The sequence below is a fragment of the Enterovibrio norvegicus DSM 15893 genome (assembly GCF_900115495.1).
Classification (GTDB): Bacteria; Pseudomonadota; Gammaproteobacteria; order Enterobacterales; family Vibrionaceae; genus Enterovibrio; species Enterovibrio norvegicus.
Map to the genome: position 1 here is coordinate 1 of NZ_FOWR01000012.1, position 57,671 is coordinate 57,671.

Annotated in this window: 50 protein-coding genes (1 of these 50 running past the window's edge); 17 read left to right on the forward strand and 33 right to left on the reverse strand. The window is 49.5% G+C overall.

Annotation, left to right across the window (positions count from 1 at the left end; all coding sequences use genetic code 11):
- A partial coding sequence (locus BM082_RS09145) for a transposase (RefSeq protein ID WP_139218780.1) occupies positions 1-316 on the forward strand: 316 nt, incomplete at its 5' end.
- Between the two features lie 321 nt (positions 317-637).
- Here the strand turns inward: BM082_RS09145 and slyD are convergent.
- From slyD to kefG, 4 genes are all read right to left on the reverse strand, one after another.
- A complete protein-coding gene (gene slyD, locus BM082_RS09150) occupies positions 638-1,204 on the reverse strand; it encodes a peptidylprolyl isomerase (protein WP_074926676.1) in 567 nt (188 codons plus the stop codon).
- Between the two features lie 110 nt (positions 1,205-1,314).
- On the reverse strand, positions 1,315-1,524 hold the full coding sequence (locus BM082_RS09155; RefSeq protein WP_074926679.1) for a YheV family putative zinc ribbon protein: 210 nt from the start codon (positions 1,522-1,524) through the stop codon (positions 1,315-1,317).
- Between the two features lie 43 nt (positions 1,525-1,567).
- Entirely contained in the window at positions 1,568-3,367 is a 1,800-nt protein-coding gene (gene kefB / locus BM082_RS09160) for a glutathione-regulated potassium-efflux system protein KefB (RefSeq protein ID WP_074926681.1), read from the reverse strand.
- The gene (gene kefG / locus BM082_RS09165; protein ID WP_017009624.1) at positions 3,367-3,930 is read right to left on the reverse strand and encodes a glutathione-regulated potassium-efflux system ancillary protein KefG; all 564 of its coding nucleotides are present in this window, start codon (positions 3,928-3,930) and stop codon (positions 3,367-3,369) included. Before kefG ends, kefB begins: the two co-directional genes overlap by 1 nt.
- 283 nt (positions 3,931-4,213) lie before the next feature.
- Here kefG and BM082_RS09170 point away from each other — a divergent pair, with 283 nt between their 5' ends.
- Positions 4,214-6,136 (forward strand): ABC transporter ATP-binding protein, encoded by a 1,923-nt coding sequence (locus BM082_RS09170; RefSeq protein ID WP_074926683.1) that lies wholly within the window; start codon positions 4,214-4,216, stop codon positions 6,134-6,136.
- Positions 6,079-6,591 (forward strand): TIGR02444 family protein, encoded by a 513-nt coding sequence (locus BM082_RS09175; protein WP_017009622.1) that lies wholly within the window; start codon positions 6,079-6,081, stop codon positions 6,589-6,591. Before BM082_RS09170 ends, BM082_RS09175 begins: the two co-directional genes overlap by 58 nt.
- A gap of 23 nt (positions 6,592-6,614) precedes the next feature.
- Here the strand turns inward: BM082_RS09175 and BM082_RS09180 are convergent, their stop codons facing one another.
- Complete coding sequence (locus BM082_RS09180; protein WP_074926685.1) at positions 6,615-7,217, reverse strand: LysE family translocator; 603 nt, start codon at positions 7,215-7,217, stop codon at positions 6,615-6,617.
- A gap of 124 nt (positions 7,218-7,341) precedes the next feature.
- On the opposite strand from BM082_RS09180, the gene BM082_RS09185 reads away from it, so the two are divergent.
- From BM082_RS09185 to BM082_RS09205, 5 genes are all read left to right on the forward strand, one after another.
- On the forward strand, positions 7,342-8,724 hold the full coding sequence (locus tag BM082_RS09185; RefSeq protein ID WP_074926687.1) for an aminotransferase-like domain-containing protein: 1,383 nt from the start codon (positions 7,342-7,344) through the stop codon (positions 8,722-8,724).
- A gap of 10 nt (positions 8,725-8,734) precedes the next feature.
- Positions 8,735-9,748, forward strand: coding sequence for a hydrolase (locus tag BM082_RS09190; RefSeq protein ID WP_074926689.1), 1,014 nt, complete (start codon positions 8,735-8,737; stop codon positions 9,746-9,748).
- A 32-nt stretch (positions 9,749-9,780) separates the two neighbouring features.
- The gene (locus BM082_RS09195; RefSeq protein ID WP_074926691.1) at positions 9,781-10,779 is read left to right on the forward strand and encodes a DUF3187 family protein; all 999 of its coding nucleotides are present in this window, start codon (positions 9,781-9,783) and stop codon (positions 10,777-10,779) included.
- A gap of 10 nt (positions 10,780-10,789) precedes the next feature.
- Complete coding sequence (locus BM082_RS09200) at positions 10,790-11,008, forward strand: YheU family protein (RefSeq protein WP_017009617.1); 219 nt, start codon at positions 10,790-10,792, stop codon at positions 11,006-11,008.
- Positions 11,009-11,076: 68 nt separating this feature from the next.
- Entirely contained in the window at positions 11,077-11,946 is an 870-nt protein-coding gene (locus BM082_RS09205) for a phosphoribulokinase (RefSeq protein WP_017009616.1), read from the forward strand.
- A gap of 125 nt (positions 11,947-12,071) precedes the next feature.
- On the opposite strand, the gene BM082_RS09210 is transcribed toward BM082_RS09205, so the two are convergent.
- Positions 12,072-12,476, reverse strand: coding sequence for an OsmC family protein (locus tag BM082_RS09210; protein WP_017017646.1), 405 nt, complete (start codon positions 12,474-12,476; stop codon positions 12,072-12,074).
- Between the two features lie 236 nt (positions 12,477-12,712).
- Here BM082_RS09210 and crp point away from each other — a divergent pair, with 236 nt between their 5' ends.
- Both crp and BM082_RS09220 read left to right on the forward strand, forming a co-directional pair.
- On the forward strand, positions 12,713-13,345 hold the full coding sequence (gene crp, locus BM082_RS09215) for a cAMP-activated global transcriptional regulator CRP (protein WP_002535199.1): 633 nt from the start codon (positions 12,713-12,715) through the stop codon (positions 13,343-13,345).
- A gap of 199 nt (positions 13,346-13,544) precedes the next feature.
- Complete coding sequence (locus BM082_RS09220; RefSeq protein ID WP_074926693.1) at positions 13,545-13,739, forward strand: hypothetical protein; 195 nt, start codon at positions 13,545-13,547, stop codon at positions 13,737-13,739.
- Between the two features lie 101 nt (positions 13,740-13,840).
- On the opposite strand, the gene BM082_RS09225 is transcribed toward BM082_RS09220, so the two are convergent.
- The 11 genes from BM082_RS09225 to rpe form a co-directional block, all read right to left on the reverse strand.
- Complete coding sequence (locus BM082_RS09225) at positions 13,841-14,635, reverse strand: DUF1338 domain-containing protein (protein WP_017017648.1); 795 nt, start codon at positions 14,633-14,635, stop codon at positions 13,841-13,843.
- Between the two features lie 97 nt (positions 14,636-14,732).
- Positions 14,733-16,190 carry a succinylglutamate-semialdehyde dehydrogenase gene (gene astD, locus BM082_RS09230; RefSeq protein ID WP_017009612.1) on the reverse strand — a complete coding sequence of 486 codons (1,458 nt, stop codon included), beginning with the start codon at positions 16,188-16,190 and terminating at the stop codon, positions 14,733-14,735.
- 63 nt (positions 16,191-16,253) lie between these two features.
- The gene (gene astA / locus BM082_RS09235) at positions 16,254-17,270 is read right to left on the reverse strand and encodes an arginine N-succinyltransferase (RefSeq protein ID WP_017009611.1); all 1,017 of its coding nucleotides are present in this window, start codon (positions 17,268-17,270) and stop codon (positions 16,254-16,256) included.
- A 63-nt stretch (positions 17,271-17,333) separates the two neighbouring features.
- Positions 17,334-18,551 carry an aspartate aminotransferase family protein gene (locus BM082_RS09240; protein ID WP_074926695.1) on the reverse strand — a complete coding sequence of 406 codons (1,218 nt, stop codon included), beginning with the start codon at positions 18,549-18,551 and terminating at the stop codon, positions 17,334-17,336.
- Positions 18,552-18,888: 337 nt separating this feature from the next.
- Entirely contained in the window at positions 18,889-19,470 is a 582-nt protein-coding gene (locus BM082_RS09245; RefSeq protein ID WP_026025222.1) for an aminodeoxychorismate synthase component II, read from the reverse strand.
- A gap of 91 nt (positions 19,471-19,561) precedes the next feature.
- Positions 19,562-20,530 (reverse strand): response regulator, encoded by a 969-nt coding sequence (locus tag BM082_RS09250; RefSeq protein WP_017009608.1) that lies wholly within the window; start codon positions 20,528-20,530, stop codon positions 19,562-19,564.
- On the reverse strand, positions 20,520-23,858 hold the full coding sequence (locus BM082_RS09255; RefSeq protein ID WP_074926780.1) for a PAS domain S-box protein: 3,339 nt from the start codon (positions 23,856-23,858) through the stop codon (positions 20,520-20,522). The genes BM082_RS09250 and BM082_RS09255 overlap by 11 nt, the downstream gene beginning before the upstream one ends.
- Positions 23,859-24,033: 175 nt before the next feature.
- Positions 24,034-26,847, reverse strand: coding sequence for an ExeM/NucH family extracellular endonuclease (locus BM082_RS09260; RefSeq protein WP_074926697.1), 2,814 nt, complete (start codon positions 26,845-26,847; stop codon positions 24,034-24,036).
- Positions 26,848-27,101: 254 nt separating this feature from the next.
- The gene (gene trpS, locus BM082_RS09265) at positions 27,102-28,118 is read right to left on the reverse strand and encodes a tryptophan--tRNA ligase (protein WP_017009605.1); all 1,017 of its coding nucleotides are present in this window, start codon (positions 28,116-28,118) and stop codon (positions 27,102-27,104) included.
- Positions 28,119-28,197: 79 nt separating this feature from the next.
- Positions 28,198-28,896, reverse strand: coding sequence for a phosphoglycolate phosphatase (locus BM082_RS09270; protein WP_074926699.1), 699 nt, complete (start codon positions 28,894-28,896; stop codon positions 28,198-28,200).
- A 3-nt stretch (positions 28,897-28,899) separates the two neighbouring features.
- Entirely contained in the window at positions 28,900-29,574 is a 675-nt protein-coding gene (gene rpe / locus BM082_RS09275; protein WP_017009603.1) for a ribulose-phosphate 3-epimerase, read from the reverse strand.
- Between the two features lie 249 nt (positions 29,575-29,823).
- On the opposite strand from rpe, the gene BM082_RS09280 reads away from it, so the two are divergent.
- Complete coding sequence (locus BM082_RS09280) at positions 29,824-30,036, forward strand: DUF2970 domain-containing protein (protein ID WP_017017654.1); 213 nt, start codon at positions 29,824-29,826, stop codon at positions 30,034-30,036.
- 18 nt (positions 30,037-30,054) lie between these two features.
- Here the strand turns inward: BM082_RS09280 and BM082_RS09285 are convergent, their stop codons facing one another.
- The 9 genes from BM082_RS09285 to pilM all read right to left on the reverse strand — a co-directional run bounded on the left by BM082_RS09285 (position 30,055) and on the right by pilM (position 38,810).
- Positions 30,055-30,888 carry a Dam family site-specific DNA-(adenine-N6)-methyltransferase gene (locus tag BM082_RS09285; RefSeq protein WP_017009601.1) on the reverse strand — a complete coding sequence of 278 codons (834 nt, stop codon included), beginning with the start codon at positions 30,886-30,888 and terminating at the stop codon, positions 30,055-30,057.
- Between the two features lie 104 nt (positions 30,889-30,992).
- Positions 30,993-32,510, reverse strand: a complete 1,518-nt coding sequence (locus BM082_RS09290; protein WP_074926701.1) for an AAA family ATPase — start codon at positions 32,508-32,510, stop codon at positions 30,993-30,995.
- 30 nt (positions 32,511-32,540) lie between these two features.
- The gene (gene aroB / locus BM082_RS09295) at positions 32,541-33,617 is read right to left on the reverse strand and encodes a 3-dehydroquinate synthase (RefSeq protein ID WP_074926704.1); all 1,077 of its coding nucleotides are present in this window, start codon (positions 33,615-33,617) and stop codon (positions 32,541-32,543) included.
- A gap of 30 nt (positions 33,618-33,647) precedes the next feature.
- Positions 33,648-34,166 (reverse strand): shikimate kinase AroK, encoded by a 519-nt coding sequence (gene aroK / locus BM082_RS09300; protein WP_026024547.1) that lies wholly within the window; start codon positions 34,164-34,166, stop codon positions 33,648-33,650.
- A 282-nt stretch (positions 34,167-34,448) separates the two neighbouring features.
- A complete protein-coding gene (locus tag BM082_RS09305; RefSeq protein ID WP_425285237.1) occupies positions 34,449-36,188 on the reverse strand; it encodes a type IV pilus secretin PilQ in 1,740 nt (579 codons plus the stop codon).
- On the reverse strand, positions 36,185-36,715 hold the full coding sequence (locus tag BM082_RS09310; RefSeq protein ID WP_017009596.1) for a pilus assembly protein PilP: 531 nt from the start codon (positions 36,713-36,715) through the stop codon (positions 36,185-36,187). The genes BM082_RS09305 and BM082_RS09310 overlap by 4 nt, the downstream gene beginning before the upstream one ends.
- A complete protein-coding gene (locus BM082_RS09315; protein ID WP_017009595.1) occupies positions 36,712-37,302 on the reverse strand; it encodes a type IV pilus inner membrane component PilO in 591 nt (196 codons plus the stop codon). Before BM082_RS09315 ends, BM082_RS09310 begins: the two co-directional genes overlap by 4 nt.
- A complete protein-coding gene (locus tag BM082_RS09320) occupies positions 37,295-37,882 on the reverse strand; it encodes a PilN domain-containing protein (protein WP_017009594.1) in 588 nt (195 codons plus the stop codon). The genes BM082_RS09315 and BM082_RS09320 overlap by 8 nt, the downstream gene beginning before the upstream one ends.
- Entirely contained in the window at positions 37,866-38,810 is a 945-nt protein-coding gene (pilM, locus tag BM082_RS09325; protein ID WP_074926709.1) for a type IV pilus biogenesis protein PilM, read from the reverse strand. The genes BM082_RS09320 and pilM overlap by 17 nt, the downstream gene beginning before the upstream one ends.
- Before the next feature lie 147 nt (positions 38,811-38,957).
- Here pilM and BM082_RS09330 point away from each other — a divergent pair, with 147 nt between their 5' ends.
- A complete protein-coding gene (locus BM082_RS09330) occupies positions 38,958-41,468 on the forward strand; it encodes a penicillin-binding protein 1A (RefSeq protein WP_017013151.1) in 2,511 nt (836 codons plus the stop codon).
- Positions 41,469-41,573: 105 nt separating this feature from the next.
- Here BM082_RS09330 and oxyR read toward each other — a convergent pair whose 3' ends face one another.
- Positions 41,574-42,476, reverse strand: a complete 903-nt coding sequence (oxyR, locus tag BM082_RS09335) for a DNA-binding transcriptional regulator OxyR (RefSeq protein ID WP_017013150.1) — start codon at positions 42,474-42,476, stop codon at positions 41,574-41,576.
- A gap of 148 nt (positions 42,477-42,624) precedes the next feature.
- On the opposite strand from oxyR, the gene BM082_RS09340 reads away from it, so the two are divergent.
- The 3 genes from BM082_RS09340 (at position 42,625) to BM082_RS09350 (ending at position 45,381) form a co-directional block, all read left to right on the forward strand.
- Positions 42,625-43,356, forward strand: coding sequence for a glutathione peroxidase (locus BM082_RS09340; RefSeq protein ID WP_017013149.1), 732 nt, complete (start codon positions 42,625-42,627; stop codon positions 43,354-43,356).
- A gap of 144 nt (positions 43,357-43,500) precedes the next feature.
- On the forward strand, positions 43,501-44,952 hold the full coding sequence (locus tag BM082_RS09345) for a dihydrolipoyl dehydrogenase (protein ID WP_074926711.1): 1,452 nt from the start codon (positions 43,501-43,503) through the stop codon (positions 44,950-44,952).
- Between the two features lie 156 nt (positions 44,953-45,108).
- Positions 45,109-45,381, forward strand: coding sequence for a DUF3624 domain-containing protein (locus BM082_RS09350; RefSeq protein ID WP_074926713.1), 273 nt, complete (start codon positions 45,109-45,111; stop codon positions 45,379-45,381).
- 48 nt (positions 45,382-45,429) lie between these two features.
- Here the strand turns inward: BM082_RS09350 and argH are convergent, their stop codons facing one another.
- The 4 genes from argH to argC all read right to left on the reverse strand — a co-directional run bounded on the left by argH (position 45,430) and on the right by argC (position 50,410).
- Entirely contained in the window at positions 45,430-47,307 is a 1,878-nt protein-coding gene (gene argH, locus BM082_RS09355; protein ID WP_017013146.1) for an argininosuccinate lyase, read from the reverse strand.
- A 32-nt stretch (positions 47,308-47,339) separates the two neighbouring features.
- Positions 47,340-48,551, reverse strand: a complete 1,212-nt coding sequence (locus tag BM082_RS09360) for an argininosuccinate synthase (RefSeq protein WP_017009586.1) — start codon at positions 48,549-48,551, stop codon at positions 47,340-47,342.
- Between the two features lie 61 nt (positions 48,552-48,612).
- Complete coding sequence (gene argB, locus BM082_RS09365; RefSeq protein ID WP_017009585.1) at positions 48,613-49,392, reverse strand: acetylglutamate kinase; 780 nt, start codon at positions 49,390-49,392, stop codon at positions 48,613-48,615.
- Between the two features lie 10 nt (positions 49,393-49,402).
- Positions 49,403-50,410 (reverse strand): N-acetyl-gamma-glutamyl-phosphate reductase, encoded by a 1,008-nt coding sequence (gene argC, locus BM082_RS09370; protein ID WP_074926715.1) that lies wholly within the window; start codon positions 50,408-50,410, stop codon positions 49,403-49,405.
- A gap of 472 nt (positions 50,411-50,882) precedes the next feature.
- Between argC and ppc the strand changes: the two genes are divergently transcribed.
- Positions 50,883-53,513, forward strand: coding sequence for a phosphoenolpyruvate carboxylase (gene ppc, locus BM082_RS09375; RefSeq protein ID WP_074926717.1), 2,631 nt, complete (start codon positions 50,883-50,885; stop codon positions 53,511-53,513).
- Positions 53,514-53,865: 352 nt separating this feature from the next.
- Positions 53,866-54,438, forward strand: coding sequence for a PadR family transcriptional regulator (locus BM082_RS09380; RefSeq protein ID WP_017009582.1), 573 nt, complete (start codon positions 53,866-53,868; stop codon positions 54,436-54,438).
- Positions 54,439-54,554: 116 nt separating this feature from the next.
- Here the strand turns inward: BM082_RS09380 and metF are convergent, their stop codons facing one another.
- Positions 54,555-55,445 (reverse strand): methylenetetrahydrofolate reductase, encoded by an 891-nt coding sequence (gene metF, locus BM082_RS09385; RefSeq protein WP_074926719.1) that lies wholly within the window; start codon positions 55,443-55,445, stop codon positions 54,555-54,557.
- A 238-nt stretch (positions 55,446-55,683) separates the two neighbouring features.
- A protein-coding gene (locus tag BM082_RS09390; RefSeq protein WP_017013143.1) for a bifunctional aspartate kinase/homoserine dehydrogenase II crosses the window boundary here: on the reverse strand, positions 55,684-57,671 show its 3' portion. It continues 454 nt past the right edge of the window; 1,988 of the gene's 2,442 nt are visible here — the last part of the coding sequence; its start codon lies beyond the right edge, outside the window; the stop codon is at positions 55,684-55,686.

Below are 57,671 nucleotides of genomic sequence, written 5' to 3' on the forward strand. Positions count from 1 at the left end.
TAACGGAAGAGAGGCTTCAGCGAACATCGGCCTGACGCCAAAGCAACATAGCTCTGGTGGCAAAGAACGTATTGGTCATATCTCGAAACGAAATGCAGATAAGCGACTCCGAAGTATCCTTTTTCAAGGAGCGCTTTCCGTTATCTCCAGCGTCATCAAACGGCCAGCAAGGACGACAAAAGAGCAATGGTTAAAAGCACTCATAGAGCGACGAGGAAAAAAGGTTGCTGCGATTGCTTTAGCCAATAAAACAGTCAGAACGGCGTATGCATTACTGAAAAGCAATTCGGAGTATCAGCCACAACTTCTGGCTTAATCACCCGCAATATTCAACAAAGAGCGATGTAAAACAGGTAAGACCAACCAACAGCAGCTCGTTAGGTCCTAAGGCATAAGATGCCGTTTCCTAGATTAAGCCTGTTGGTGCGAATACATTTTTGGGCGAGGTAGCTCCTCATTACAGCCCGTATATAAGCGCGCATCTTAATCCGTTTTACAAAAGCTTCTTGTTGAATCACCGAGGGAGTCCATATAAGTACCTAGGTCCTCTATTCCATACTAAAATACAAAAACGCCGCCCGGTATCCCGGACGGCGTTTTATTCAGTCAAAGGCGAAACGCCTTCAGCAATGGGCGATTAGTGAGAGCCGCAACCGCCGCCACAACATTCGTGATCGTCGCCTTTGTCTTCGCCACCACAGCAACCACCTTCGTGGTCGTGGTCTTGACCACAGCCACCAGCTTGGTGAATGTGACCGTGTTCGATCTCTTCTTCAGTCGCAGCACGAAGCTCAACAACTTCCACGTTGAACGTCAGTGTTTGGCCAGCCAGCATGTGGTTACCATCAACAACCACTTCGTCGCCGTCTACTTCAGTAACTTCAACTGGGATTGGACCTTGGTCAGTGTCTGCTAGGAAGCGCATACCCACAGTGATTTCGTCAACGCCTTGGAATACGTCAGCAGGAACACGCTGAACCATTGCATCCAAGTACTCGCCGTATGCGTCTTCCGGCGCTACGGTCACTTCGAATACGTCGCCAGCTTCACGGCCTTCGATCGCATTTTCTAGACCAACGATCAGGTTGTTGTGACCTTGCAGGTATTGAAGTGGAGACGCTTTGGTTGATTCATCAACCAAAATGCCGTCTTCGTTTTTTACTTGGTAAGCAATGCTTACTACCACGTCTTTAGTGACTTTCATGTTAACTCCGGAAGCAGTTATTCAAGTCCGGGTGATCATGGAAAGAGATTCCCTGATGAGCACCTGGTTAATTCGGCGCCGATAATACAGAAAACTTTCCTCCGCGACTATCACTGCGGTTTAAATATCCCGATCACTTGTGCGTCTTGCTCTTCAGGGCGATGTTCATCTTTTTCCTCCGATAACGGCGAACGGCGGTCTACATGCCCGCATTTCACGCACTCAACCACCTCGACGTGGTGTTCTTTCCACCAACGAAGCGTATCGGATTCTTTACATTCAGGGCAGGTTGCGCCTGCAATAAATCGTTTCTTACTCATGTCTTTCCTTGTACGTCTTGGTCAACACCGAGCGATGCCAGTGCTACTCTCTGTTCCAGCTTTGGTGACGTTCAGTGTCACCTTTCATCTCAAGGTCAAACAATTCCTCAAGCTCCAAACGTGCTTCTTTCACTCGCGACGCGCCCATCACGTCATCACTGTGGTGTGGCTGCATTTCATGCAATCGCATCTCATCCAGCTTTCTAAAAAAGGCTTCTGCACGTTTTGCTTTGTACGGGTGCATCCCCAATGAGATCAAGGTTTGTTTCCCCAAATCCAATGCACTTAAAAATGTTTCGCGTGAAAAGCCCGTCACGTTATGACCCAGCAGTTGATTGGCCTCAACGCGGCTTCGAGCACGAGCGAACACTTTCAGGTTCGGGAAATGGCGCTGACAAAGGTCGACGACCTCAATCACTTCTTCCGGCGAGTCTGTGCACACCACAATGGCTTCTGCCGTTGCCGCCCCTGCAGCACGAAGTAAATCAAGCTGAGTGGCATCACCGTAATACACCTTGTAACCAAAGCGTCTGAGGAAAGCGATTTGAGACGGATCTTGCTCAAGAATGGTCAGCTTAATTTTGTTAGCAAACAGCAAGCGCCCAACCATTTGACCGAAACGTCCGAACCCAACAATGATGACACGGCGGTCACCCTCATGGTCAAACTGGTCATTTTCTGGCTCGGTAACGTCGGCGTTCATCTTTCGAGCAAGCCATGCTTTTTGCAGTAACAGCATCAGCGGCGTGGTCATCATCGACAAACTCACCACCACCAATAAGAAAGCATTTAATGATGGGTCAAGCAGCCCCTCACCGCGCGCAGCAGTGAACAGAACAAATGCAAACTCTCCACCTTGGCTAAGTAAAATAGCCACTTGGCTTCGTGTTCTCGCACGGCCACCAAAGAGGCGAACAAGGCCATAAATAATGGCAGCCTTCACACCGATAAGCGCCGCTACCGCCCCTAAGATCTCTAGCGGATATTCAAACAGCAAACCCAGGTCAACCGCCATGCCGACCGCGATAAAGAACAAGCCCAGCAATAATCCTTTGAACGGTTCAATCGCCACTTCAAGTTCATGACGGTATTCACTTTCCGCAAGCAGCACGCCCGCCAAGAAAGTGCCCAACGCCATGGATAGCCCCAGCGCCTGCATGCCAAGCGCAATACCAATGACCAGCATCAGCGCTGCGATAGTAAACATCTCTTTGACGCGGCTCGTTACAACCCAGCGTAAGATTGGTCGCAACAAATAATGGCCGCCGATCAGTAAAGCCGCTATCGCGCCCAACATCATACCCACATCTAGCCAACTGCCGCTCGCCCCGCCCGTTAACGCGGGTAATACCGCCAACATAGGGATAACAGCGATATCTTGAAACAGAAGTACCGCAAAGGCCGATTGACCCGATTCACTGCGCATTAGGTGTTGTTCTTCGATAATTCGCATGGCAATTGCGGTTGAGGACAATGCCAACCCCATGCCCACCACCAGCGCATCCACGCGATTCACACCAAATGAGTACACAATCAAACCGATAACGACGCAACTGATGAAGACCTGACTTCCCCCTAACCCCAATATGGGTCGTCGCATTTGCAGCAACTTCTTCGGGTTCAGTTCAAGACCGATTAAGAACAACAGCAAGACCACGCCCAATTCGGCGAAATGCAACGTCGCTTCGACGTCGCTGATCAATCTCAAACCCCAAGGGCCAATCACGATACCCGCGATCAAATACCCCAATACCGAGCCGATCCCTGAACGCTGTGCCAATGGCACTGCCACAACCGCGGCGGCAAGAAAAATAAGGGCATCAAGCAGGTAGTTATGCTCCATCAAACCACCTCCGCCACAGGGTTACACAACCAATCAGCATACAGTTCTGCATGCGCCACTCTGTCATCATCCGTGACACGACGCGCCCAGTGCAGTACCAAAGGTTCAACCCAACGCATTTGACACAACAACGCTGTGAGTTCGAAAGGCTGGAGCAATTCCGCCATGCTGTATTTGTTGTAACCGGTTTGACTGAATGCCTCTGCCGCACCACCCGTGGTAACAACAAAACGGCAGGTTTTCCCTGCGAGGGCATTTCCCCCGCCGTGAGCAAAGCCCTTTCCAAGCACCACATCAATCCACTCTTTAAGGAGTGAGGGACAGGAATACATTTGAAGGGGATGCTGGAACACAATCACATCATGACTGAGCAACAATTCACGTTCGTAATGAACATCAATAATAAAATCGGGGTACGAGGCATAGAGATCGTGAACAGTCACGTGATTCAACTGGCGTGCGGAATCGAGCATGTTTTTGTTCGCGACAGACTCATAAGGGTCTGGGTGCGCAAACAGCACTAAAACTTTTGATCGGAAAAGTGAGGCTTTGGTGGTTTCCATCTCGCAGCAAAATCCTTTTAGCCGTATAAACGGTTCTTTTTATAGTCTTATTATAGTGACACATATACCCAAGCAACCCGAATACATTACGGACAGGTTGCGCAGATACAACACCACATCGCGCGGCGTTATCTTAACCCTTCCACCATACGGTAATTGGCGCGGGTTTTCACGGACTGATCGAGGAGCGTCACTCGGTAGGCTGGCAGCCTTAGTGCTTAACTGGTATAACTGCGCGAGAATTTTTTACCCCATTGCACGCGGCCGGAGCCGCCAAGTAGTCATGATCACACTTTCTGATATCCAGCTTCTTCGCGGCGGCAAACCGCTACTTAATCAAGCATCCGCCACGATCCATCCTGGCGACAAAGTCGGCCTTGTTGGTAAAAACGGCTGCGGTAAATCAACGCTTTTCGCGTTGCTCAAAGACGAAATGACCTTGGATGCGGGTAGCTGCAATTTTCCAAGCGGTTGGCAACTGGCGTGGGTCGCGCAAGAAACCCCAGCCCTAGAACGCCAAGCCATCGAATACGTGATTGACGGTGACCGTGAATATCGCGAATTAGAAAACATGCTTCGCCAAGCAGAAATCGACGATGACGGCCACAAGGTCGCGATGCTGCATGATCAGATTGACGCCGTTGGCGGATACACAATTCGTGCCCGCGCTGCAGAATTGCTCGATGGCCTAGGTTTTCGCCAAGATCAAATGGCGTGGAACCTTACCCAGTTCTCGGGCGGTTGGCGTATGCGCCTTAACCTTGCTCAAGCGCTACTGTGCCGTTCCGATCTCCTGCTGCTTGATGAACCGACCAACCACTTGGATTTGGATGCGGTCATGTGGCTAGAGAAATGGTTGCAGAACTACCGTGGTACCTTGGTGCTGATTTCCCATGACCGTGATTTCTTGGATCCTGTGGTTAACCGTATTGTTCACATTGAAAACCAACTGCTGAACGAATACACCGGAAACTACTCGTCGTTTGAGACCATGCGCGCCGAAAAACTGATGCTGCAACAATCCATTTATCAGAAGCAGCAAAAGCAAATGTCGCACATGCAGTCGTATATCGACCGTTTCCGCTACAAAGCCAGCAAAGCTCGCCAAGCGCAAAGTCGTATCAAAGCCCTCGAGCGCATGGAAAAAGTGCTGCCTGCGCAATTTGATAACCCGTTTAACTTTGAATTTCGCGAACCGTCGGCCCTGCCTAACCCGATCTTGATGATGGAAAAGGTCGCTGCGGGTTATGCTGACAACATGATTTTAGAGAAAGTGCACCTTAACTTAGTGCCGGGCAGCCGTATTGGTTTGCTGGGCCGTAACGGTGCAGGTAAATCAACCTTAATCAAATTGTTATCTGGCGGCCTTGCCGCGCAAGCGGGTGAACTTACCTACTCGCAAGGCGTAAAAATTGGTTATTTCGCCCAGCATCAACTTGAAACATTGCGCACAGATGAAACCCCGCTTCAACATATGAATCGCCTTGCGCCACTAGCCACAGAGCAGCAACTTCGTGACTACCTAGGCAGTTTTGGTTTTGTCGGTGAGAAAGCACTCGACATCATCGGGCCATTTTCTGGCGGCGAAAAAGCCCGCCTCGTGTTGGCATTGATCGTTTGGCAGAAACCTAACCTCTTGCTGCTCGATGAACCGACCAACCACTTGGATTTGGACATGCGTTCGGCATTGACCATGGCACTGCAATCTTTTGAAGGTGCAATGGTTATCGTCAGTCACGACCGTTACCTGCTTCGTGCAACCACAGACGACTTATACTTGGTTCATGACAAGCAAGTGGTGCCGTTTAACGGTGACTTGCATGACTACCATCAATGGCTAGCCGAGCAGCAGCGCGCAGAACGTCGCCAAGAACAGGCTGAATCCGCAAAGCCTGCGAGCGAAAACTCGCAAGTAAACCGTAAAGAACAGAAACGTCTCGAAGCTGAGTTCCGTCGTGAAACCGCGCCAATTCGTAAGAAAATTGACAAGTTAGACACAAAACTCGAGCATTTATCTGAGACAATCGCCGAGGCAGAGTCAGCGCTATCAGACGCATCAATTTATGAAGCGACGAACAAAGGAACGCTAACAGACGTTTTACGTAAGCAGGCTGAAGCGAAATCGTCGTTGGAAGAGGTCGAATTGGAATGGATGGAACTTCAGGAACAACTGGAGGAAATGGAAGCGGCGTTCCAAGCCCGCTAAAGCAAGCTGCCACGCCTGATGGGTTGTGGCAATTTTGCCTCCACCATTACAGCAAGCAAGAGGTCAAACACGCCAGCCTTAAACTGCAAGACTCGTTTAAAGGCAACGTGAACTTGGCCTTGTTGCTCGTTTGGCTCGAAGACGCAGGCTTTTCATTGTCTGCGCATTCCCTCGCCGCACTTCAACATTCTTTGACCCACTCTGAAACCTTACTCACGCGTTACCGCTTAATGCGCCGAGAGCTAAAACCTCAGCTTTCGCGTGGCGCATACCAAAAGATGCTGAACTACGAACTCACCCTCGAAAAGTTCCAACAGCAAGAACTGCTCGCCTGTATCAATCAACAACCCTGGCTAGATACAGGCCCTTCCACGGTTGAGCGCTATTGCGAGCAACTGGATAGTGCTGCCCGCTATTTATACCCAACGCTGATGAAAGGGCTCAATACGCGCTAAACGCCCTCTTAGCGGTATGCCATTCACATCCAAATGAATAACAAGCAAGATGCGGTTAATACGCCCATGATGCGATTGAACACGACCCAGCTTCTTTCGGTGGAAAGTGCTTTTCCTACCCATACCCCAAAGCCTGCCCACAGCGAAGTAAGTGGAAAACCCACCACCACAAACGCCATGACGATCACTAACGCAGACCACCAATAGTCGCCACCAGACAAAGTAAACGTACCGACAGCACTCACCGACATCGCCCACGCCTTCGGGTTCACATACTGGAACAGTGCGCCTTCCATTAATGTCATCGGGCGACGTTCGGACGGTGCAGATTCCGACGGCGCACCCGCACTTGCAATACGCCATGCGAGATAAAGTAGATAACCACTGGCAACCAACTTCATGCCCTCTTGCACCATAGGGTAGGTTTTAAATACCACGCCGAGACCTGCTGCCACCACCGCAATGAGCGAAGCAACACCTAACGTAATACCCACCAAATGCGGCACAGTGCGGCGATAACCAAAGTTAGCCCCCGATGCTGTAAGCATCATATTGTTCGGTCCCGGCGTGCCTGTCATGGTTGCAGCAAACACCGCCAAGGTTACTAAGAACGAAACTTCCATCATGAATTGTCTCCCCGCTCATATTGTATCGATACAATCCACACAAATTTGTTGAAAAAGTCACCATTATTGGTTAAAAATAACGCTAACAGGGATCGAAAATCGGATCAAAAGGTTTATTGTCACCATGACAATCATGACAATTACGTTAGAGAAGCAAGGTTTGCCGCTGTATCGACAGATTGCCGATGCAATTGCAGAGCAAGTTGCTGCCAACACGCTTCAGCCAGGCACAAAGCTTCCTACACACAGGGCGCTCGCCGATGCCTTGTCTGTGACAGTGGGTACCGTCACGCGAGCCTATGCAGAAGCAGAGCGGCGCGGCATCGTGGAAGCCAAGGTGGGAGCAGGTACATACGTTTGTCAGACCGACAAACCCCTTTGGACGTTTGCACCACCGCCAACCCCCGGCATCATGAGCTTTGGCTACAATGTGCCGCCAGCCATTAATCGTGCTGATTTAATATCAGAAGCGCTTCAACAACTCGCCGCGCACCCGAATGAGCTCAATAATTTGATGCTCTATCAATCGCCCATGGGTATCGCGCACCATCGTGAGATCTTATCCAAGTGGCTCGCACAACATAACGTGAAGACCGATCCTAACCGCCTGCTCTTTTGCTCAGGTGCGCAAAATGCCATGCAGCTTTGCTTGGTCACCCTGTGCCGCGCAGGCGATACCATTTTGACCGATAAGCTCACCTACCCCGGTTTACTGAGCCTTGCTAAACAGCTTCGATTAACGGTTAAACCCGTCGAGATGGATGACGAAGGCATGCTGCCTGAATCCCTCAAGGCGGCTTACCATCAATATCAACCTCGCTTGGTGTACATGACGCCAACCCTGCAAAACCCCACCACCGCGACCATGAGTGAAGAAAGGCGTCATGATGTGATCCGTGTGTGCCGTGAATTGCAGTTGGTGATATTGGAAGATGACATTAACGGCATCTTGCCCAAAGAAAGGCCGAACCCGATTGTTAACCTCGCCCCGGATGATGTTATTTACGCCGGAGGGTTGGCGAAAACCTTAGCGCCAGGCTTAAGGCTGGGGTTCTTACAACTTCCGGAGCGTTACTACCCACACTTCGTGAACGCGCTTCAAAATCACAGCTGGATGATCAGCCCTTTGCTTACCGCAATGGCATCGATTCTGTTAGAAAATGGGGCAGCGAATCAGATACTCGAGACGATCCGCGATCAAATGGAAGCACGTTGGCGCATCGCGCAAGCGTATTTAAAAGACGTAGATTTTCGCTATCACCCCAACAGTTTTCATGGCTGGCTTCGACTGCCCGATGAGTGGTCATTGAGCGAGTTCCTCGCGGAAAGCAAAGCCCGGGGTGTCGAAGTGAAATCGTCAGAATTGTTTGTGCCAGCAGGCTATTCAGCGCCGCCTTACGTACGTATTGCATTGAGTGCGCCACCAGACAGAGAAACGCTGGAAAAAGGCCTTCATGAACTGGCAGACTTATTGGCCAATCCTCCCTTGTCCGATTTTGCGTTGTGAGAACCCGAGAATGACAACAGATATAGCGACGGTTTCTGTCGCACAAGACCACACAACAGATCACGACTTCGTGCCCATGAAGTGGGGAAGTAACCCACACGTTCAAACCCTTCTGCCTCGCTTTGTTAGGCGCAAGGCGCTATTTGAACCTGTGTGGCAACGCATTAATACGCCAGACGGGGATTTTCTCGATCTCGCATGGACAGAAGCCCCAGAGCACGCGCAAGGTAAACCGCTCGTGGTGCTATTTCACGGATTGGCAGGGTGTTTCTACAGCCCCTATGCCAATGGATTGATGAAGGCATTCAAAGACAAAGGGTGGCTGTGCGTGCTCATGCATTTTCGTGGGTGCAGCGGCCTTATCAACAAACAGCCAAGAAGTTACCATTCCGGTGAAACCAGCGACGCCCGGTTTTTCTTGGAGCACATCAACCAACACTTCCAAGATGTACCCCGCGTGGCAGTAGGGGTCTCTCTGGGCGGCAATATGCTGGTGCGTTATTTGGCGGAGTTTAAACACGATCCACTCATCAAAGCGGGTTGCGTTATCAGCGCGCCGCTCGATTTGCTGTCATGTTCAAGCCGCATTCAACAGGGATTTTCGAAGGTTTACCAAGCGTATTTATTGCGCTCAATGAACCGTGCACTGGTCAATAAACTGCAACGCCACCCAGAAATTGGCCATTGGAAAAGCGGCGAGAAAGTCCAGATATCGAGCGTGTACGAGTTTGATCAAACCGTCACCGCCCCACTTCATCAGTTCCAAAGTGCCGAAGATTATTATCAGCAATGCAGTGGCTTAGGTGTACTGCACGACATTGCGACACCACTAAAAGTGATCCATGCTAAAGATGATCCTTTTATGACTGATGCGGTGATCCCAACAACACCTTTACCTAACAATATTGAGTATCACCTCACTGAGAACGGCGGTCATGTTGGATTTGTGTCCGGCACACCTCAAGCTCCTGAGTTTTGGCTTGAGAAAGAAGTGCCCCGCTGGCTAGCCCTGCACCTAACATAAAACCATCATAAGCAGGGCGAGAGAGGTGAAGTATGACGTTTTCTCGCACCCTAATTTTCGCCATGGTTGGCGGTATGGCTGCAACACCTGCATACGCAAAAATAGAACACACAGAGACCGAAGCTCCCCGCTTCGGTCCACTCATTATGCAAACGCAAGCCCCGCTCCAGATCACAGGACTCACCCCACTCATACTCGACCCTTTCGCACTCACAACGAATGAAACCGACGTTTTCGCGACCGGCACTATGGCAAGTATTTGGGCCAATACGCCCGAATACCAATTCGACTACTACCACAACCAATTCATGCTAGGGATGCTTCATGCGCTTTCCGACGACATCAACGTCGGGCTTTGGTATCAATATCGCTATACCGCAAACAATCGATTAGACGGGCTCACTGAAAAATTCCACAGTGTCTTTGGCATCGACCAAAATGGTCGTACAAACGTGGATGAAGACAGGTTCTATATTTACGTCCCTGAGTACCAACCAACGCCAAGTGAGGACTTTATTGGGGATGCCGTGGTCAACGCGGTGAACCTGTATGCTGAACACAATGTGTATCGTACCGACCACCATGCTTTCAGTGTTGGCACGACGCTGTTTTTCAACCAAGTGGGATCCGGCGAATTTGAGAACACAGCGTTTGAACAATCACTGCAACTTAACTACGGCTTTAAGCAGCAAAAACATAAAGTTGCCGCCATGCTTTCCCTTGTGCATCGACCAGACAATCAGCAGCACGGCATCGATCTTCGAAATTGGGGCGTTAACGGCGGCATCAGTTACCAGTACCAATGGTTAAAGCACCATGAGCTCATCGCGGAATATCTTGTGTCAACGGGCAAGGCACACGACAACCACCTTACTGAGTTAACTGACATCGTCCATGAATTCGCGCTCGGCTATCGCTACCTTTTTGGCAACAGTGCGATAGAATTAGGGGCACTCGAAAACATGTTTAACCACGATAACAGTTCCGATATCGTGTTTTCAGCCTCCTTTCGGCACCGCTTAACCTTGTAGGTATCAGTACATGATTGTTCCTTGGCAAGAAATCCCCGAAGAATCCTTGAGAGGGTTAGTCGAGCATTTTGTATTACGTGAAGGCACGGACTACGGCGAGCAAGAAGCCAGCTTCGAAGAGAAAGTCGAGCAGGTCTATAACTTGCTCAAACGCAAAGAAGCCGTAGTCGTTTATTCTGAATTACACGAAACGGTCGATATCAAACCGACCCGATCACTGAGCGCATAACACGCGCTTGACCTCTCCTCTACACCCTGTTAATTGTTGGCTATCTATTAAAATTGACAGGGTTTGTCATGTCTGCAAAACACCCCATCATTGCAGTCACCGGTTCGTCCGGCGCAGGAACAACCACAACGTCCGACGCATTCCGTAAAATTTTCAACATGATGGACATTAAAGCAGCGTGGGTAGAAGGCGACAGCTTTCACCGCTTTACACGCCCGGAGATGGACGTTGAAATTAGGAAAGCACGAGAACAAGGACGACACATCAGCTACTTTGGCCCACAAGCCAACGATTTCCCGACGCTTGAAGCATTCTTTCGTGAATACGGCGAGCACGGCACAGGAAAATTCCGACGCTACCTTCATACCTTTGATGAAGCTGTGCCTTACAACCAAATGCCCGGAACCTTTACCGCGTGGCAAGATCTACCTGATGGCACCAACACCATGTTCTATGAAGGGCTTCATGGCGGTATCGTCGATGGAGACATCAACGTTGCGCAGCATGTGGATTTATTGATTGGCATGGTGCCCATCGTGAACTTAGAGTGGATTCAAAAGTTCGTGCGCGATACCCGTGACCGTGGCCATTCACGTGAAGCCGTGATGGACTCCATTGTACGTTCGATGGATGACTACCTGAATTACATTACGCCGCAGTTCAGCCGCACACACATTAACTTCCAGCGCGTACCCACGGTGGATACGTCAAACCCACTCAATGCGAAAGCCATTCCAAGCTTGGATGAAAGCTTTGTGGTTATCCGTTTTCGTGGCATCAAGAAGGTCGACTTCCCGTATTTGCTTTCAATGATCCAAGGATCGTTCATGTCTCGCCACAACACCTTGGTCGTGCCAGGGGGGAAAATGAGCTTTGCGATGGAATTGATCATCAGGCCGCTTATTCAGCAATTGATCGAAACTGGAAAAATCAGCTAGTCGAAGGGTTCGACGTATTAATTGTGCGACAAAAAGAGAGATACGTTCTGACATAACGCAGAATATTGCACAATTATCCAGACATATAATTGATAAGTAAAAGGAGGGAATTCCCTCCTTTTTCATTATTTAGCGATGATTTCGTAAGAATGTGTCATTTCGACACCTTTGCCTAGCATTAAACACACTGAGCAATACTTCTCCAAACTGTCTTTCACAGCACTCGCCACTTGCGCCTCATCCAACGCCGTGCCTGTCACAACAAAATGAATGTTGATCTTGGTAAACAAGCGTGGAGACTGCTCGCGGCGTTCCGCAGAAAGCACGGCTTCACAACCTGCAATTGCCTGATTTGCTTCTTCAAGTGCAGAAACCACATCCACAGAGCTGCAACCACCCGCACCTAACAACACCATTTCCATTGGGCTAGGCGCATTTTCGCCACCATTGCCATCCATGACCACGCTGTGGCCCGAATTCGACAAACCTAAAAAGGTCTTATTTCCGCTCCATTTGACGCTTGAGTGCATATCATTCCTCTACTTACTTTCAGGGTCGTGATCTTGTCCACGTTTTTAGCCTTTAATTGAAGGGGAAGTCCATATCAAAATCAAGAAATCGTGCAGGAAAAAGGATAAACTCAATGACTCAAACAGAGAGCTTGTAGCCTGACTGCTGAAACTTTATGCTATCCCACGGACTTGTGCCGCAGGACGGTGGGCTAAGGAAGACTCATCAGGCAACAACTGCAGAGGAAATGAGATATATGGTTCCAGGAAAACCTCAAACAGACCCAACATTAGAGTGGTTCCTTTCACACTGCCACATTCATAAGTATCCGTCGAAGAGCACGCTTATTCATGCGGGCGAGAAGGCTGAGACACTTTACTATATTGTTAAAGGCTCTGTGGCTGTACTAATCAAGGATGAAGAAGGTAAAGAGATGATCCTCTCTTACCTAAACCAGGGCGACTTCATTGGCGAACTGGGCCTCTTCGAGGAAGATCAGGAGCGTACTGCTTGGGTTCGCGCTAAATCACCGTGCGAAGTCGCTGAAATCTCATTCAAGAAATTCCGCCAGCTGATCCAAGTTAACCCTGATATTCTGATGCGCCTATCTTCACAGATGGCTCGTCGTCTTCAGGTCACTAGCCAAAAAGTCGGTGACTTAGCATTCTTGGACGTAACAGGCCGCATTGCTCAGACTCTGTTGAATCTGGCAAAACAACCAGATGCGATGACTCACCCAGACGGTATGCAAATCAAGATTACTCGTCAGGAAATCGGTCAAATCGTAGGTTGTTCACGCGAAACCGTTGGCCGCATCTTGAAGATGTTGGAAGAGCAGAACCTAATTTCTGCACACGGTAAAACCATCGTGGTATACGGCACTCGCTAATCCACGTTCGGTAATGAAAAAAAGCCACGTTAACGTGGCTTTTTTTATGCCCAAATTTCGGCGCAATTAACATTTAATTGTTGATCATGTGATCTGTGTAACGTTCATTTTTTCATCAGCAAGGCTTTTCGATGCTACCTTTCAGTGCAGGATATGTACGCACTTTTATGCATAACACGCATGACAAAGGAAAACAGAAATGGACATCGAAAACTTGGCGTCTGGGTCAGCGGCTTCTACCCTAGGTTGGGTGCAAGCAAGCACGACGGAACTGACAGGATTTTGTGGCCCCACCCATTATCATATGCAACGTTTACTGGGTGAAGATAGCAACAAACAAAGCGTTACCAATAATGAAGAATGGCCGACACATCTGCCGACCTCTCTTTGTTGAACCGCTAAGTCACCCACTTTTCATGCAGACTAAACAGCCTGCATAGGCGGGGCTTTACCTCTCAAACACACTCGTCATCTCACTGACAACGAGTGGGCTTGTTATTTGTCTGTGCTTTCAAAAATCTTGTCGGCAGATGCTTCGACAAATCCTTGATACAAGTTTCCATCCGCCAACGGGTAGCGCTTCGCAAACTCGTAAAATCCCCCCGGGATATCTCGCTCCCCATCGCTGAAATTCACAGACACTTTGTCAGCCATTGTTGAAGATTGCTCAAGGCACACTTGTGGGTCACCTTTCACTTCGCCACCTGATTCATTGATAGCAAACCCCGACTGACGCAGTAAATCATTCACTGCTTTCACTTCATCAAGCGTACTCAATTGGTTCACGCTAACGGTGAAATGATTGGCTCCAAAACCATGCGCCGCTAACCATCCGGCGTACTCGCTTTCCGCAGCCAGCATCTCATAGGTTTTACTGTCCAATGACCAAGGACGGCCACTGTACAAAAACGATGGATCTTTCATCGCATCATCATCCACCTGATCGACCAAGCCTCTCACCGCAGTTTGCAATTCTGTGGAGCATTGACCAACAAGGAGTTCGCTGATAAACACTTTCGGCGCTTCTGGATTTGGATGCTCGTAGTGATGCGCGTACAGCTTTTTACTCTCAAAGTGGTACTCACCTTTTGGTTCATAGCCCATCGCAATGAACGGCGCGGCTAATCTGTCTAACCCCACCTTGGGCAGCGCAAACGTGCGAAGCGCAATATGATCATTGAGCAGCGGTGTGCCCTCTTCCAGCAAGGTGTGTACTTTTGCCGCCGAAGGGCAAAGCCTCGTGGTGTAATCCTGCCAAAGCGCATCAAATAAAGCGTGAACGCGTTCCATCACATCCTCCTAGAGAGCGATATTCATCGATAATGTCGTACGGATTTACGATCAGCCTGCAAAGCAAGACGCTTCACAGGCGATAAGATGTCAAAAGTTACAACGATAGCCCCGGGCTGAGTTGACCCGGTAAGGACACATCGTCGCCTTCCATAGACGCCATTGGGTAAGCACAGTAATCCGCAGCATAGTAAGCGCTCGGGCGTAAGTTGCCTGACGCTCCCGGCCCACCAAACGGTGCATCACCGCTGGCTCCCGTCAATTGGCGGTTGCGGTTAACAATGCCCGCGCGAATGTTGTCGAGGAAGTATTGCCACTCCGCATCATTGGTGGAAATAAGGCCAGCAGACAAGCCGTAACGGGTGTCGTTGGCAAGCTCTACCGCTTGTTCAAGCGAGCTGTAGCGAACAACCTGCAATAAAGGACCGAAGTACTCTTCGTCTGGCAGCGCTTCTACCTTACTCACCTCAATGATGCCCGGCGATACGACTGCATCATGAAGCAGTGTTGCCTTCAGCAATGGCTCACCGCCTAAAGACTCTAGATTTTCCTGCGCAGCAAGAATCCCGTTCGCCGCAGCCAAAGAGATTTGCGCACCCATAAATGGCGCAGGCTCTTCAAATTGACCGCCCACTTTGATTTGCTTGGTCATCTCAATTAAACGCGAGAGAAGCGCATCACCGCGCTCTCCGTGCGGGATATAAAGGCGTCGTGCACACGTACAACGTTGACCAGCACTGATAAAGGAGGACTGGATAATGGTGTAAGCCGTGGCATCCAACTCGCCAAATTGCTCAGAGATCACCATGGGGTTATTGCCACCCATTTCGAGCGCCAACATTTTGCCCGGCTCACCCGCAAACTGACGATGCAAGATATGCCCAGTATTGGCGCTGCCCGTAAAGAGCAAACCATCAATGCCTTTTGATTGCGCCAGTGCTTCACCCGTTTCACGCGCCCCTTGAACAAGGTTAATCACGCCTTCAGGCAGCCCTGCTTCAATCCAAAGCTTCATGGTGACTTCTGCAGTTTTCGGGGTTTGGTCTGAAGGCTTAAAGACCACCGTATTGCCTGCCAAGAGCGCAGGGACAATATGACCATTCGGCAGATGCCCTGGGAAGTTATAGGGGCCGAAGACTGCCATTACGCCTAAAGGACGATGACGCAGCACTGCTTGTGTGCCTGCAACGTCTTTGCTTCGTTCACCCGTACGCTCTTGATGCGCGCGCAATGAAAGAGCGATTTTCCCCACCATGGCCGCCGCTTCAGTGCGCGTTTCCCAAAGTGGTTTTCCTGTTTCTTCAGCGATAACCTTCGCGATGTGTTCACTGTTTTCTTTTACTTTTTCTGCGAAGTTTTCCACCAGCGCTTGGCGCTCTGAAAACGGGGTATTCTTCCAACTTAGAAACGCTGTGCGAGCGGCGCGTACCGCCGACTCTACCTGCTCTGGGGTTGCAGTGTTTCCTTCCCACACAGACTCGCTGTTGAAAGGATTCAGTGATTGAAAGGCATCGCCATTCCCGGCAACCGCTTGGTTATCAATCCATTGTGTCATGAGTGTCTCCTGTCACCATCACGAACGAGGCGTTCAATAAAGCCGTGCAAACAAAAGGGCGCCTTACAGCGCAACCACTCGCACCGTATCGCCTTCACTGACCAGCAGCGCGTCAGCCACTTCTTGGCTGATCAGGGCTTCATTACGCTCTACATCTACGCCAATTTTGGTCGCTGTCGCTCGGAATGATTGAAAATCGTTATTACAGATAAGGTAATCTTGCGCGCTACCATGCTCGGCAATTTTCACTCTCGCGGTGAAAGAGCGGCGAATAGAATCAATGTTCTGGCGCATACATTCGACCGTCGGGCCAGCATCGAAAATGTCGACATACCCTCGGCGACTAAAACCTTCTTTTTCAAGCAAACGCAGCGCTGGGCGTGTTTTCTCATGCACTTGCCCTATCACTTCACGCGCTTCCTCGCTTAGCAGGTTCACGTAAATGGGCAGCTTCGGCATCAAGTCTGCGATGAAACCTTTCTGGCCAATCCCCGTGAGGTAATCCGCCAAGGTAAACTCGATAGAAAAGAAGTGCTCTTTCAGCCACGCCCAAAACGGAGAGTTTCCGTCCTCGTCGGACACGCCACGCATCTCTGCAAAGATAATGTCGGAGAACTTGTCAGGAAATTGTGCCAGCATCAAAAAACGACATTTTGACAACAAACGTCCATTCAAGCCGCCGCGGAATTCGGGACGTAAAAACAAGGTGCAGATTTCTGTCGCACCTGTGTAGTTGTTGCCAAACGTCAGCACCTCTACCACGTTGTGCACGTTCAAGCGACGCGAGTGATGCACCACTTTACTGATGTGATAGCTATAGAAAGGGTTCTCTAACCCAATAGCCGCTTCGATCCCTGTCGTACCTGCAATTTCTCCCGTTTCCGTGTCTTCAGCCACCATCAAGTAGCCTTCAGTTCCTGGGGACGTTGCGTTACGCGCGAAGCTTTCAACAGAGTGATCAATGCGACCACGAATTAATTCTTCGTTAACGGGTAACGAGGTAAAACCAATTCCAGACTCTTCCGCGCACAGCATGAGCGCGTCAAAATCAGATTCTCTGATTGGGCGAATTACCAGCATCCTACTTCCTCCTGATGCAGCAAACTTTGGTGGCGTTCAAGGGAACGCCACAATGGCGACAGCTTAGGCTGCCGCGAGTTTTGCAAGTGCGCGGTCGAGACGCGCTAAACCTTCCTCGGCTTCTTCTTTGGTGATAACAAGCGATGGCGTCATACGCACAACATTGGTGCCTGCCACCAGCAAGAGCAGTCCTTCGTCGCCAGCTGCCAGCAACACATCACGTGCGCGACCTTGCCACTCATCGTTGAGCGCCGCACCGATCAGCAAGCCTTTACCGCGGATTTCACTGAACATATTGTATTTCGCGTTAAGCGCTTCCAGCCCTTCACGGAACCAGCCTTCACGCTCTTTTACGCCAGCCAATACTTCTGGCTTGCTGACTTCTTCTACCACGGCTTCCGCCACTGCACATGCCAGCGGGTTACCGCCATACGTCGAACCGTGCGTGCCCACTTTCATGTGTGCCGCCAGCGCTTCCGTCGTCAGCATGGCACCAATAGGGAAACCACCACCCAGCGATTTTGCTGTGCTCAGAATGTCTGGTGTCACACCTGTTTGCTCATACGCGTAAAACGTACCTGTACGGCCATTGCCGGTTTGTACTTCATCAAAAATCAGCAGGGCTTTGTGCTTGTCACACAATTCACGAACGCCCTGTAAGAACGCAGGATCTGGCGTGATGATGCCGCCTTCGCCTTGCAATGGTTCCATCATGATGGCGCAGGTTTTGTCAGACATGGCGGCTGAAAGCGCGTCTAAATCGTTATAAGGCAAGTGAGTGACGTCACCCGGCTTAGGACCAAACCCGTCTGAATACGCGGTTTGACCGCCAACAGTCACGGTAAAAAATGTGCGGCCATGGAAGCCTTGGGTGAAGGCAATGATTTCGCTTTTCTCTGGGCCATGAACATCCACCGCCCAACGACGCGCTAATTTCAACGCCGCTTCATTGGCTTCTGCACCGGAGTTAGCAAAGAACACGCGTTCAGCAAAACTGACTTCCGTTAGCTTTTTCGCCAAGCGCAGTGCAGGTGCGTTGGTCATGACATTGCTGAGGTGCCACAGTTTTTCGGCTTGCTCTTTCAAGGCGTTAACCATGACGGGGTGACAATGCCCCAGACAGCTCACTGCAATACCACCTGCAAAATCGATGTACTCTCGGCCGTCCTGATCCCAAATGCGCGCGCCCTTTCCTTTCTCAGGAATCATGGTCATAGGTGCATAACATGGCACCATGACCTCATCGAACAGTTTACGTTCTACTTTATGTTCGGCTGTCATCGCTCATATCCTTCTGTCGATTCTGCTATAAGCATAGTATTTACATTTCGTTAACCGCATCAATAGCAGATAATTTTATATTCGTTGGTGACGTAACGTGGAAATTCACCCTTGGGCCATATTTATGCGCAATATGGGGCGATTAATTAATACAGGAAGTGGCAAGAGTGTCTTTCCTTATGGGAAAGAAAGGTGACATGTCCCGCGCAGACTGAATAAGGTTTCAGTGTTAACGGTACGAAAACAGAGAAATGAAAATGTAAAATCGGTGAGGTTGATCGTCTTTCAACAACGCGCGCGGGTGGCGCGTTGAGCATGAAGACACGAAAATCGGAGATTAAGCGTTTGAAGAAAGGAAGTTTGCGAGCAGTTGATGACCTTGCTCAGTCATGATGCTTTCAGGGTGAAATTGCACTCCTTCAAGCGGCAGTTCACGGTGACGTATCCCCATAATTTCATCAAATTCGCCATCGCGTTCTGTCCACGCAGTGATATCGAACGCCTCTGACAACGATTCACGTTCCACCACCAATGAATGATATCGCGTAACAGTGAGCGGATTATTCAGGCCTTGAAAAACCCCTTGATTTTGGTGCACCACAGGGCTTGTTTTGCCATGCATTACTTGGCGTGCACGAACGACGTTTGCCCCAAACACTTGTGCTAACGCTTGGTGCCCTAAACACACCCCCAAGATCGGTAACTTGCCCGCGAAATATCGAATGGCGTCAAGGGAAATGCCTGCATCATCAGGCGTACAAGGACCAGGAGAAATAACGAGATGTGTCGGCGACATGGCCTCAATATCAGCAAGCGTCAAGGTGTCGTTGCGGCGCACCACAACGTCTGCGCCCAACTGACAAAAATACTGATACAGGTTGTAAGTAAAAGAGTCGTAATTATCGATAATTAACAGCACAAGCATTCCCATCACATCCCTCTCGCTTTACGTCAGCGAGATTGTGCGCAAATGCTATCACAGCTTCTCGTGGCTGCACCAGATGGTGCAGCTAAAACTCATTGATAGGCAAAATCGGGGTGGGCCAAGGGTTATGAAGCCACTCGCGATAAAGGCCCGTCAGCTCGTCGCTGTGCTCGTCAATCAAATGAATAATGCGTGGGTCAATCAGGGTGCCCGCTTCTTGTGTCAACGCATTGATGCCTCGCTGAACCCGTTCTTCAATGTTGCCGTCACAACCTTCAATGGCCTTATCGAGTAGCTCGGCTGCAATGGCGACGCGACACTCTTCAGGAATTTTATCCCCTTCAATTTCAGGAAATCCGGAACCATCCCATCGGGTATTCTTGTAGGTCAGTAAACTCACCGACACAGAAGCAAACCCATTGGTTGCCTCTGAGAGTAACAACATACTGCGGCAATCTGGGGTGCTGTTTCCTCCCTCATCATCCCAAAGCTCACCCAATGCACAAAGCGGGTACGCCAAACTGATGTCTTCCGCTTTGGCTTTCGTTAACCCGTACTTGATGGCCAGCCATTCACAACATTGCGCTATACGTGGAGCAGAGATTTCGACTTCGTTGTTATGCAATGCCGCCACCGCCGCGATTTGGTTCATCACCAATTGATAGTTTTCACGCATGGCCGTTGCGCGCGCTTCGCCCAACAAATGCCCCACTCGGCTTTTCACCAATTCAGGCGACACAGGCTTGATCAGAAAATCTACCGCGCCACTTTTCAGGCCTTCCACTTCGCTTTGGTATTCATCCAGCGCTGACACAATGACAATGGGAATATGACTCACTGTGCGCTCTTTTTTCAAAATACGGCACACCTCGTAACCGTTCATGCCAGGCATCATGATGTCGAGCAAAATGAGATCCGGTTTTTGCTGCATCGTGAGCTCAATAGCACGCTCCCCACTTTTGGCAAAAATGAGGGTGTATTGATCTTGCAGTATGGTGCGCATCACGTGCAGATTGCTCGGCTCGTCATCCACCACCAGCACTTTATATGCCATAACCTTTTACTCCAGATTCTTGCGCTGCAGGTACTTGGTCTAACACAGTCAGGAAGATGTCGTAGGCATCGTCCAATTCGAAGTTCTCGATGGCAGCAACAAAGGTCGCCAACAAAGGTGGCTCTACGTAGCTTGCCATGGCGGGCACCAGTTCCTTGTAAAGCACATCGTCGAATTGGCCTTCCGCCAGCTTAGAAACAAACTCTTCGGTCTTCTTGTTAAACGTTGCAGGAGGCATGGTAATGACCTCCGCATCATCCATTTCTTCTCTGCGCACGCCGAGGTACGCCAACACATTGTCGAACGACGCAGACAAACAGTCGTTCAATGAATCCAACTGTTTACCGAGTTCGGATACCTCTCCCTCTTGCAACGCAGAGAGTAATTTTTTCAATTCATAAGCCAGCTTTTCAAAGCCGAGGCATTCGGCTGCATCAATGGCCGTATTGAAATAGCCATCAATGCTATCAGGCTGCTCCTGCACCATGCGCTTCACCACCACAGGCATGTCAAGGTAATTCAACCGGAACTCTCTCACGATGCTGAGAAGAATGTCTGACGTTGGCCATTGTTGGAATGCCCATGATTCGTTGAAATAGACTTTCTCTTCTTGCGTGATTGGCTGGGTTAATACAGTGACATTGCTGTTTTCATCAATGCCCATACAGCGTTTAAGCACATCAAACACGGCTTCACACTCAAACGGTTTATTGATGACGTCGTCGAAGCCACGCCCTTGCCATTCTTCAGTCGTTGTCGGGTCAACAGCCAATTTCATCGCTATCACCCGCACAGGCTCTTGGCGCGAATCTCCCACCCAGTCACGCAGTGTTCTTGGTGATGGGTACATCTCTTCCGACACATAGGCGTCCATCAGCACCACATCGACTTGCTGCGTTCGAATTAAATCTTCGGCAGCATCCATGTCCGTGAAGGTCAGTACTTTCACCCCTTGGCGCAGCAGCATATCGCGAAGCTCTTGCTGATTGCGCTGCACATCATCAATCACCAAGACTTCTAGTGGCGGTAAGGCATAATGCTGCACCGCATCTCTGTCGATAGATTTCGCGGCATGTTGTACAGCAATCAACGGCAAATCGGCATACACCACAGAGCTTTGAATCGATTCACCGTCAAACCATAAATTCCCTCGCATCAGTTCAATAAGCTGGGTGATCAAAGTGGCTGATAGCGTTTGTCCGGTGTGGACGTTTTTCTTTTCAAGGATGTCACTCGGTTGCACGGCGTAACTCGCAACCGCAAACCGCACCATGTCATTCATGGGAAGAACATGCAGAGACACATTGCCGTTCTCAGTATTGGTTAATGCGCTGCGCATCATGTTCTGTAGTAACTGCTTAATACGGCGGGAATCCCCGACATAGCTATCAAGCAGCGCGTCGCTGTAATGCAGACTGACGTGGAGTTCGCGCGCTTGCACGGTTTCACGGGCGATGAATTCGATTTGTCGGCAAAGCTGAACCAAAGAAAACTCCCCAATGTCGAGGGGTAAAGACTGGCTTTCGAGCTTTGAAGTATCAAGAATGTCATTGATGAGTTTCATCAGGCTGTTACCTGACTCTTTAATCACTTCAAGGTGATGCCGGTGAATGGGGTCTTTTTCCGCATCAATAAGAATGTCTGCTAACCCCAAAATGGAGTTCATGGGCGATCGGAATTCGTAACTCATGTTCGCCAGGAACGAGGCTTTCGATTGCGAAGCTTTCTCCGCCAATCGCACTTTCTCTTCAACGTCCTCTTCTGCTTGGCGCTTGTCGGTGATATCAACAATGACGCCATCAATCCAAGTACTGCCATCCTCCGCACGGTAGCTCAGACCAATTTCCCAAAACCATTTTTCCTCATCGCTACGGGTCGAAAACCGGTATTCACAGTCGTATTTGCCGTTACGGCGAGACACGTTTTCGCGCACTTTACGGTAATTGGCCGCATCGGTGGGGTGAATACGATCTACAAAATGCGATACCCCATTCTCCCCTGTCAGTACAGATGCGCTATATCCGGTGATCGATTTCGCCGCATCACTGATGTACACCATGTGCCGAGTGCCTCCCGTCATTTCACGGAATGCCATGCAGGGTAAATTGGCGATCAAAGATCGATACTGTTTAGCATTTTCTCGCAGCGCCCACGCCAAATGACGTTGCTCGGAGATATCAGAAATCACTGCCACAAAACTGTTTTCTGCAGCGCCTTGATGAAAGCCAATGGCCAGTCGAATCGGGAACGATGTGCCGTCTTTTCGCTTCGCCATGACCTCACGGGTCGAACCCACCACGTCTGATGAACGGCGCTCGATAAAGTTATGGATATACATATCGTGGCGGTGTTGATGCTCGTCCGTCACCAAAATACGCACGTTCTTGCCCATGGCTTCAGACGCTAGCCAACCGAAAATACGCTCAGCCGATGAGTTAAAAAAGGTGATGTGGCCTTTGCTATCAATCGCGACGATGGCGTCGGTAATGGTGTTAATCACACGATCCAATTCTTCGTCTTTAACAGAGAGGTGTTTAACGCGGGCTTTTAGCATAAACAATGCATTGGCAATCTGGCTAACAATCGCAATGAACACAAAGCCGAAGATAAACATCATCAAGGCATCACGACGGTCAAAGGGGGCGCTCTCCACCCGAACCGGTTGCCCTGATAACGTCAGTGTGTCGCGCATGATCAAAGCGACCGTGAGAGAAGCCACCGTGATGGTCGCACCGCTGAGGAGCGCGCTGCTCATGTCTCGGTTCCACTTTGCTTGCTTAGGGCGACCAAAGCGCTGCCACAGCGCCGTGCCCACCAGCAATGAGCAAATTCCCAATGCCATCGTAAACATCGCCATATCAAACTGAGCAATCGATACGCCGTTAATGGCCGCAAAGCCAAAGGTATGTTGAATCATCACCGCAAGAGAAATCAGCCCGGTGGCCATGAGTATCTTGATGGGAGGGTTGGATTTGTACGCAATCAATCGAAACGCGTACAAGCAAAGCAAAAACGTCAGTACTGGGGGAAACAGCAATAAGGCAGGCACAAAACCAAGATCTTGATAGACCGACACGGAGAGGACATTGACCACCTGCATGAGCCACAGCGAAAATGCCAGCGTGAGAGCATTCACGGGCAATGGCGTAAACTGCCAGACAGGCTGTCGCCTCGCTTGCAGTGGGCGATATAAGAAAGCCAGAGCGGCTACAACGAATGATGCACCACCTGCGAGCAGCAACATCCATGGATCGGTATACCCTTCCAGCAGAGGCTGGTCTGTCACTGGCGGCAGAAAAAAGAGAGTCAGTGATTCGATTATCGACATGCGTTTTACCGAGTTTGCGCCTAATTCATTGAACAAGCACACAAATGATCATTACTGAGAAAAACAAACAACTTTCGAGACATCTTTTAAGCTTAGTCAAGATTTGGCAGGTAACCCATTAAAACGAAGGTAAAAAAATAGGCTCCCAAGGGAGCCTATTTCAATGCGTTTTACGTTATTTTATTTTGCACTGCAGTCCACGGAACACCGCGACGGTTTTCTCATCAATCACCGCATCACCACACGGAATATCAATGAATCCCCATAAACGAACACTCAACGACACGGTGTCGCCGTAAGCCACGCCCATGTCTTGCAAGAATGGGCTGTCTTGGGTGTATTTACGGTTTTTCTTCCAACGCAACCACGGACGGTCGCTGTCGATGTTTCCATTGATGGCAGGTTGCACCCAGAACACGCTTTTGTTCTTAAAGCGCAGCTTGAACATCTCAGCCGCTTCTTCATAATTCAAACTGATGATCACCGGATCATGGTCTGAGGAAGAATAAGGGTTGGTGGATTTCACCAGATCACCCGTAAAGCGGCCTGAGTATTGGAACAACGTGCTTTCTACAGCATTGATGTGCCAATCTTCGACACCGGTTAGTTTGCTCACGACACCTTGGTTACCCACGGCATGGTCAAGGCTACCCAGCTCACCATCAAAGGTGTACGAGAAGGCTTCATCGCCCAAGAACGAGGTCGCGAGATTCACATAGCCAAAGCCATTGCCCACTTCTCGCGCAGCCTCATCCAAGGTCACGCCAGCAATAGAGGTTCCGGCAGCGGTCACAATCTTACGTTCTGCAGAAGCAGCGTCGTAATCGGTCATGACACGCATTGGATCTTCTTGGCCATAAGCATTGAAATCACCCAACGCGATAATGTCGCCTTCGATGTCAGCCAATGCATTGCCAAGCGTTTCCGCAGCAGACACACGGAATTCATTACAACGACCTTGAAGGTCCGCGGGATCATCATCGAACTCGCCGGCAACCCAATCTTCGTAACAACCTGAGCCTTTCGATTTGAAGTGGCTAACCGCGATAGACAGTGTTTGTTCGTCAACCACACTAAAGGTTTGCACCAAGCTATCACGCTGGAATTTATCCAGCTGGCGCGTTTCGCCGTCAGGGTTTTCACCCGAAATATGCTGTTCTGGCATACGCACAACCACTGCATCACCCGATGGAGACACAACCGCAGCACGGTAAATCAACGCCACTTGAATCGCATCGCCACCCAAGAATGCGCCTTGATTGAGATCGTCAACCGCTGGCGTCACATAGGTGTAGTGATCAGCGTCATCCGCAAAGCGCGTGTTCAGCTCGGTCACTAAATCCGCCAATGCACCGTTGTCACCAAAACCGTTGTTCTCGATTTCCATCAAGCCAACAATGTCAGCATCCATGGCTTCCAACGCATTCACGATTTTCGCGCGTTGCAGTTCAAACTCCGCCGCATCTTTGGTGCCACGGTTACAACCACGCGATGCATCCGCATCAGCTTGGTCATCACAGGTGACATTCAAATCACCGCCCACAGCACTCGCACTGGTGAAGTAGTTGAGCACGTTAAAGCTCGCCACTTTCACGTTGGTGTCAGCAAATGTCTGAGGCGCTGCTGTGCGGTCTTCTTCGCGTACAAAATCACCCGCAGTGATTTCGTTGGTTGCCACCAAACGGTATTTGCTGAAGCTATACCCCATCACCCCTTCAAGGTTGGTGACGACATCGCCAATGCGAATATACCCTTGGTCTGCATCCAGACCAGGGAAATAAGGCACCACGCCATTTGGCGCTTTGGTGTCTGTTTCAATGTAAAGCTGGTTTTGTGCATTTTCAGCAGCAAGGGCTGCAGCTTCTGCAGAGCCCGCTATGTAAAGCTGTGTTGGCTTGATCAGCGGTGCTTCATGGGACAACACCATGTTGTTTCGGAACGCATCAAAGTCAAAACCAAAGTTACGCGTGACCACCATGTCACTGCTTTGAGTGAGGCGTACTTTCATGCCTTCATAACGCTCAAGGGCGTCTTCAAGCACTTCGTCTTCTCCCACTTCAATGTCCGTCGCCGCCAGCTCACCCACGGTATCGATCACTTCCCATTGGTTGCTCTGCGCATCCAGCTCGGTCAAGTTGAAGAACTCTTTGACCTTACCGCCCGCACACACTTGCATGCCCGGCTCAATCCCAACAGGCTCACTCCCCGTGAAGATGTACAAACCGTCAGAGGTTGATGTATCACCATCGCCATTCGCGTCTTGCAGCCAAAAGCCTTTGTACAAATCGGTGGTTACCGCTGTTACGACGCCGCTGACATAGTAGGTGTCTTCGCTTTCAAAGCTGCCATCCGGGACAAGTGGGCTTTTATCGCCACTGCCTTGGACAGCATAAATGGGCGTCAGGGTTTGATCGTCACACGTGAAGGTATTGCCGCCACCGCCGCCATCACACGCGCTTAGGCCACTACAACCCAAACCATCAAATGTATCTTGGTCAAAAGATTGCCATTCAGCAGACACATCAAACGTGGCAGTAAGATCGGTTCGTCCAACACTGCCTTCTTGGCGACGAAGGGTGACGTCTTTGGCGTAGTTGCTGCCTAAAGCAAGCTCACCAAGGCTATCAATGACATTGTCATTGCCATCAATAAGCGCGACCACGTCGTTGCCGTTAAAGTTAACCGAACCCGATGTAATTTGACTGACGTCAGTGATGTCTGTCGATGCACTGCTGTTACCAATCACCAAAGAATCACCGGCCGCCAACGCGCCACTTAAGGCAATGGTGGAACCGAAAGACGTGTTGTTATTGGACGCGATTTTGACCGCCCAATTATCGAGAGACACGCTGTCACTGCCGAGATTGGTGATTTCAACGGCTTTGTTGTTTGATGAACCTTCGACATATTCCGTAATCAGTACGTCTGCACTTGCTGGAAGTGCTGCACTTAAGGCTAGAGCCAGTGGACTCCATGTTGAGATCTTCATTTGCTGTCCTTTTTTGCGTGTGAAGTCATAAGCAACGCAAATATGTAACAGTCATGGATTTCATTTTCGTGATGTAAGGCTCATATCACTGAATAGAGCATAAGGTGCTGACGTGATTTTCGAGACTCGTTCAGCAATCAACAGATAAAGAAAGCGTCAAAAGAGAGAGAATATGATGGGAACAGGAGAGATTAAGACAAAAAAAGCAGCGAAATCGCTGCTTTTTGATCTGATTAGACGAGATTAGGTTTCGACTAAGGACGGGTAACAAAACCCACAGCTTCGTACACTTTCTTCAAGGTCACAGCCGCGCGCTCAGAGGCTTTTTCTGCACCTGATTTCATGACTTGATCTAAGTAAGCACGGTCTTGGCGGAATTGCGCATAACGCTGTTGAACAGGCTCAAGCATCGCAACAACCGCTTCTGCCGTGTCGGTTTTCAGGTGGCCATACATTTTGTCAGCGTAGTCTGCTTCAATTTCAGCGAACGTCTTGCCTGTCGCAACAGACATCAGACCCATCAAGTTCGCCACGCCTGGCTTGTTTTGGATATCAAACAGAACACGTGGTGGCTCTTCTGAATCGGTCATTGCGCGTTTAATTTTCTTCGCAATCGCTTTCGGGTCTTCAAGCAAGCCAATCACGTTGTTGCGGTTATCGTCAGACTTCGACATTTTCTTCGTCGGATCTTGCAGGCTCATCACACGCGCACCCACTTGTGGGATGTACGGTTCTGGCACGCTGAACACGTCGCCGTATACATTGTTAAAACGGGTCGCGATATCACGCGCAAGCTCCAAGTGTTGCTTCTGGTCATTGCCCACAGGCACTTGGTTTGCTTGATACAGAAGAATGTCCGCAGCCATCAATACTGGGTAGCCGAACAAACCCGCATTAATGTTTTCTGCATGACGTGCTGACTTGTCTTTGAACTGGGTCATGCGGTTAAGCTCGCCCATTTGCGTGTAGCAGTTCAGCACCCAGCCCAATTGCGCGTGCTCAGGCACGTGCGATTGAATGAACAAGTTACTTTTTTCAGGTGTTACACCTACCGCAAGGCAAAGCGCAAGTGAATCGAGTGTCGCTTCACGCAGTTTTTCCGCTTCCTGACGAACAGTGATCGCGTGCAAGTCTACGATGCAGTATTGGCAATCGAAGTCATCTTGCATTTGTTCCCACTGACGCAAAGCACCGATGTAGTTGCCGATACTGAGTTCACCTGAAGGTTGAACACCGCTAAGTACAATGGGTTTGGTCGTTGGGTTACTCATGTTCTTTCTGTTCCTGTCAGTAAAATCAGCCAGAGTGACCACACCCTGGCTTTAAGCTCGAGAAAATCGAAGGTTTAATTTACGCTGTTTTTTCGGTACTGAGAACCGTTAAAAGTTGGTCAAAGTGATCTGCCACGCTATCCGGCGCACTATCACTGATCGGCTCGCCGTAGTTGTAGCCATACGTCAGACCAAAAGAGGCGATACCTGCATTTTTCGCAGCAAGAATATCGTTCTTCGAGTCACCAACCATCAGCATTTGGTCTGCAGTTAAACCATGCTTGTCACGCAGCGAGAACAAACCTTCTGGGTCGGGTTTGTTGGTTGGCAACGAATCACCACCAATCACGTCGGTGAAGTATTGTGCCAACCCCAAGTCAGCAAGGATTTCTGGAACAAACTCATACGGCTTATTGGTGACAATGCCCAAGACAAAGCCTGCATTTTTAAGCGCAGCCAAGGTGGTTTTCACCCCTGGGTAGACAATGGTTTTGTCGTGGCCGTTGTTCGCATAGTGGAAGTTAAAACGCTCACGCACTTGGCGGTATAGCGATTCATCGATATCAGGACGAATCGTCACGCTTTGGCTAAGCGCGCGCTTGAGCATGATCTCTGCACCGTTACCAATCCAGTTACGCACTTCATCATCCGTGGCGGTGTGCAGATTGAAATCTGCCAGTGCCATACGAATGCCTTCAGCCAGATCAGGCACGCTATCAACCAGCGTTCCGTCTAAATCGAATGCGATGTATTTGATGTTTTCAAATCTTGCCGTCACGAATTATTGTCCTACTTTGCTCAGTTCTGCGCGCATTTCATCAACCACGGCTTTGTAGTCAGGTTGACCAAAGATTGCAGAGCCTGCCACAAACATGTCAGCACCTGCTTCTGCAATTTCGCGAATGTTGTCAACTTTCACACCGCCATCAATTTCAAGACGGATATCGCGGCCGCTTTCATCAATACGACGACGCACTTCGCGCAGTTTATTTAATGTTTCAGGAATAAAGGATTGGCCACCGAAACCCGGGTTTACTGACATCAAGAGCACCATGTCGATTTTATCCATGATGTGGTCAAGATGGTGAAGTGGCGTTGCAGGGTTAAAGACCACGCCCGCTTTACAGCCATGCTCTTTAATCAATTGTAAGGTACGGTCAACATGGTCACTGGCTTCTATATGAAAGGTGATCATGCTCGCGCCCGCGTTCGCAAAATCAGGGATAATGCGGTCAACCGGTTTCACCATCAAATGCACATCGATTGGGGCTGTGATGCCGTAATCGCGAAGCGCTTTACAGATTGGCGCACCAAATGTCAGGTTTGGCACATAGTGGTTATCCATGACGTCGAAGTGAACAACGTCAGCACCTGCTGCCAATACTTTATCGACATCTTCACCTAAACGCGCGAAATCCGCCGAAAGGATCGACGGTGCAATAAGAAAATCCTTCATCCTGTAGCCTCACTTATACCAATTACCCTAAGCCTCTGTGTACGGTTTGCAAAAACTTAGGGTAATGGGTAGCGCGTTAAACTCACTTGAGGTTGTAGCAAAGTCGGCGCAATTCTACCCGATTGAACGTCGCCTGTCTTATCAGATGCGTTGATAGCTAGCATTAGCAAAAGTTTTACCAATGGCACACAGGGGAGGCTTGTTTGTCAGCTAAGCTGGGGGAAAGCGAAGAAACATGAAGAAGAGAAGATGCCGAATACTGACAATAACAAAGATAACGTTGGCTTTATCGATATCGTAAAGAGTGTATTTGCGGCGATGTTTGGGGTGCAATCAGACAAGAACCGACAACGGGACTTCAAACAATCAAGCATGGTGCCTTACATCGTTGTCGGCGTGGTGTTCGTGGTGCTTTTTGTGCTTGGACTCATGGCTATCGTGTCCGTGGTGATATCAGCCTAAACGTACCACCTCATACCGTTATGGCAACTCAGGGCTGTCGCCACTGAACAACGCCAACAGTTCATCTACCTTGTTACGCCCACCCGCATTTCTGCTGATCGTGCGCTTTACACGTACCACATTCAGTACCGCCCCATGGTATAGGCTTCGCGTTAGCTGAGTGTCGTGGTTCGACACGAGCACTGGAACGTTCTTTTCCATGGCCGCTTTGCGCGCAATCTCACCCAGCAGCGCTTGGTCATCCAAACTAAAACCGCCACTTGCGTAAGTGGTGAAATTCGCGGTGGTTGAAAGCGGAGCATACGGTGGATCGCAGTAAATCACGCTGCCACGGCGTGCCGCTTTAAAGCTCTGCTGATAACTCTCACACACAAACGTGGCTTTCTTGGCTTTCTCTGAGAAATACTCAAGTTCGGCTTCTGGGAAGTATGGTTTTTTATACGAGCCAAACGGCACGTTAAAACCACCTTTCTTGTTGTAGCGGCAAAGGCCATTGAATCCGTGGCGGTTCATGTAAAGAAAATACAATGAACGCAGGTAGGGGTCTGTGGTGGCGTTAAACTCTTCGCGGATGGCAAGAAACGCAGGCTTTTGATTGTACTCTTGTGTAAACAGTTTTCGCGCGTCGTCGATATAACGTTCCGGCGATTGCTTAACCAGGTTGTAGAGGTTAATCAAATCAGGATTGATGTCAGCCAAGCGATAGTGCTCGTAATCCGTATTCAAAAATACAGACCCGGCGCCGACAAAGGGTTCGATCAACTTTTTGCCTTCAGGCAAGTGTTTGCGGATTTCTTCAACCAGAGAGTATTTCCCTCCAGCCCACTTCAGAAAGGCACGATGCTTTTTCATTAATGTGTATCCACTACCACTGCTGCTTGAAAGGGGGCGGATTGTATCTCATTTTTAGCCATCAATCAGCGTAAATTCACGCCCCAATCAAGTTGAAGGTAAGGTTAGTTGGCAAGCGCAATCTCTTTATGGATTTGCGCAAATGATTTCACCCAAGGTGTCAAACGGCGAACATTGGCTGACAATTCCAGCTCAGCGCGTCGCGCGGCATTCACCGATGGATAATCCCCAATAAGAATCATGTACCACGCTTCGTCGTTACGTACCGTCTCGTAAACACGCGCTGTATTTTCGATGCCGTACTGCTGGAGGAAATCATCCACGGCCGCTTTTGACTGTAATGCAGCAAGCTGCAGTGCGTAGCGCGTCTCTGAAATAGCCAACAACTCCGCATTTGAAAGCGTCACGTTCACCGCTTGAGGCGCAGGAGCAAGTGGCTCAGGTGTCTGCTGCGCATTCTCGGCCTGTTCTTGCGTTGTCGCTGATGCCTGAGTATTTTCAGTGGCAGGCGTTGCTGGCACTTGGTTTTGCTCTGCAAGCTCAGGGATCAAGGCTTCATCAACGGCAGCTGTTCCATCGCCACCAATGGCTTGGTCGTCAATAATGGCATCAACCACACGGTCTGGCACCACGATACGACGGTTTTCATCACGGCGACCCACCGTCATACCTTCCACCGTGGGATCTTCCGGCAACGCGATATTGTCATCAATGGCATCGGCATTCAGCACTGTTGCCTCGCTACCTTGTGCTTCGGCAGCATTTTGCTTGGCCATTTCAGCTTCTTTTTCATCGAGCAACTCTGACAACTCTTTCACGCCATCAGGAATGACGTTTGTTGCTTCTACGTTTTCCGTAGATTGCTGTGTCAGCGTCCACCAAACAATGCCAGCCCCCGCAACCAGCAAGAGGAAGGCTAATATCAGTAAAGGGAGTAACGAACGACGTTTTTTCTCTTCCATCGAAGATGTCTCCTGTTGCTCGAGCCCTTTCAGGGCACCGGGTAAAGCTGGCAATAGTGCGGCTTTTTGTTTAAGTGCGCGTCGCTGTGCCGCATCAAGTTGGCGACTCACCATCATAACTTCAATAAACATTTCCCGTTCGTTTTCTGCGAGCGGGCTAACCTCAAGCTCAAGCGGTTTAACCCCTTGACCATAGGAGACTTTCTGTAGCCATTTGTTCAATTTACCACGCAAGCTAAACAGCAATACGTTGATTTGCCAGTTTTCACGCTGCTGCGCTTCTGTCACCAACGCCCAAAGCTCTGCGATTAACGTCGCACTCAATCGGTGTGCTTCGTCAATGACAATCAAGGTATGGATATTTTGGCCTTCGAGCATGTACTCAAGGCTTTGCAGCATAGAATCGTTTTCGTTGAACACACCATCGCGCACGATTTGGCGCAGGATGATGGCACGGTGCTGCGCATCCTGTTGGCTGGGATTACAAATTAGGAGAGATTGATTGGGCTCGTTTGCCCAATTTTCGAGATAGCGCTCACTCAGCCAGGTTTTACCTGCGCCAGATTCACCTGTCACTTGGACAAGGTTAGAACTAAATCGAGTAAGAAATTGAATTCTAGACAAAAGTTGGATCTGGGTGTCCAAATCCAACGCAATCATGTCGTGGGAGCCTGTCATATACAAACCCGCTTAACGTGTCGCAATGACCTCTGCAAGCGTCTCGGTAGTAACGTTCGCAACCACTTCCGCCGTTCCAATCGAGGTTGGCAGAACAAATCGTAGTTGCCCGGAAAGCACTTTTTTGTCGCGTTTCATGTGCTTGATAAAGGCATCATAGTCCATGGTGGCGGGTGCTTTCACGGGGAGTTTTGCATTTTCAAGCAAGGAAGTGATACGGCTAACATCTTCTTGCGAAAGTAGTTGTTGAAGGTGAGCGGTTTGCGCAGCCATAACGGTACCTGCAGCAACAGCTTCACCATGCAACCAGTTGCCATATCCCATCTCAGCTTCAATCGCATGCCCAAACGTATGGCCAAGATTCAACAGTGCGCGAACACCGGATTCTTTTTCATCCTCAGCAACGACATCTGCCTTGATTTGGCAACAGCGCTTGATGGCATAAACCAACGCATCTGCGTCGAGAGCGTTGAATGCATCAAGGTTTTCTTCCAACCACACAAAGAAAGGTAAATCTGTAATGATGCCGTATTTGATCACTTCTGCGATGCCCGCTGCGAATTCTCGCTCGGGAAGGGTTGCCATCACATCGATGTCAATCACCACAGCTTTAGGTTGATAAAATGCGCCGATCATATTTTTCCCGAGCGGGTGATTCACTGCGGTTTTACCGCCAACAGACGAATCAACTTGGGAAAGTAATGTGGTAGGAACTTGAATGAAATCAACACCGCGCTGGTAACAAGCGGCAGCAAAACCGACAACATCACCAATCACACCACCACCCAAAGCAACGATAAGGACATCGCGGGCGTAGTTACCTTCAAGCAAGAAGGTATTGATGACATTAAACGTGTCGAGGGTTTTGTACTGCTCACCATCAGGCAGTGAGAGCAAAGCTGGCATGCCGCCAGCTTCTTTCAAGGTATCCATGAGCTTTTCAGCATACAAAGGTGCAATGGTTTCATTTGTCACCACCACAACCTGACGGCCCTGAGCGTCAGTAAAGAAGGCGGGATCAGATAACAATCCGGCCCCAATAGAGATAGGGTAACTTCTATCGCCCAGGTTTACGTCAATCCTTTCCATGGAATACCTTTTTGCGTCGAGATTTAGTGCTTAGTGATCTTCTAGCAACTCAATGATCTGATTAGCAACCACTTTGGCGCTTTGATCATCCGTGCGAACCACATAGTCAGCAATCTCTTCGTACAAAGGATTGCGTTCGCCAGCTAGCTCTTCCAGAACTTCACGAGGTTGTTCGGTTTGGAGTAACGGACGCTTTTTGTCACGCTGAGTACGTGCCAATTGTTTTTCAATCGTGGTTTCTAGATATACCACGATGCCACGAGCAGACAGACGATTGCGGCTCTCTTTGCTCTTGATGGAGCCACCACCGGTCGCCAAAACGATACCCTGCTTTTGGGTCAGATCGTTAATGACGTTCTCTTCGCGGTCGCGGAACCCCTCTTCACCTTCTACATCAAATACCCATGCGATATCAGCACCAGTGCGTTCTTCGATCACGGTGTCCGAGTCAAAAAATTCCATGTGTAGTTGCTGAGCAAGGTGACGACCAATTGTGCTTTTGCCAGCCCCCATTGGACCTACAAGAAAGATATTTCGTTTTTCAGCCATTTTAAGCAGTTTACGCGCGGTTAATGAAAACAACACCGCCCGCAGGCTCGTAATCGAAAGCCCGAGGCGCCAATTTCCTCACAGATAATTCGTGATCAGACCAAAAATTATCTCAGGTCACTATGCCTGTTGGCAACTTAAAATACACCCAAGCGTCAGTTTAAATTCTATAAGGCCCGATGTTTGAAAAGAAAAATGGCTGAAACAGACGTTTGGTCTCGTTTACAGCCATTTTGGTCTTTTCCTTCAAATTATGCTTTTAACCGCATGAAGGCTATACATTTACTGAGTGATGATCCGAGGCGTTACAAAGATTAATAGCTCTCGTTTCGTCATATTTTCATAGTCACGACGAAAGAGTTGACCCAGCCCAGGAATATCTCCCAGCAATGGCACCTTATCCACTTTCTCTGTCATTTCATGTTGATAAATCCCACCGAGAACCACAGTTTCGCCGTCATTTACCAATACCTGAGTACCAATACGTTGCGTACTAATGGCCATAGCCTCACCTCCACCAGCAACAACAGAGCCCGCAGGTTTATCCTGTGTAACCTCCAAATCCAGAACCAGTTTGTTATCAGGTGTGATTTGAGGCGTCACGGAAAGGCTGAGTACTGCTTTTTTAAATGACACGGCAGCAGCACCACTGGATGATGCTTCTAGGTACGGTAATTCCGTTCCTTGCTCAATGTAAGCCGCTCGCTTATTCGTCGTAAGCAATCTCGGGCTCGAAATGATTTCAGCACTTGATTCCGCTTGTAACGCAGATAGTTCCAAGTCTAAGAGAAGGTTCTTACCCAGATTCGCTACTTGGAAAGCCACACTAGGCGCATTGATGCTGGTTGCAGCGAGGTTGACGTTAAGCATATCGTTCACACTACTGGAACCTTCGCCTCCAGAGTCAGCATCCCCAAATTGCTGCCCTTGGCCTTCAATTGACCCGCTGGTTGAAAAACTGCCATTTGTATTCGTGACGCCCCAGCGAACGCCGATTTCATCCAATACACCTTCTTCGACGGTCACAATCCGCGCTTCAATTTCAACTTGCTCAACCGGAACATCCAGTATCTCAATCAGCGACTTAACAATCTCGATATTGTCAGAAAGATCTTTAATAACCAGTGAGTTAGTTCTCACATCAAACGCCAAACTGCCACGTTCCGATAACAAGCTAATGCCTTCATCTTCTTCATCGTCGTCACCGCCATCGAGTAGGGTTTTAAGATCTTCCGCATTGGCATATTTAATCTGAATCACTTCAGAGCGCAATGACGCAAGCTCCCTTTCGTGGCGACGCTTTTCAAGCACCAAACGTTCTTGTTCATCCAACTCTGCTTTGGGAGCGACCAACAAGATATTGCCCGTTTCGCGCTTATCTAACCCTTTCACTTTCAAGATGGTATCCAGCGCTTTTTGCCACGGCACATCATCAAGGCGTAGGGTTAAACTACCATCCACACTGTCAGACACCACCAAGTTGAAGCCATTGTGCTCAGCAACCATCTGCAGCACGGAACGAACAGGAATATCTTGGAAATTGATGGAGATGCGGGAATTGCCTGATGTGGTTTTGTTTTTAGTTGTTTTACCTCTAACAACAGTGGCCTGAGGCAATAGCTCCACGGTCAATACATTGCTGGTTTGGTAGTAGTCATACGCGTAATCATTTTGCGTTGCTATGTTTAACCAAACATCATCATCGCGAGACTCCACCACCATCGACAATGCGGTTTTGCTTAGCCCATCAAGGCTTTTTGAACCCACAAGATTATCAATCACCTGCGTGTCTTTAAGGCTGATTTCTAGGCTTTGTTTGTTCTTTTTAAAATCGGTAACCACCGCATTTTCAGCCAAGATCAATGAAAACAACGTGCTGCCTTTTTCATTTTTACTGACATCAATCTGATGTAGTTCATTGGCTGCTATCGCAAAGGAAGAAAAGAAAAACAGTGACACAACGCTTAAAACCTGCCCCCTTTTTCTCAGCTTGCCTTGGCATCCCTTCCTCAGGCTTTTCATTCTGTACCCTTATGTTTGTTATTAAGTACTAATCTGACGTTTCTTACTTGCCAACACCCCAGCCCATCGGGCAGGTGCTCTGTCAGCGATAGCGTTTGCTGACTGATGCTATCAACACGTCCGCGATTGCTGCCAAGCATGCGGCCAATGCCAACACGGTGAATACTGTTGTCCGGCGATGACACCAACGCCCAATAACTGCCTGGTGCACCGATCACCCCTTTAAACGTCAATGACGACAATTCAAAGCGTTCAAGCGGATCATTCTTCGGTAACCTTTCTGGTTGCCAGCAATCGCCTTTCGCCAACGCCTCCTCTTCCATCGCCATCGGCAACACAAAGGGATCCGTCTTCACGGGCGGTGCGAACGCTAACGGAGAGAAACTCGGTTTAGGGGGTAACGGCGTTGCAGTAACCTCAGCCGACGCATAGGTTTTACTGATAAAGCGCTCTAAGTCGTCATGGCCGTTATCATCACCACAACCGGAAAGGACCAGCACCATCATCAATAGGGAAACACTTTTCATTGCGTCTCTCCTTGTCCGCCGATGTAGCGATAGGTATGAGCAGATACAGAGAACATCAGCTCGCCATTTTTATCCTTGAGTCGTGACAACTGAAAATCTTGCAATGCGACAATGCGTGGCATTCTTGCGAGAGCGGCTGAAAAGTGGCCTATCTCGTGATACGGCCCCGACAGTTCCATTTCCAGAGGCACTTGGTAGAGCCAGCCGACTTTTTTCCCTGCTCTCCAGTTCAAGTTTTCAAAGTTCAAATTAAACTGAAGTCCAGTGTCATTAATACCTGCGAGCAACAGAGCAAGCTCATCTTCCGCAGGGAGTTGCAACGCAAGGTGATCGTAGAAAGATTGCAGTTCGTTGATCTGCTCTTCCACATCCGGTAAAGCCGCCACTTTTTCCGCTTTTATCCGAAACTGGGTCCGCAATAGACTCTCTTCTTGTTTCGCTAACGTCGCGTCACCTAAAAGTGGCATCACCACAAAAAATGCCCCGACCACAAGCCCCACAACAGAAAAGAGACCCAGCAGAACATTTTGTGCCGTTGCGGACCATTCAGGGATTTCATCAAGTTCCCAATCACGCCAATCAGCCATTCTTCTTCGCCTCTATTGGTAAACTCGGAAGGATAAAACCCACCAACTCAAACGTGGCGCTGAATTGCTTTGCCACCATTTGGTCTTCGCTGGCGTTATTCACGATGGAATGCATCTGAACATGCGTCGCGCCTTTATGGGTTTCAAGCAGCGCTAACAGCGTTGCCAATTGGGCATTAGACCGACTGCGCCCTCGTAACGTGACTTTTCCTGCTTTTAACGACACGTCGTCCAGCACAACCCCTTCCGGCGTAATTTCAGGCAGCAGATTGAATAAGAGTATTGAGTTATTCCTTTGCTGTTGAAGAGAATTCACGAGCATCAGGCGTCGCTGAAGCTCTTCCCGCTCCACCGCTCTTTTTGAAAAACGTTGTAGTGTCTGGTTCAAGGTGGTGATTTCTTGCTGAATGCGCGCATTCCGTGCCTCTTGACGCTCAATTTGTACATTGGCATACCACGACGCACCACCGAGCAAGATGGCCACAGAGACAGCCGCCGCACCCATATGATTGAAGAATGTGCGTCGTTGTTTGAGGCGACGTGTTTCTCGCCAAGGCAGTAAGTTAATTGACTGTCGCATCATCCATCCCGCGCAATGCCAATCCAATGGCCGTCGTCCAAGTTGAAGGTGGCTCGTCCAACCCTTCTACCAATTTTTGAGTGAGTGACATCGTCATCAAAGGATTGAACGTCTCGACATGCCATGAAAGGTGCGCTTCTAAATGGAGAGCATCCACATCAGAAAGCCCTTCTCCCGATAACATCAAGTTTGACACGTGTTTACCCGGAAATTGTGTCGCCGCAAGCTGATATTGTCGTTGGATAGTATCGGCAAGCGTTTCTGCGTAGCGATTACGCCCCAACAAAGAATCCGCCCCCAAACTCTCGTTAGGCAACGGCAACTCTCGGAAAAAGGGGTCGGAAAGGTTGTCACCTAGGCATATTTGCATGCGCTCATGACTGATATCGACAAACAGTTCAGTGCCCGTTGCTTCACCTTTTTCGCTGTGATGTTGATGAAGTCGCATGAGTGCATGTGCTTGCAGCTCTATAACGGACAAATGAAACCCAGCTTCTGACAGCGCATCGAGCGAGTCTTTCAGCGTCACTTTTCGACACGCATACACCTCAACACCTTCGCCATTGGGCAACACGCGATAATCGTACAAAAGCTCATCCATGGGCAGGCCGAGGCTTTCAGCCAACATCATGCCGACCTGAATAAATTGTTCGTTTTCGGGTAAATCTGTCGGAACGGCGATTCTTTTGAGGACGACTTTGCTTTGTGGCACACCCAGCACTTGTTGAGAAGGCCATTGCCAAGGCGCTTTAATGTTTTTGCGAAGTCGCTCTTTTAACAAACGCAACGCATCGGTAAGAGAATTACCGCCATACTTTTCTGACACCAACGCATTCACACGATATGTATCGCCATGCTTTTGAATCAGTGCAGCTCTGACAGCATGCGTACCAAACTCGATACCTAATGCCGTGGTTTGACCAAACATCTGAAATGACACCTTCTTAAAAGTCAGCATCAAGTAACTTTTTTGAAAGTTCTCTCAGCAGGTTCGATATTTTTTGTTCAGTTATCTTTATACTAGCGACACTAATCTATTGAACAGTTCGACAAAAAACGTTACGGGAAATATCTAGTGAAGTTCATTAAGCGACTGCTTATCCTTGCAATAATTTGCATATTACTTGGAGTGGGTACAATTTTCGGGTTCTACCTTTACGTCAAGCCAGAGCTACCCGATGTAGCCACGCTGAAAGACGTAGAACTCCAAACCCCAATGCAAATTTACAGTGCGGATGGAAAGCTCATCTCTCAATTTGGCGAGAAGCGTCGAATTCCAGTGACCTATGATGAGATCCCTAAAGATCTGATCGATGCACTGATTGCCACCGAAGACAGCCGTTTTTATGAGCACCCAGGTATCGACCCAATCGGTATCACACGAGCTGCACTCGTCGTCGCCATGTCCGGCTCGGCAAAACAAGGTGCCAGTACCATTACCCAACAGCTTGCGCGTAATTTCTTCCTTTCTAACGAAAAGAAAATAATGCGTAAAATCAAAGAGATATTTATTGCGATCCACATCGAGCAACTTCTTTCCAAACCGGAGATAATGGAGCTTTATGTCAATAAGATCTTCTTGGGATACCGCTCTTACGGCTTCGGTGCTGCTGCTCGTGTTTACTTCGGGAAAAGCCTCGATCAGCTCACGTTGAGTGAGATTGCGACCCTTGCAGGTATGCCAAAAGCCCCGTCTACAATGAACCCTCTTTACTCGGTAGCTCGTGCAACAACACGCCGTAATGTCGTGCTTGGTCGTATGCTGACCGAAGGCTACATCACCCGCTCTGAATATGAGCAAGCCAAAAACGAGACCATCCTTTCTCGTTACCACGGTGCTGAAATTGAACTCAGCGCCCCGTATGTGGCGGAATTAGCTCGCTCTTGGGCGGTTGAGAAATATGGTGAAGGCGTTTACGAGTCAGGCATGAAGGTTTACACCACCATCGATTCTCGTCTTCAAAATGCAGCGCAACATGCTGCCATTTCTAACCTCTTGTCTTACGACCAACGCCATGGCTATCGCGGTGCAGTTGCCACCTTGTGGGGAGAGAAAAGTGCAGCATGGGATGCCAACAAGATCCAAGCACACCTGAAAAAACAACCCAGCTATGGCGAATTAAAGCCAGCGGTTGTTGTTAAGGTTGAAGAGAAAACGGCCAACGTTGAACTGGAAACAGGCGACGTTGTGGCGCTTCCTTGGGACGGCATAAAATGGGCACGTCGCTATGTCACGGATACACGCCAAGGCCGCGCACCAAAACGTGCCGGTGATGTGCTGAATGCTGGCGAGCAAATTTGGGTACAGCAAATCGGTGAAGATTGGCACCTAAGCCAAGTGCCAGATGCAAACACCGCCATGGTGGCACTGTCGCCAGAAAACGGTGCCGTCAAAGCGTTGGTTGGTGGGTTTAACTTCGTCCACAGTAAATTTAACCGTGCAACCCAATCCGTCCGTCAGGTCGGTTCGGGGATCAAACCCTTTATCTATTCTGCGGCCATTGATCAGGGCATGACGCTGGCGACACTCGTGAACGATGCGCCAATCAACCGCTGGGATTCAAGCCAAGGCACCGCATGGCGCCCTAAGAACTCGCCACCAACGTACACAGGTCCAACGCGCGTGCGTATCGGTCTTGCACAATCTAAGAACGTAATGGCTGTGCGCGTGCTTCGTCGTGTTGGCCTTGATGAATCCATCGATTTTCTGACGCGCTTTGGCTTTAAACGCAACGATTTGCCACGCTCTGAAACCTTGGCATTGGGTGCAGGCAGTTTGACGCCAATGGAAGTCGCTCAAGGCTACAGTGTTTTTGCGAATGGCGGTTACTACCTCAAGCCTTACTACATCAGCAAAGTGGACGACCCATTTGGCGAACCACTTTTCGTTGCGAACCCACAAACCATTTGCCGTGAAAATTGCGATGCGGTGGTGAACAAGCGAGATTCAGAGAACCTTCAGGAAGAAGAAAGCCTGCTTGATCAGACCGCAGACATGGAAAACGAACCGTCGTTAGCGCCGCAAGTGATCAGCGAACAAAATGCATTCCTTGTACGCGAAATGCTTGAAGCCAACATCTGGGGCGGCGGCAGCTGGCGCAGTGGAACAGGTTGGAACGGCACAGGCTGGCGTGCGCAAAAACCGTTAAACCGACGTGACATTGGCGGTAAAACCGGTACCACCAACGATTCGAAAGATGCGTGGTATTCAGGCTTCGCACCTGGTTTGGTTGCAACGGTTTGGGTTGGCTTTGATGACCATTCACGTAATCTAGGTCGCACCTCAAACAACGCGAACCTTGGCAAAGAGCAAATTGCGGGTGCGGAAGCCGGCGCGAAAACAGCGCAACCTGCGTGGATCGATTTTATGGTTGATGCAGTCGCCGATGTGCCGGAGCAACGTAAAGTCACGCCGTCAGGAATTGTGAAAGTCCGTATTGACCGTGATACCGGATTGCTTACCCGCAAAACCGACGGCAGCTCTATGTTCGAGTACTTCGAAAAAGGCTCTGAACCGAAAGATTACGTCTCTGCGGCAGCAAGCAGCGGCAACATCTACGAGAGCGAAGGCGAAGAGCTGTTCTAAGCCTCTCGGCGTAAAAAAGCAAAAAGGCGCTATCAAGCGCCTTTTTCGTTTCTGCTATATCAGCATTGATGCGAGAGGTATTTACGAATCTATGCGGATAGCCACCTAAGCAGCGTTACAGTGCGCGCTCATGGTCTCGCTAATGATGCTAGCAAGCTTCTCATAGCGTGCTCTTAACGGCGAACCTGGGCGGTAATCCAGCGTGATCAGACGCTGAGGCTCAGGGTCTACCGCCTTAATGTACACCACACCATCTCGACGCAGCGTGTCAGGCACAGAAAGCTTCGGCAGCAAGGTAATGCCGGTTTCAGCCGCCACCATGTTTCGCAGCGTTTCTAGGCTCGTTGCTCTGAATCGTAAATCTTCATGAGCACCTGCTGCAAAACAAAAACCCATCGCTTGGTCACGCAAACAATGCCCATCCGCCAGCATCAGCAAGGTTTCGCCTTGCAGTTTTGGCATTGGAATTTCTGCTTCATCTGCCCAACGATGACTTTCAGGTACCGCAAGGATCATCGGCTCGTGATAAAGCGGGATCTCTTTGAAGTGTTCGGTTTCTCGCACTGACGCAAGGATCAAACAGTCCAACTTGCCCTCTTCCAACTGCTGAACCAGTTGGTGGGTTTGTGCTTCGTGAAGAAAAAGCTCTAACTCAGGAAAGGCTTGCTTGAGGGCCGGCACAATGTGCGGCAACAAATAAGGACCCACCGTTGGAATAAACCCGATATGCAACGGCCCAGACATGTCTTCGCCCTGCTGGCTCGCCATTTCGGTCAGCACTTTCACTTCCATCAGGATCTTCTGCGCTTGCTTAACCAGCGACATACCCGCATCGGTAAACAGGACTTTACGGCTAGTGCGTTCAAGTAATACCACACCTAACTCATCTTCCAGTTTACGAATTTGTCCACTAAGAGTAGGTTGACTGACAAAGCAAGCCTCTGCGGCTTTTCTAAAATGCTGGTGTTCAGACAACGCCACCAGATACTCAAGATCGCGAATGTTCACTGCTTGCTCCATTGATAGATTTTACTTATTGAAATGATAAACCCAATCAATTAGAACTATCCAGTCTTAAAATACTAATATAGCTTCATCAACCGGGAACACCGGATTTAGAAAACGACTTAAAGAATAATATCCAAGGGGTAACAACATGGAATTTGTAAATAAAGAAGGTCAAAACGTACCAAGCGTTACTTTCCCAACCCGTCAAGGCGACGCATGGGTAAACGTAACAACTGATGAGCTGTTTGCAGGCAAAACAGTGGTTGTGTTCAGTCTTCCAGGCGCATTCACACCAACATGTTCTTCTAGCCACTTGCCACGCTACAACGAACTGTTCCCAGTATTCCAAGAGTACGGCGTAGACGAAGTACTTTGTGTATCCGTTAACGACACCTTCGTAATGAACGCATGGAAAGCTGACCAAGAAGCAGAAAACATCCGATTCATCCCAGACGGCAACGGTGATTTCACCCGCGGTATGGGCATGGCAGTGCCGAAGAACGACATTGGTTTCGGCGAGCGTTCATGGCGTTACAGCATGCTGGTGAAAGACGGCGTGGTTGAGAAAATGTTCATCGAACCAAACGAGCCAGGCGACCCGTTCAAAGTGTCTGATGCAGACACCATGCTGAACTTCTTGGCACCGAACCATAAACTGCAAGAATCAATCACTGTATTCAGCAAACCAGGTTGCCCATTCTGTGCGAAAGCGAAGCAACTTCTGATTGATAACAAGCTACAGTTCGAAGAAGTGATTTTGGGCCAGGATGCCACCACTGTGAGCCTACGCGCTGTAACAGGCCGCGCTACAGTGCCGCAAGTCTTCATCGGCGGTAAGCACATCGGTGGTAGCGAAGAGCTAGAAGCTTACCTCGCTTAATCCTCCAAACAGGGCGGCAATCGCCGCCCTGCTTTCCCAATCAATCGTTTAATACACACCTTCTACCCACATGACAAGGCTGCGGTGGCTGACTTTCTGCACCTTAAATTTGGGAAAAATAATGCGTTCGTCTGGAGTAATAACATGAAAACCCTAAACGTTGATGTGGCAATCATTGGTGGTGGTACCGCAGGTCTCGGTGCGTATCGTGCAGCAAAAGCCCATGCTGACAATGTCGTCATGATTGAAGGCGGCCCTTACGGCACAACCTGTGCGCGAGTTGGTTGCATGCCATCAAAACTGCTTATTGCCGCTGCTGAAGCTGTTCACCACATTGAAAAAGCGCCGGGTTTTGGTATTCATCCTCAAGGCGAGATCCTTATCAATGGTCGCGAAGTCATGGACCGTGTAAAACGCGAACGTGACCGCTTCGTGGGCTTTGTATTAGAAGGTGTTGATGACATTCCTGCTGAAGACAAAATCGCAGGTTATGCCAAATTCATTGATAACAACACCTTGGTTGTCGACGACCACACCCGCATTGAAGCGAAACGCATTGTTATTGCAACAGGCTCGCGCCCTGCATGGCCAGCACCTTGGAATGATTTGGGTGACCGACTGATCGTGAATGACGATGTGTTTGATTGGGATGACCTTCCAAGCTCAGTTGCGGTCTTTGGCCCAGGTGTCATTGGCTTAGAACTCGGCCAATCACTGAAAAGACTGGGTGTCGACGTGGTGATGTTTGGTGTTGGCGGCCAAGTGGGTCCGCTGACAGACCCAACGGTCATGGCATATGCCGATAAGACCTTTAACGAAGAATTCTATTTAGACCCAGACGCGAAAGTCGAAGAAATGGTGCGCGAAGGCGATAACGTCCACATTCGCTACATCGACAAGCAGGGTGAAACCCAACGCATCGCCGTTGATTATGTATTGGCAGCAACAGGCCGTCGTCCGAATGTCGACAAGCTCGACATCGAAAACACAGGCATGGAACTTGATGCTCGCGGTGTCCCTACTGCCGACCCGTACACCATGCAAACCAGCGTTGCGTCTATTTTCGTCGCGGGTGATGCCAGTAACCAATTGCCGTTGCTGCATGAAGCTGCAGACCAAGGTCGAATCGCCGGTGATAACGCGGGCCGTTTTCCTGACATTCGCGCAGGACTGCGTCGCAGCAAGATTTCAGCGGTATTCTCTGATCCTCAAATCGCAATGGTCGGTGAAACCTATAAAGAAATCACAACACGCTTAGGGACGTGTGGGTGCTTTGAAACAGGCACCGTCTCTTTCGAAGGCCAAGGTCGCTCACGTGTGATGCTGAGAAATAAAGGTGTATTGAACGTCTATGGCGAACAAGGCACTGGCCGCTTCTTAGGTGCAGAAATGATGGGCCCGAACGCAGAGCACCTTGCACACCTGCTTGCCTGGGCGCATCAAAACAAAATGACCATTTCACAGATGCTAGACATGCCGTTCTACCATCCTGTGATTGAAGAAGGTGTCCGCACCGCCCTTCGAGACCTAAATGCCAAGCTGCACTTAGGCCCTGAAATGATTAAACACTGCTTGGATTGCGGTCCAGGCTGTTAATTCACCACCCCTTGCCAACACTACATAGTGTTTTTGCCCTCCGCTTGCGGGGGCTTTTTTATGGCGAGGATTTGATCCCTCGTATTGCGAGAAAACCAACAACTGATTATCTTTAAGAACATCAACCCGAGCCCCACACTGCCTTAGAGAGTTCCGATGAGCTGCCGCACCTGTAAAAATCCCGCAATATCTCTCAGCGCCAAACTTGGTCGTTGTAAGCGCTGCATGATGCAACTCGCGGTAATGAATGTGGTGCTTTGGCCAATATGGTTGGCCGGGTTCAGTGATACCCCTAAATCCGTCGAGTCCATTTCGATCTTGTTTGCTGCGGGGGCGAGTGCCGGGTTACTCGCTCTACACCTTATTGTGATGCCCTTTCGAAAACCGCTACCTGACAAAGAAAAAACCGGCACAAGGCCGGTTCAGTAATTTTTCTTTCTCACACGCCTATTGCGCTACTCGCTAAGCGAACTGCGATTACGCGACGTTAGACTTTGCAATCAAACGATCTTGGTCGTAAGTGAATTCTAGTGCCACTTCATCACACGCGTGCAAGCGTGGGCAACGGTCACAATCCTTCATCACCTTCTCTGGCAACAAAGATTTCGACGTTGGAATGAAGCCCATTCGCATGAAGAACTCAGGCACACGGGTTAACACAAACACCTTCTTGATGGCCATGTTGCCCGCTTTTTTCAGCAGATGTTCGACAATCGCACTGCCCTGTCCTTGATGCTGCCAACCGGCTTCTACACCCAGTGAACGCACTTCAGCCAAACCAGAGTCATACACATACAAAGAAGCACAACCGGTGACTTCGCCTTGGTGTTCTGCAACCGCAAACGAACCAATATCACGCACCAGCTCGTTACGCTCTCGTGGTAGGTTTTCACCCAAGCCCGCCCAGTACACCACCATGCCTTCAATGGCATCCAAATCCGTCAAACGCGCACCGCGTACCTTCACGCGCGGTGAGTAACGTTTTTCTAAACGCTTCTCTGCGTAACTGATGGCGAATTCAACCTGATTGGGTGCAACGCCACCAAGGGCACAGCGCTTCTCAAGGCAAGATTCAATGGTCAAGATCGGGTAAACATCATCGTCAATCACAGAGGAGAATTGTTTCATCTCTTCCAGTGACAGTTCTTCCAATGCACACCCTTTTTCGATGGCCGCGACGACCGCGACACCAACAATGTGGTGGGCTTCACGGAAAGGAATGCCTTTAGCAACCAAGTAATCCGCAAGCTCTGTTGCGTTCGAGTAGCCCTGCATCGCAGCTTCAAGCGTACGATCTTTGTTGATTTTGATGCCGTCAAAACACAGTGCCGCCATTTCCAAGCAGTCATGCCATGTATCTAACGCATCAAACAAGCCTTCTTTGTCTTCTTGCATGTCTTTGTTGTACGCAAGCGGCAAGGCTTTCACTGTCATCATCATCGCAGACATTGCGCCGTAAACACGGCCCGTCTTACCACGAATCAATTCAAGTGCATCTGGGTTTTTCTTCTGTGGCATCAAGGATGAACCTGACGTCACGGTATCCGCTAACTCAACGAAGTTAGATTCGCCAGAGTTGTAGAAGATCAGATCTTCTGCCATGCGCGATAGGTGAAGCATGGACACTGACGCTACAGACATCAGTTCCATCACATGATCACGGTCAGAGACAGAATCTAAGCTGTTTCGGGTCGCGCGGCGGAAGCCCAAGCTATGCGCCAGCGCTTCACGATCGATAGGGTATGCCGTTCCCGCCAATGCACCTGAACCCAATGGGCAAGTATCAAGGCGGTTGAGTGCATCGCTCAAACGTGAGTAATCACGCTCAAGCATTTCCACATAGGCCAAACACCAATGTGCAAATGTCACAGGTTGCGCACGTTGTAAGTGGGTATAACCCGGCAACACCGTGTTTTGATGCACAGACGCAACCTGCACCATTTGGTTTTGTAACTTATCAAGAGAAAGGAGAAGCTGTTGACCCTGCTGGCGACACCATAGTTTCAGATCTGTCGCGACCTGATCGTTACGCGAACGTCCGGTGTGAAGCTTCTTCCCTAAATCGCCCACTCGCGCGATCAGTTGTTGCTCCACCCAACTATGAATATCTTCAGCATCAGAGCGAAGAATCTGCTCTGGATCTTCCATCACCGCCAATTTGAGCTCGTTCAATGCGAGCTCAAGACGCTGCTGCTCTACCTCGGTGAGAACACCGACCGAGCGCAGCGCTTTAGACCAAGCGATAGAGCCAATGATGTCTTGCTCCGCGAGGCGATAGTCAAAACGCAACGAATCGTTGAATTGCTTAAATCGAATGTCGGCTGCTTGACTAAACCTTCCGCCCCATAACGCCATATTTCCGTCTCCTTACCCTTATTGCTTCCTGTCTATTTTTGTTTTTTTTCGTTTAGCGCGCGAATGCGGCTCGACAGCGAGTAAAGACGGATGAAACCACCAGCATGGCTGTGATCGTAAACATCATCTTCACCGAAGGTAGCAAACTCTTCCGAATACAAGCTGTTAAGCGAACGCTTCTGCACTACTGTAGCTTGTCCTTTATACAGTTTCACCACAACTTCACCCGTAACGGATTCAGCCAGAGAATCTGCGGCAGCTAGAATAGATTTGCAAAGCGGCGTAAACCAGCGGCCATCATAAATGAGATGCGAGGCTTTTAGGCCTAATTCTTCACGGAATTCAAAACAATCTTTGTCCAGTACCAATTGTTCAACACCACGAAGCGCTTCCATCATGATGGTGCCCCCTGGGGTTTCATAACAACCACGAGACTTCATGCCGACCAGACGGTTTTCAACGATGTCGATACGGCCAACACCGTGACGCGCACCTTTTTCATTCAAGGTAGTAAGCACTTGGTACGGAGACATTTTCTCGCCATCAACCGCAACCACTTCGCCCTTCTCTACCAATAGAGACACAGTTTCAGATTGGTCTGGTGCTTGCTCTGGATCCACAGTCCACACCCAGCAAAGCTCGTTCGGTTGGTTCCATGTATCTTCAAGTACGCCGCCTTCGGTTGAGATGTGCCATGCGTTTGCATCACGGCTGTAGATTTTCTCAAGGCTTGCAGTACAAGGAATGTTGCGCTCTGCAAGGTAATCCAGCAGCGCTTCACGGCTACGTAGATCCCACTCACGCCAAGGCGCAACCACTTTAAGTTGTGGTGCCAGTGCCGCGAATGCACTTTCAAAACGGACTTGGTCGTTACCTTTGCCGGTACAACCGTGACACAGTGCATCTGCACCCACTTCCAATGCACACTCAACTTGTGCTTTCGCGATGATTGGACGAGCCATTGACGTACCTAGCAGGTATTTACCTTCGTAAACTGCACCGGTCTTCAGGCTTGGGTAGATGTACTCAGCCACCATTTCTTCTTTCAGGTCAGCGATGTAACACGCTGATGCACCCGATGCTATCGCCTTCTCTTCAATGCCAACCAGCTCTTCTTCGCCCTGGCCCACATCGGCAACGAACGCAATAACTTCACAGTCATAGTTCTCTTTCAGCCATGGAATGATTGCCGACGTATCAAGACCGCCAGAATATGCGAGTACGACTTTTTTGATATTGCTCATGTTACTTCTCCTTGTGTGCCGCTCTGACGGTCAGTACAGGCGGTCAACTTCAGTAATTTATCTAAAGGGTAAAACGGGTGCCAATGCTGCTGCCGCTAAATAGCTCAGCCAGCTTATCGGGGTAACGCCAGCTCGCCACTTCAATCGGGCGACCCAGTGCTTCAGCAGCTTCAAATGCTGCTTTTACCTTCACGATCATGCCATCAGTAATGACACCGCTTTCAATCAGTTCATCAGCCAACGCCACATCAAGCGTCGTCATCAATTTACCTTTGCCGTTCAGAACGCCACTAACGTCTGACAGCAATACCAACTCCGCATCTAACGCAGCCGCAACCGCTACCGCCGCTTGGTCAGCATTCACGTTCATCAGTTGTCCGTTATCATCCAAGCCAATTGAGCTGATGATAGGCACACAACCTGTCGCTAAAATCGCCTGCAAAAGTGCAGAATTACCCGGTACTGCTTTACCGACACAACCCAATTCAGGATCCAGTTGTGTGATTTGGCAAAGGCCACCGTCAGCAAGGCTCAAGCCCGCCGCATTAATGCCGCTTCTTACCGCTTGGCCCTGAAGCAATTTATTTGCGGTTCCTGCAAGTGCACCGGCCACCACATTGATTTGGTCGCTCGGTGTGACACGCAGGCCTTGTTTCTTTTCAACTTTCAAGTTGAGGCCATTCATGAGCTCATCAACCAAGTAGCCACCACCATGAACCACGACCAATTCACGGTGCGCAGATTCTTTATATTCACTGATGGCATTGAACAGTTTTTCGAGTGTTTCTTCACAAGAAAGCGCTGCACCGCCTAGCTTTACTACTAAAGGACGTAAACTCATCACCACTCTCCTAAACGATCGCCGTTAGAGGCGCAAAGCCGAAACGAATGTTTATGCACTGCATCGCTTGGCTTGCAGCACCTTTTAATAGATTGTCGATCGCCGAGGTAAGCACCACATGCTGCCCTTTCACAGACCAACCAATGTCGCAAAAGCCCGTATTTTGAACAGATTGCAGTTTTGCACTTTGGCCTGCACCTAATGGACGAACCAAAGGTTGATTGTCATACGCGCTCTGAAGAGCTTGTGTTACCGCACTTTCATCAACACCTTCAGCAAGCTTTGCTGTGATGGTGGCTAGGATACCGCGTTTGAAGTTTCCAAGGTGCGGCGTAAAGATAACTTCTCGACCAAGATGCGCAGAAATCTCAGGTTGGTGACGGTGTGTGAACACCCCATACGCATGCAGGCTCACTTCGCAAAAGCTGTTGGTCATTGACGCCTTGCGACCCGCGCCAGACACGCCGCTCACAGCGCTGATCACAGGCCACTGAACGTCATCAAGTAACCCTGCATCAATAAGCGGTTTTAGTGCCAACTGAGAGGCCGTTGGGTAACATCCCGGCACGGCAATCAAATCCGCCGATGCAATGGCATCGGCATTCCATTCAGCAAGGCCGTATACCGCTTGATCAAGCAATTCAGGGAAGGTGTGAGCGAAGCCGTAATAGGTGGTATAGAAATCATCAGACTTCACGCGGAATGCGCCAGACAGGTCAAACACTTTACAACCCTGCGCAAGGAAAGAAGCCGCCAAATCATGGCTCACTTCATGGGCTGTTGCTAACAACACAACGTCAGCATGTTTTGCGATGGCATCTACGTCAGCTAAAGGCTGTAACGGTAAATCAATCAGCCCTTTCAGCTGACCATGAAGATCACTGATAGGTGTATTGGCATCGGCACTGTTTTTCGATACGTATAACCCAGCGAGCTCAAGCTCTGGGTGTAGATGGACCATTTTGGTCAGCTCGGCACCGGTATAGCCACTAGCGCCGACAATCACAGTCTTTAACATGGAAAATCCGTTTATGTAATCGGTAGAGAATAGTTGTGTTTCAGCTCGCTCAGCTGCGGGAGGGGTGCGCGTCACCCGGCGTTAAATTAACGTCGGCGTCGTCGTAGAAGAGGGGTCTGTGAGTAATAATCCATCATCGTATCGTACCTTTTCACTGCATCCATGAGCGAATTTTTTAATTGTTATTCATTTAATATGAATTTATATGTGCTTTTTATCGCGATAAGTGACTAATGTCAACTCTTTGTACAAACAAAAAGCACAAAGGCTGGATGCAACGCAAATTCGGCGTTTTCTGCCACTTTCAGTTGTAATTTTGTTACATCTCGCTGTATGCCTTGCTAGCACTGGGATGAACGACAAAAAGTCGACAATTCGACGCATGGGTGATTGACCTTAGGGTCGTATATTGGCTAGATTGAGTGACTATGATTGCAATTTGGATGTAACAAAGTTACGAAATGGATGCCTTATGAATGACAAGTACGACGCGCTAAAAAGCAACGTCAGCATGCTTGGTCACCTGTTGGGAAACACCATCAAGGATGCCCACGGTGACGAATTGCTGGCTAAGGTAGAAGAGATCCGCAAACTCTCAAAATCTGCCTCTGCAGGAAACGACGACGATCATGCAAAACTGATCGATGTGCTTCAAAGCCTACCGAACGATCAACTTCTTCCTGTTGCTCGCGCTTTTAGTCAGTTCTTGAACTTGACCAACATCGCAGAACAATACCACTCAGTCTCTCGCCACTGCGAAGAAACCGTTTGTAGCCCAGATGCGCTCGACGGTTTATTCCAACGTCTAAAAGGTAGCGACATTTCTCCTGCTGAGACAGAGAAAGCGATTGATGACCTGAAAATAGAGTTGGTATTGACGGCGCACCCAACGGAAATTGCTCGTCGTACAACCATTCATAAGCTCGTGCAAATCAACAAATGCCTTTCTAAGCTAGAGCTGGGTGACATTTCTTATAGTGAGCGCAATAAAACAGAACTCCGCCTTGAGCAACTTATCGCACAGGCTTGGCATTCTGACGTTATTCGCCAGCAACGCCCAACACCACTTGATGAAGCCAAGTGGGGCTATGCCGTTATCGAAAATAGCTTGTGGCAAGCCGTGCCTGAGTTCCTTCGTCAATTCGACCTCAAGCTAAAAAGTCACATTGGCCGCGGCCTGTCAGTCGATGCATCACCGATTCAGATTTCAAGCTGGATGGGCGGTGACCGCGATGGCAACCCGTTCGTGACCTCTGACGTGACCCGTGAAGTGTTGCTTCTTTCTCGTTGGAAAGCCGCAGACCTTTACCTGACCGACATTCAAGAGCTCATCAGTGAATTGTCGATGACCCGCTGTAATGACGTGGTTCGCGCAATGGCAGGTGACGAGCACGAACCGTACCGCGCAATTTTAAAATCCCTGCGTAAAACACTGACCAACACCCTTGATTACCTCGATGCGAAAATCAAAGGTCAGCGCGCAGAAGATAAAGACATCCTGACGCACATTGATCAGCTTTGGACGCCTCTTCACGCGTGTTACCAATCGCTGCACGATTGCGGCATGGGCATCATCGCTGATGGTTTGCTACTTGATACGCTTCGCCGTATTCAATGTTTTGGCGTTAACCTTATCAAGCTAGATATTCGCCAAGAAAGCACCCGTCATGCTGACGCACTGTCTGAAATCACCCGTTGCCTCGGCATGGGCGATTACAGCCAATGGAGTGAGCAAGACAAACAAGCCTTCTTGATCCGCGAGCTAAGCTCGAAGCGCCCTCTTCTCCCGCGTAACTGGGAACCGTCTGACGACGTACAAGAAGTGCTTGAAACGTGCCGTGTGGTTGCGCAGCAACCGCGTGAAGCATTAGGATCTTACGTTATCTCAATGGCCCGTACTGCATCGGATGTACTTGCTGTACACCTACTGCTGAAAGAAGCTGGCTGTCAGTTCCGCATGGACGTGTGTCCACTGTTCGAAACCCTAGAGGATTTGAACAATGCTGAATCCGTGATCAATCAGTTGCTAAGCATTGATTGGTACCGTGGCTTTATCCAAAACTTCCAAATGGTCATGATCGGCTACTCAGACTCTGCAAAAGACGCAGGTGTGATGGCGGCTGGCTGGGCGCAATATAAAGCCATGGAAGCCTTGGTTAGCGTCTGTGAAAACGCCGGCGTTGATTTGGTTCTGTTCCACGGTCGCGGCGGTTCAATTGGTCGTGGCGGTGCACCTGCACACGCAGCATTACTATCTCAACCACCACGCAGCTTGAAAGGCGGCCTTCGCGTCACAGAACAAGGCGAGATGATTCGCTTCAAACTGGGTCTGCCAGACGTTGCGACGAACAGCCTCAACCTTTACGCGAGTGCTATTCTCGAAGCAAACTTGCTGCCACCACCAGAGCCAAAACAAGAATGGCGCGATCTGATGGAAACCTTGAGCGAAGTGTCATGCGAAGCATACCGTGACATCGTTCGTGGTCATTCTCAGTTCGTTCCTTACTTCCGCTCAGCCACACCAGAGCTAGAGCTTGGTAAACTGCCTTTGGGTTCGCGTCCTGCAAAACGTAATCCAACGGGCGGCGTTGAAAGCCTACGTGCCATCCCTTGGATTTTCGCATGGAGCCAAAACCGCCTTCTGTTACCGGCATGGCTAGGTGCTGGACAGGCGATTCAATTCTCTATCGATCACGGCCACCTCAAGCAGTTGGAAGAAATGTGCAGTGAATGGCCATTCTTCTCAACGCGCCTTGGTATGTTGGAAATGGTCTTCACCAAAACCAGCCCTTCAATCTCGAAGTACTACGATGAGAAGCTGGTTGATAAAGAGCTTTGGCCTCTGGGAGAGCAATTACGTGAACGCCTAAACCAAGACATCAAAGCGGTGTTGATGGTTGAAAACAGTGATCACCTCATGGAGCAAAATCCGTGGGGCGCTGAAGCCATTCGCCTGCGTAACATCTACGTAGAGCCATTGAACATGCTTCAAGCAGAACTGCTGTGTCGTACACGCGCAACAGAAGGTGACACATCCGCATTGGATGATGCGCTGATGGTCACCATCGCAGGTATTGCTGCAGGTATGCGCAACACCGGATAAATGAGAAAATGTTCCAAAAATAAGAAAGGCTGCATTCTTGCAGCCTTTTTTATTTTCCGTGAGTCTTTTTCCATTGTTGTCGCATTGATAATGTTATTAATATGTTGAAGTGCTTAGACGATGTGCATACATAGCGCATCGCAGGGCACCAACGACGGTAAATAACCGTTCTGATTCCCACGTACTGTGTCTTTTTCAGTATCCGCGCCATTTTTGGATACGACGTTGGCAAGGGACACAGCGAGGGCGTTGGATACGTTTCGATCCGCCCAGTTTTGTGGAATAAACAAACTCGCCAAAGAGCGACATCCCAGGGCACCGGATCGCCTTTTTATGATTTTGGATAGAAGAGATGTCACTACCACACGTAATTCTCACGGTACTAAGTCACCGGGATGCTACTGGTTACGATATAACCAAAGAGTTTTCTAACGCCATCGGTCAATTCTGGAAAGCCAGCCACCAGCAAGTGTATCGCGAACTTAATAAACTCGCAGATATGGGCGCTGTTAGCTGCAAACTCGAACCTCAAGACGGCAAACCTGACCGCAAAGTCTATTCCATCACGGACATCGGCAGACAAAGTTTGTATGAGTGGTTCTTGTTACCCGCTAAACACCCAACTGACCGCGATGAAGTGTCTGCAAAGCTTCTAACTTGCAGCCTTTTTGAACCTGCGCCTATGATCCAGCATATGCATGCATTGATCGATGAGTCGCGCCTCCAGCTAAGCCAATACCGCGATCTGGAAAAGAATCACTATGCTGATTCTGCGCTTCTAACGCGAGATGGACGCCTTGAGCGCCTGACGCTACGTCGAAATATTTTGCGTAAGGAAGCTTGGTTAACCTGGGCTGAAGAAGTATTGATTGAATTGAACGCCATGGAAGCCTCTGTGCTAGAACCCAAGTTGGCCATGCGTTAAATCATATTCACTGCTTACAAAAAAACCGTCGTTATCGACGGTTTTTCTTTTTCTGCTGTTCACACAAAGCGTAAATTCATGGCAAGCAACATTGAGCGTTAGGCGAACAATGTCATTTACGCGTTTGGACGAACACCCAAGGTGTGGCAAAGCGCGTAAGTATGCTCTGCACGGTTCAGTGTGTAGAAGTGGAAATCCTTCACGCCTTCACGGCTCAATACGCGGATCATATCAATCGCTTGGCTTGCACCCACCATTTGGCGTGTAACGGGGTCATCATCAAGGCCTTCAAACTGGTTAGCCATCCAACCCGGAATGCGCACGTTGGTCATGTTCGCAAAGCGTGAGGCTTGCTTGAAGTTAGACACAGGCAAAATGCCCGGAATGATTTCTACATCAATACCGGCTGCTGCACAGCGGTCACGGAAACGCAGGTAGCTTTCAACGTCAAAGAAGAATTGGGTAATCGCACGATTTGCCCCTGCATCTACCTTACGCTTCAAATTGATCAAATCCGCCTGTGCGCTGCGAGCTTCAGGGTGTACTTCAGGGTAAGCCGCGACAGAAATATCAAAGTCTGCTTCGCCTTTTAGCAATTCCACCAAATCTGCTGCATACATATCAGGCTTGGCGCTTTTTTCTGGCAAATCACCACGCAATGCAACGATATGGCGAATACCACAGTCCCAATAATCACGCGCAATGGTTTTCAGTTCATCACGGCTAGCGTCGATACAAGTAAGGTGCGGCGCAGCTTCAATGCCGGTTTCTTGTTTAATGCTTTTTACGATGGAATGCGTACGGTCACGCTCGCCTGAGTTTGCGCCGTAAGTAACAGAAACGAATTTAGGTTGCAGTGTTTTCAAGCGCTGAACAGACGCCCAAAGGGTTTGTTCCATGCTTTCAGAGCTTGGCGGGAAGAATTCAAACGATACGTTAATGTCGCCGTTCAAATCGGTAAGATTTTGATTCAATGCGTCTAAATGACTGGCGTGTGAGTATCCCATACTGTCTCCCTGACTCGGCTATACAGCCGATAATTCCTTATGACGAGCTTCCATTTAGCCGTCTATATGTCTAGATGATGTATTGCGAACATATCAAAGTCAACTTGGTTTAGTTGAATTTTATTCATGTTGATCATCATGATTTTTCAAAAAGAAAAAAGCGGAGGGGCTAACCTCCGCTTTTATCCTCAGTCCTAATCGCCATTTAAACCTTGTTCTAGAACAAGTTTAAAGCCCGCTAAAGCAAAGACGCGATTCGGTTCAAATCTGATAGCAGTGCACCCGCAGTAACGTCTCGTCCAGCGCCAGGGCCTCGGATCACCAAAGGATTCTCTCGGTACCACTGGCTCTCAATCGCGAAGATATTGTCACACGGCAGCAAATTCGCCAGAGGATGCTCATCAGAGACCACCTCTAAGCCAACACGCGCCTTTCCATCACGCGCAAAGCGCGCAACATAGCGTAGGACACCTTTTTCTTTCTTCGCTTCTTCTAGCCACTCTGACAGCGTGCTGTCCAATGCGTCGCTTTGATCAAGAAACGCATCGAGCGACAAATCCATTAATGCCTCAGGCACCAACGATTGCACGCGCACGTGTTCCGGCTCAATCGTCAACCCTGACTCTCGTGCCAAAATCACCAGCTTACGCATTACATCTGCGCCGCTGAGATCTTCACGAGGGTCAGGCTCCGTTAATCCCTGCTGCCACGCTTGCTCAAGCAGGTCACTGAATGCCACGTCACCGTTGTATTGCTGGAATAGCCAAGACAAGGTGCCAGAGAAAATACCCGACAAGGCAATGATTTTGTCGCCACTCTCACGAAGGTCTCGAACAGTGTAGTTAACAGGAAGGCCTGCCCCTACCGTTGCGTTATACAGCCAATGGCGACCCGTTTTCGCAAACGCATCTTGCACCTTGTTGTACTCGGTACCACTGGCTGAACCCGCCACTTTATTCGCAGACACAAGGTGAAAGCCGTGCTCTGCCAACTCAGGGTATTGTTTAGACAACGGCGCACTTGCCGTGACATCCAATACAACGACATCGTCATACGGGTGATTGAGCAGTCGAGATATCCAATCGTTGTCTTGATACGCCTCTGAATGTTCGCTGAATGCATCCATCACACACGCTGGATCGATCCCCTTGAAATCAATCCATTGACTGCCACTATCGAGAACAGAAATCAGCTCGAAGTTCATGCCATGACGCTTTTCCAATGCCGACTTTTGCTCGGCAAACAGGCTCAACCAGCGACTGCCAATGTTACCTTTACCTAACAGCACGAGACCGATACGGCGCTGCGCTTGAAACAGCGCACGGTGAATGCCTGCAACCAGTGCGCCCGTGTTCGCTTTGCGCAACAATGCCGCGATGCTGAGCCCATTTTTAGACTCACAGATAAACTCTATTGGCTGCTCACGAAGCTGCTGGTAGAAGCCGTGGCAATGTACCGGGTTTCCCGTGACACCCGCACCCACGGCAGCAACCAGACTGAAACCTTCACGCAAACGAATTTCAGCAGGAATACCAGCATTTTGTAGCAGCTCCAACACGCTATTGACCACTTCAGAGGTGTAGGCGAGTTGAATGCGGTGCTGATCTTCACTGGAAGATGTCGCTAGCGGTTGTAATTGATTGCGGGTCAGTAAGCGTTCTAAATCTAAACGGGCGATATCAAAATCGTGCGAACGCGGTACGTCCAATTGCAACAAGCACACATCATCAAGAGATGTGATGATTTTCGCGCCGCGGCCTGATGCCAATACGCGTTCAATGCGCGTAGAACCTGATTCAGGTTCATAGCTGCAACGAAGGTTTAAGTCGATACAGCTTTGCGCGACAGGTTGTAGCGTTCGTGTGTGCATGACAGGCGCAGCGAGGCGCGCCAACTCTGCCGCTTCATCAAGGCGAAGCAAAGGCAGTAAGCAAGCATCGGTTACAACGCGAGGGTCGGCGCTATAAACACCGGCAACATCGCTCCAAATCGTCACGCGGTTTACGTCCGCCAATGCACCAATCAGGGTCGCGGAGTAATCAGAACCATTGCGCCCAAGTAACACCGTTTCACCTGCTCGGTTTTGTGCCATGAAACCGGTGATCACAACACGGTGGTGGTTATGCTGCACCAGTTGTTCTTTGAGCAATGGCCAAGAACTTGCGCGATCCACTTCAGGTTGTGCAGCGCGTTCTGCACGGAGAAACGAACGCGAATCCATGCTGA

Bases quoted from the DNA above. Each gene is read 5' to 3' on its own strand.
- kefG (WP_017009624.1), bottom strand. From the start codon at position 3,930: ATGGAAACCACCAAAGCCTCACTTTTCCGATCAAAAGTTTTAGTGCTG.
- BM082_RS09180 (WP_074926685.1), bottom strand. From the start codon at position 7,217: ATGATGGAAGTTTCGTTCTTAGTAACCTTGGCGGTGTTTGCTGCAACC.
- BM082_RS09210 (WP_017017646.1), bottom strand. From the start codon at position 12,476: ATGCACTCAAGCGTCAAATGGAGCGGAAATAAGACCTTTTTAGGTTTG.
- BM082_RS09260 (WP_074926697.1), bottom strand. From the start codon at position 26,847: ATGAAGATCTCAACATGGAGTCCACTGGCTCTAGCCTTAAGTGCAGCA.
- ppc (WP_074926717.1), top strand. From the start codon at position 50,883: ATGAATGACAAGTACGACGCGCTAAAAAGCAACGTCAGCATGCTTGGT.
- BM082_RS09200 (WP_017009617.1), top strand. From the start codon at position 10,790: ATGATTGTTCCTTGGCAAGAAATCCCCGAAGAATCCTTGAGAGGGTTA.
- slyD (WP_074926676.1), bottom strand. From the start codon at position 1,204: ATGAAAGTCACTAAAGACGTGGTAGTAAGCATTGCTTACCAAGTAAAA.
- metF (WP_074926719.1), bottom strand. From the start codon at position 55,445: ATGGGATACTCACACGCCAGTCATTTAGACGCATTGAATCAAAATCTT.
- pilM (WP_074926709.1), bottom strand. From the start codon at position 38,810: ATGTTTGGTCAAACCACGGCATTAGGTATCGAGTTTGGTACGCATGCT.
- trpS (WP_017009605.1), bottom strand. From the start codon at position 28,118: ATGAGTAACCCAACGACCAAACCCATTGTACTTAGCGGTGTTCAACCT.
- argC (WP_074926715.1), bottom strand. From the start codon at position 50,410: ATGTTAAAGACTGTGATTGTCGGCGCTAGTGGCTATACCGGTGCCGAG.
- BM082_RS09345 (WP_074926711.1), top strand. From the start codon at position 43,501: ATGAAAACCCTAAACGTTGATGTGGCAATCATTGGTGGTGGTACCGCA.
- BM082_RS09310 (WP_017009596.1), bottom strand. From the start codon at position 36,715: ATGAAAAGTGTTTCCCTATTGATGATGGTGCTGGTCCTTTCCGGTTGT.
- BM082_RS09350 (WP_074926713.1), top strand. From the start codon at position 45,109: ATGAGCTGCCGCACCTGTAAAAATCCCGCAATATCTCTCAGCGCCAAA.
- BM082_RS09155 (WP_074926679.1), bottom strand. From the start codon at position 1,524: ATGAGTAAGAAACGATTTATTGCAGGCGCAACCTGCCCTGAATGTAAA.
- BM082_RS09185 (WP_074926687.1), top strand. From the start codon at position 7,342: ATGACAATCATGACAATTACGTTAGAGAAGCAAGGTTTGCCGCTGTAT.
- argH (WP_017013146.1), bottom strand. From the start codon at position 47,307: ATGGCGTTATGGGGCGGAAGGTTTAGTCAAGCAGCCGACATTCGATTT.
- BM082_RS09195 (WP_074926691.1), top strand. From the start codon at position 9,781: ATGACGTTTTCTCGCACCCTAATTTTCGCCATGGTTGGCGGTATGGCT.
- crp (WP_002535199.1), top strand. From the start codon at position 12,713: ATGGTTCCAGGAAAACCTCAAACAGACCCAACATTAGAGTGGTTCCTT.
- aroK (WP_026024547.1), bottom strand. From the start codon at position 34,166: ATGGCTGAAAAACGAAATATCTTTCTTGTAGGTCCAATGGGGGCTGGC.
- BM082_RS09315 (WP_017009595.1), bottom strand. From the start codon at position 37,302: ATGGCTGATTGGCGTGATTGGGAACTTGATGAAATCCCTGAATGGTCC.
- BM082_RS09280 (WP_017017654.1), top strand. From the start codon at position 29,824: ATGCCGAATACTGACAATAACAAAGATAACGTTGGCTTTATCGATATC.
- astD (WP_017009612.1), bottom strand. From the start codon at position 16,190: ATGACACAATGGATTGATAACCAAGCGGTTGCCGGGAATGGCGATGCC.
- BM082_RS09175 (WP_017009622.1), top strand. From the start codon at position 6,079: ATGGATGGAACTTCAGGAACAACTGGAGGAAATGGAAGCGGCGTTCCA.
- aroB (WP_074926704.1), bottom strand. From the start codon at position 33,617: ATGGAAAGGATTGACGTAAACCTGGGCGATAGAAGTTACCCTATCTCT.
- BM082_RS09290 (WP_074926701.1), bottom strand. From the start codon at position 32,510: ATGATTGCGTTGGATTTGGACACCCAGATCCAACTTTTGTCTAGAATT.
- BM082_RS09360 (WP_017009586.1), bottom strand. From the start codon at position 48,551: ATGAGCAATATCAAAAAAGTCGTACTCGCATATTCTGGCGGTCTTGAT.
- BM082_RS09190 (WP_074926689.1), top strand. From the start codon at position 8,735: ATGACAACAGATATAGCGACGGTTTCTGTCGCACAAGACCACACAACA.
- BM082_RS09225 (WP_017017648.1), bottom strand. From the start codon at position 14,635: ATGGAACGCGTTCACGCTTTATTTGATGCGCTTTGGCAGGATTACACC.
- argB (WP_017009585.1), bottom strand. From the start codon at position 49,392: ATGAGTTTACGTCCTTTAGTAGTAAAGCTAGGCGGTGCAGCGCTTTCT.
- BM082_RS09220 (WP_074926693.1), top strand. From the start codon at position 13,545: ATGGACATCGAAAACTTGGCGTCTGGGTCAGCGGCTTCTACCCTAGGT.
- BM082_RS09255 (WP_074926780.1), bottom strand. From the start codon at position 23,858: ATGTCGATAATCGAATCACTGACTCTCTTTTTTCTGCCGCCAGTGACA.
- BM082_RS09170 (WP_074926683.1), top strand. From the start codon at position 4,214: ATGATCACACTTTCTGATATCCAGCTTCTTCGCGGCGGCAAACCGCTA.
- BM082_RS09240 (WP_074926695.1), bottom strand. From the start codon at position 18,551: ATGACAGCCGAACATAAAGTAGAACGTAAACTGTTCGATGAGGTCATG.
- BM082_RS09205 (WP_017009616.1), top strand. From the start codon at position 11,077: ATGTCTGCAAAACACCCCATCATTGCAGTCACCGGTTCGTCCGGCGCA.
- BM082_RS09250 (WP_017009608.1), bottom strand. From the start codon at position 20,530: ATGGCATATAAAGTGCTGGTGGTGGATGACGAGCCGAGCAATCTGCAC.
- BM082_RS09285 (WP_017009601.1), bottom strand. From the start codon at position 30,888: ATGAAAAAGCATCGTGCCTTTCTGAAGTGGGCTGGAGGGAAATACTCT.
- BM082_RS09380 (WP_017009582.1), top strand. From the start codon at position 53,866: ATGTCACTACCACACGTAATTCTCACGGTACTAAGTCACCGGGATGCT.
- BM082_RS09320 (WP_017009594.1), bottom strand. From the start codon at position 37,882: ATGCGACAGTCAATTAACTTACTGCCTTGGCGAGAAACACGTCGCCTC.
- kefB (WP_074926681.1), bottom strand. From the start codon at position 3,367: ATGGAGCATAACTACCTGCTTGATGCCCTTATTTTTCTTGCCGCCGCG.
- astA (WP_017009611.1), bottom strand. From the start codon at position 17,270: ATGCTGGTAATTCGCCCAATCAGAGAATCTGATTTTGACGCGCTCATG.
- BM082_RS09340 (WP_017013149.1), top strand. From the start codon at position 42,625: ATGGAATTTGTAAATAAAGAAGGTCAAAACGTACCAAGCGTTACTTTC.
- rpe (WP_017009603.1), bottom strand. From the start codon at position 29,574: ATGAAGGATTTTCTTATTGCACCGTCGATCCTTTCGGCGGATTTCGCG.
- BM082_RS09305 (WP_425285237.1), bottom strand. From the start codon at position 36,188: ATGAAAAGCCTGAGGAAGGGATGCCAAGGCAAGCTGAGAAAAAGGGGG.